This is a genomic window from Streptomyces sp. NPDC056835 (assembly GCF_042789485.1).
In the GTDB taxonomy this organism is placed as follows: Bacteria; Actinomycetota; Actinomycetes; order Streptomycetales; family Streptomycetaceae; genus Streptomyces.
In genome coordinates, this window is record NZ_JBHUBB010000001.1 from 447,252 (window position 1) to 504,922 (window position 57,671).

A 57,671-nucleotide genomic window follows, 5' to 3' on the forward strand; every position below is an offset into this window, starting at 1 on the left:
ACACAACCCAACACACCCCCGATCGCCGCCCCCCCCTACCGGGGCCCCCCGCTTCTCATACCACTGACATTCTGCTGAATCCGCTGTGAAAGCCGAATAGAAGTGGAGCTAAGGAGAATTGAACTCCTGACCTCCTGCATGCCATGCAGGCGCTCTACCAACTGAGCTATAGCCCCTTGCGGTGTGCCGCTCTCCGGGCTCTCCCCTCGGCGGCATCGCCAACATTACACGGTCCCTCCGGCTCACCACCAAATCGCTTCCGGTCTGAAGGGATAAGACCGATACGCCCGGTACTGTCGCCCTTCGTGACTGTCGCCACGCTCCCGCGGAGCACTCCGCGAAACCTCTCCGGCCGGCGCCCTCTCCTGCTCGCCGCCGCGGTCTGCCTGCTGTCCTTCGCCACGTTCTGGGCGGCGCAGCGCGCGGCCGGGGTCTCCATGATCGACCTGATGGTCTATCGCGCCGAGGGCCGTACGGTGCTGGACGGCCGGGACCTGTACGCGATGCGCGCGACCTCCGTTCAACTCCCGGCGACCTACCCGCCGTTCGCCGCCCTGCTGTTCACCCCGCTCACACTGCCGGGCGTTCCCTGGCTGCGTACCCTCGCCACCGCCGGGAATCTGCTGCTCCTGGTCGCGTTCGCGCGTCTCTCCCTGCGTCTGACGCTCCCCCCGCACCGGCTCCCCCGGCCGCTGGTCACCGCGCTCTGGGTGGCCGCGGTCGCCGTCTGGTGCGAGCCGGTCTGGACGACCCTGCGCTACGGGCAGATCAATCTGCTGCTCGCGGTGGCGGTGGTGTGGGACCTCACCCGCCGCGACGGCCACCGCTGGGCGGGCGCGGGCACCGGCCTCGCCGCCGCGATCAAGCTCACCCCCGCGCTCTTCGCCGTCCTGTTCCTGCTCGTCGGGCTGGTACGGGCCAGGGAGGAGGGCTGGAACCCGTGGCTGCGACGGACCGCCACGGCCTCGGTGGTCTTCTGCGCGGCGACGCTGGCAGCCGCCGCCGCTCTCCCCCGCGACTCGCTCCGCTTCTGGTCCGTGGCCCTCTTCGAGACGGACCGGGTGGGCAGCGCGGAGAACACCGCCAACCAGTCGCTGCGCGGGGTCCTCGCCCGGCTGCTGCACACCGGGCAGCCGGCGCTCTGGTGGACCGCCACGGCCGCCGCGGTGGCGGTGCTCGGCCTCGCGGTGGCGGTCGCGGCGGCGCTGCGCGGGGAGCGGGCCGCGGCCATGGCCGTCTGCGCGGCGACGGCGCTGCTGATCAGTCCGGTCTCCTGGTCGCACCACTGGGTGTGGTGCGTACCGATCACGCTGTTCCTCGGGGCGCGCGCCGGGGCGCGGTGGGCGCTCGCCGCGGCGCTGGTCTTCTGCTCGTACGCCCTGTGGTGGGTCCCGCATGGCACCGGCCGTCCCGAACTGGCCCAGGGCGCCGCCGAGATGGCGCTCTCCGCCCTCTATCCGCTGACGGCCGCCGCCCTGATCGGATACGTGGCGGTGTCCGTGGTCAGGCCGTGGCGAACGAGTAGAACCGCTTGAGCGTGCAGTGCTCGTCGAGGAGCCGGCCGTAGATCGGCTCGCCCTCCAGCTCCCGGTACGTCTCGATGGGGTCGCCTTTTATGATCAGCGCCCGCGCGCACTCCTCGCACCAGTACTGGTACTCGGGGTTGAGCGGATCCATGTCCCGGACGATCGGCGTACCGCTGCCGCACCAGTCGCATTTACGCCTGTGTGCACCCATCACTCAGCTCCAGCTGTGGCCGCAGGCCGTGCACACGTAGGAAATTCCGCCATTGTCACCAAGTACTTGAGCCACCTGGGGCGAGCCGCACGAAGGGCAGCTGAGGCCGGTGCGCGCCTCCGCCGCGGCAAGCAGCTCATCGGGTTCCTCGACGCTGCTGGCGGACATGTACGCGCTTCCTCCCCATGCGGTCCGTCGCCCCCCTCCGGCGGTCCGATTCTGCCACGCCGAGGACTGGGGAGCAGCCTGAAAAATCCTGCCTGTTAGGGCTTATACCGGACGCGGCACCGCGGGGCGGGGGCTCGCCGGGCGAGGGAGACGGCGAGCGCGAGGACGAAAGTCCCGAAACCAGAAATCCCGCCCCTTGCCAGGGACGGGATCCAAAGGATGAAACGGATTGTGGAGCTAAGGAGAATTGAACTCCTGACCTCCTGCATGCCATGCAGGCGCTCTACCAACTGAGCTATAGCCCCGCGTGTTCCCCGCGCTCAGCGCCGCGAACAAGAAGAACTTTAGCCTGCGACCAGCCGGAAAGTGAAATCCGGCCCCACCGCCACCGGGGACGGCTCAGTCGTCGTCACCGAGGACCGGTTCCGGGAGGGTTCCCGCGTTGTGCTCCAGGAGCCGCCAGCCGCGCACGCCCTCGCCGAGGACGGACCAGCAGCAGTTGGAGAGCCCGCCGAGTCCTTCCCAGTGGTGGGATTCCAGGCCCAGCAGATGGCCGATCGTGGTACGGATCGTGCCGCCGTGGCTGACCACGACGAGCGTGCCGCCGTCGGGCAGCTTGTCGGCGTGGTGGAGCACGACGGGCGCGGCACGCTCCGCCACCTCGGTCTCCAGCTCACCGCCGCCGCGCCGGACGGGCTCGCCGCGCTTCCAGGCCGCGTACTGCCCGCCGTACTGCCCGATGATCTCTTCATGGGTCAGGCCCTGCCAGTCGCCCGCGAAGGTCTCGCGGAGCGCGGCGTCGTACGCGATGTCGTGCCCGGTGATCGCGGCCAGCTCACGGGCCGTGGCCGCGGCCCGCCGGAGGTCGGAGGCGACGATCGCGTCCGGCTTCAGGGAGGCCAGCAGCCGGGCGGCCCGGTGTGCCTGGGCGACACCGGAGTCGGTCAGCTCGATGTCCGTGGTGCCCTGGAAGCGGCGCTCCAGATTCCACGCCGTCTGGCCGTGCCGCCACAGGATGATGCGGCGGCCCCTGCCGCCCTTTCCGCCGTTCAGCTCAGCTCACCGTCCGTGTCACCGAAGACTCCCGCGCGCTCCTCGCCGTCGCCCGCCGACTCGGCGTGCTCCGCGGCCTTGCCCCGGGTCTTGACGGCGTCCTCGGGAAGCGGCAGCTCGGGGCAGTCCTTCCACAGCCGCTCCAGAGCGTAGAAGACCCGCTCCTCGCTGTGCTGCACATGCACGACGATGTCGACGTAGTCGAGGAGGATCCAGCGTGCGTCGCGGTCGCCCTCACGGCGCACCGGCTTGGCACCCAGCTCCTTCTGAAGCCTCTCCTCGATCTCGTCGACGATCGACTTGACCTGACGGTCGTTGGGCGCCGAGGCGAGCAGGAAGGCATCGGTGATCGACAGCACATCGCTGACGTCGTACGCGATGATGTCGTGCGCGAGCCGGTCGGCGGCCGCCTGGGCGGCGGCGTTGACGAGCTCGATGGAACGATCAGTAGCGGTCACAAGCAGGCTTCCGTCGGTGGTCATGGAGATACCAAGGATCTCACGGACCACCGACAGCCGGTGCGGCGCGGGAGCGGGGCCGGGCGTCACGCCCGGCCCCCGTACGCCCGCCCCCGCCGTCCTCAGTCGACCTTGTAGTCCTTGCCGAGGACGACGGACACATCCGCGTTGGTGGCCGCCTTGCCCTTCTTGACCGCGCCGGCCGGCAGTCCGAGGGTCTTGGCGACCTCTTCCGCCTCCGGTTTCTTCGCCTCGTCGCCGTAGGTGACCTGCGAGGATGTCACCACCTCCGCCGTACCCGCGTCCACGAAGGCATAGCCGCCGTTGACCAGCGAGATCCGGGAGAACTCCGCCGCGTCCTGGTTCCCACTCGCGTTCTTCACCCCGACGCGGACGGCCGAGCCCTTCTCCGGAGCGCTGACCGAGCCGCCCAGGATGTCCTTCACCACACTCTCGGCGGCCTGCTCGGTCAGCATGCCGTTCTCCTGAACGGGCAGCAGCGTGGTCTTGTAGTCGCCGACCTTGGCGTGCTCGGCCAGCTTGGCGAGGGAGGCTCCCAAGTCCTTCTCGGGAAGCGACGGATCGAGGATCTGCGCCAGGGTCTCGACGGTGACCGTCGCGGCCTGCGGGTCGTCCGACATCTTCCGCAGCACCCCCTGGAGGACCTGGCCGAACCGCTGGAGCTGCTTGGACTCCGGCTCGCCGGGCGCGCTGTAGGTGGCGTAGGCCACCGCCATCCGCCCGCTGAGCGTCTGGTTCTCGCCCTTCTTGACCACCGGGTCGTCGCCCTGCTTCGCCCCGGGCACCTCGACGTCGGTGGTCAGGTCGATCGTGCCGACGAGTTCGACAAGGTTCTCCAGATACGGGGTGTCGAGCCGCCAGGTGCCGGTGATCTTGGTGCCGAGCAGCGTGCCGATGGCCTCGCGCGTTCCGTCCGAGCCGTCGTCGTCCACGGACTTGCCGAGCGTGCTGGAGACGCCGTCGTCGTCGGCGACGGAGAGGGAGTTGGGCAGCAGGACGGTGGTGCCCTGTCCTGTCGTGGCGTTGTTGACCAGCAGCGCCGTGGAGGTGCCCTTCTCCTTGGTGTCGTGCAGATGCACCACGATCACATCGCGCTTCTGCGGCCCGGTGGCGGTGGTCTTCTTCCCGTCCTCGGAACCGAGGCCGGGCAGCTTGCCCGCGTACCAGAGATAGCCGACGCCGCCGGTGACCGCGAGGACGAGAACGACGACGAGGGCCACGACCCGGCTGCGACCGCGCCGCTTGGCCTCCTCGCGCCGCTCGGAGCGGCTTTCGGTGAACTTCAGCCAGTCGATGACGTCTTCGGAGTTCTCGTCCGGCTCCTCGATGAACGAGAACTGCTCGGTGCGGTAGTCACGGTCCTGGCCGTCGGGCCGCCGCTGCTCCGGTACGGGTACGGAAGCGGGCGCCGGGGCGGGCGCGGTGGCCGGCTCGGGCGCCGGGGCGGCGGACGCGGCGGCCGGCTGCTGCTGCTGCTGCTGCTGCTGCTGCTGGATGTTCCACTGCTGGGTCGTGTCGACGCTCACGGGCTGCTGCTGCCCGGTGTCGTAGCCGTAGCCGTCGTATCCGTATCCGTACCCCTGCCCCTGCCCCTGTCCTTGTCCTTGTCCTTGTCCTTGTCCTTGCCCCTGTCCCTGCTGCGACGGCTGGGCGTACGGGTCGTACTGCTGCTGGGGCCCCGGGGTCTGCTGGGGCTGGGCGTACGGGTCGTATCCGTACCCCTGTTGCTGCTGCGACGGCTGTTGCTGCTGCTGTGGCTGCCCGTAGGCGTCGTACTGCTGCTGTGGCTGGGGCTGTTGGTACACCGGCTGCCCGTACTCGTCGTAACCGACGATCCGGGGCTGCGTGTAATACGGGTCGTACGGATCGTACGGCTGCTGCTGGTCGTTCACCGGTGCCCCTCTCCGTGGCTCATGCGCCGCGGTACAACTGCCGCTTGTCGATGTAGCGCACCACACCGTCCGGCACCAGGTACCAGACCGGATCGCCCTTCGCGACCCGCCCCCGGCAGTCCGTCGACGAGATCGCCAGCGCGGGCACCTCCACGAGGGAGACCCCGCCCTTGGGCAGTCCGTCGTCCGTCAGATCATGGCCCGGCCGGGTCACTCCGATGAAGTGGGCGAGCGAGAACAGCTCTTCGTGGTCCCGCCAGCTCAGGATCTGGGAGAGCGCGTCGGCTCCGGTGATGAAGAACAGGTCCGCGTCGCCGTGGACGGCCCGCAGGTCCCGCAGCGTGTCGATCGTATAGGTCGGGCCGCCGCGGTCGATGTCGCTGCGGCTGACCGAGAACTGCGGATTGGACGCGGTGGCGATGACCGTCATCAGATAGCGGTCCTCGGCCGGGGAGACCACACGCTGGCTCTTCTGCCACGGCTGCCCGGTCGGCACGAACACCACCTCGTCGAGGTGGAACAGGGCGGCCACTTCACTGGCCGCCACCAGGTGCCCATGATGGATCGGGTCGAATGTCCCGCCCATCACGCCGAGTCGGCGCTTGGCACGGCCGGATCCGGGTTCACGACCACCGGCCGCTCGCTGCTCTCCCATGCGTCCAGAGCCTACTGGCACAAGATGACGCCCTGGTGTCAGCGGTCGCGGTTGAAGCGGGTGGTGATCCACAGCAGCAGAAGCAGCGCGAACAGGGCGCCGCCGCCGACGAGGTAGGGGCTGAGGCTTTCGTGGTTGCCGCCGCGCTCGGCGCCCTCGGCGAGCGTGACCAGGTGGGCGGCGGTACCGGTGAGGCTCATCTTCTACGGGCCCTTTTCTTCGCGGGTGGGAGCGGAGACTTCGCGCACATCGTATGCGGGGGCCTCGGGCACGCTCACGCCGACTCAGTCGTTGTCATCGTTGTCGCGGTATCCGCGCAACAGGAACCACGCGAGCAGGACGACTCCGACCATCGAGACGACCAGCACGATCCGCAACGTATCGCCCGGTCCTTGCTGGTCCGACGCGGCGGCGAGCAGGGTGATGGTTTCCGTCATGTCGGGTGTGCTCCTCGCTCTCTTCCGGCGGCGCCCGGGGTGGCGGCTCCCGGGAAACACGGCCATGGCCCCCCGTCACACGGTAGACCCACCCCCTAGGGTGGGGGCCGTCAGGGGGACGAGCTTTGGACTCGTATGAACAGGGGATATCCATATGACCGAAGACAGTCACGAGGCAGCCACTCACGAAAACGTGCCGAGCAGGCAGCGCAAGCGCTTCCCGGGCATTTCCTCACGGGCGTACGAACACCCCGCGGACCGCTCCGCGCTGGTCGCCCTGCGCAAGCTCACCGGCTTCGACACGGTCTTCAAGGCGATGAGCGCGCTGCTGCCCGAGCGCAGCCTGCGGCTGCTCTTCCTCTCGGACTCCGTGCGGGTCGGTGACGCGCAGTTCGCGCATCTGCACGCCATGCTGCGGGACGCCTGCTACATCCTGGACCTGGAGAAGGTTCCCGTGATGTACGTGGCGCAGGATCCGAAGCCGAACGCCATGTGCATCGGTCTGGACGAGCCGATCATCGTGGTCACCACCGGGCTGGTGGAACTGCTCGACGAGGAGGAGATGCGGGCGGTCGTCGGCCATGAGGTGGGCCACGCGCTCTCCGGTCACTCCGTCTACCGGACCATACTTCTCTTCCTCACCAATCTGGCGCTCAAGGTCGCCTGGATCCCGCTGGGCAATGTGGCGATCATGGCGATCGTCACGGCGCTGCGGGAGTGGTTCCGGAAGTCGGAGCTGTCGGCGGACCGGGCCGGACTGCTGGTCGGCCAGGATCTCCAGGCCTCGATGCGCGGTCTGATGAAGATCGCCGGTGGCAATCACCTGCACGAGATGAACGTGGACGCGTTCCTGGAGCAGGCCGCCGAGTACGAGGCGGGCGGCGATCTCCGCGACTCCGTGCTCAAGATCCTCAATGTGCTGCCACGTACGCACCCCTTCACGACGGTGCGTGCGGCCGAGCTGAAGAAGTGGGCCGAGAGCCGCGACTACCAGCGGGTCATGGACGGCCACTACCCGCGCCGCGAGGAGGACAAGGACACCTCGGTGACCGATTCGCTCCGCGACTCCGCCACGCATTACGCGGACACGGTCCGCAACAGCAAGGACCCGCTGATGAAGCTGGTCGGCGACATCGCGGGCGGCGCGGGCGATCTGGGCGGCAAGCTGCGCGACAAGTTCACGGGTGGCGGCGGCAGCGGCAACGGTGGCAGCGGCAACCGCCCCTCGGACACGGGCGGCGAGGGCCCCGGCAAGAGCTGACCCGTACGAAGCCGCGCGCCGTGCGCCGTACGGCGCACGGAACCGCGCGCAAGCGCGTGCCGAGCCCGGCAGGCCCCGTCAGCCGGCCGGGCTCGGTTCCGCCGCGCGGGACAGCGTCCCGCACAGCGCCGTGGTGGCGGGGCCGGTCGCGTACGGGTCCGTGCCGGCCGGTTCATGAGGCTTCGCCCGCTGGCCGGCCAGCAGCGGCCGCAGCGTTGTCGGCGGCTCCGCCGAACACGCCTGCGGCCCGGCCTGCACCTCACTGGTCAGCAGTCGCGCCGTATGACGCGGCAGCGCGTCCAGGTCGAAGCGGAAGCGCAGCTCGCGCCGGACGGTGAAGAGCGAGGCGTCCCGTACGGGCAGCGCGTCGGAGCCGGCCGGACGCAGCGCGTAGACGAAGACATGGTCCGAGACCACCTCCAGCGTCCCGGGCGAGGTCTCCTGGTAGCGCAACGTGCCGTGCACCCGCACCCCGTCGCCGGCCTGGGCCACCCTCGCCGGGTCGAAGCGGACCAGCCAGCCGGTCGGGGCGTGCCGGCCGTCGTCGGCGGGGGTGGCGAATCCGGCGTCGAACTGGTCGAGCTGGTCGGGGTCGAGCAGCACCCGTACCGGCCGTTCCGTGCGGCCCTCGATGACGTCCGGGTCGAGCGAGGACGCCACCAGATAGTCCTTGACGGTGGTCAGCGCGGCCATCACCTGGCTCTCCGAGAAGCCCCCGGTCTCCCGGACGGCGGGCATCGTGATCCCGGCCGCCCCCACGCGGAACTGCGCGGCCGGGCTGTGTGTGAAGAGGTCCACGGGGGTGCCTCCCGGCACGGGCCCCCGCGGGACCAGCGGGATCACCGACATCCGCACCTGGTCCACCGCGCGTCCGGTGGCCGGCCGGTAGGGATTGCGCAGGCCCAGATAGATCGCCGTACCGAACGCCAGGACCACCACCAGTACGAGCAGCAGCAGCTGTCTCGATCCGCGCCAGAAGATCCCCCGGGTCCGTCCTTCGGCCGGTGGCGGAGGCTGCGACGGAGGCACCCGCCGTACGGCGTCGGCGTGATCGGTCATCCGCTCCCGCGCCGAGAACTCCTGAAGGCGGGCCTCCCGGATGAAGGATTCGTCGAAGACGATGGAGCGGTACTCGTCGTCATCGCCGCCGGGCAGCCCCTCAGGTTCCCCCTCGGGTGGGTCTCCACGCCCTGCCATACCTTCAGAGTAGGTCGGCGGGGCCGAACATAAACGCTGGGCAAGCCGGGAAGTTCCGGGAGCCACGCGATCGGCCGTTCAGGTCGTACCCGGCCGTTCGGGAGCCGTTCGGGAGCCGTTCAGGGGCGTCCAGAGCGGCGGTCAGGGCGTGCGCGGCACGGCGGAGACCGCCGGCGCCGACTGGTTCGCCGAGGCCGAGGGGATCCCCGGGGCCGGCTTGTCGATCCCGGTCGTGGCGGGCTGAGGCACCTTGCCGTCGCGGCTGTTGGAGGCTCCGCGGTAGACGGCCGAGAAGGCCAGCGCGACCATCCCGATCCCCATCAGCAGGGCGAGCAGCCAGGCGACGGGCCGGTGCCAGCGGGCGGCGCCGCGGTACGGCCGCAGCGAGCCGCCGTGGCGTCCGTACGGCCCGGAGAGCGCGTCGGGGTCGTCGGGGTCGTACTCGTCGTCGTAGCCGGGGTCGGGGCCGTACGCGCCGTCGTGGCCGTACAGCTCCTCGTACAGCTCGTCCTCGGGCCGTCCCCCGCCGGACCGCGCGCGGGCCGCCTCGGCCTCGGCGCGCGCCTGGGCGGCGGACAGCAGCCGTTCCACGGCGGAGGGTTCATGGATGGTGGCGGCCCTGACGAAGTCCTCGTCGAACACCACGGGGGCGAAGTCCTTGTCCGCGCCACCGCGGTCGTCGTCGGGCTCCCAGCCGTCCGGGAACGGCTTGCCCCCCACGTCGTCCGGCACCCCTTCAGGGTAGACCTGGCGGGTCGTTTTGGGCAGGCGGAGTCCGAACTCTCCCGACCCGGTCTTCGTCACACCGCGGTCCCGGGCGCCCGCCCGTCGCGGCGGGCGCCCCTGCCGTATCGGTCCGTATCAGTGGCCCCACCGCTACCGCGTGTGGCCGTCGCCGATCACGATGTACTTCGTCGAGGTCAGCTCCGGCAGCCCCATCGGCCCCCGTGCGTGCAGCTTCTGCGTGGAGATCCCGATCTCGGCGCCGAAGCCGAACTGGCCGCCGTCGGTGAACCGGGTGGACGCGTTCACAGCGACGGTCGTGGAATCGACCAACTGGGTGAATCGGCGGGCGGCGGCCTGCGAGGTGGTGACGATCGCCTCCGTATGGCCGGACGACCAGAGGCGGATATGGGCGACGGCGGCGTCCAGCGAGTCGACCACCGCGGCGGCGATGTCGTACGAGAGGTACTCGGTCTCCCAGTCCTCCGCGGTGGCCGGCACGATCTCCGCCTTCGAGCCCGCGCCGTACGCGAGCACCCGCTCGTCGGCGTGGACCGTGACCCCGGCGTCGGCGAGCGCGTCCAGCGCGCGCGGCAGGAACGCGCCCGCGATGTCCTGGTGGACGAGAAGGGTCTCGGCCGCGTTGCAGACGCTGGGCCGCTGCGCCTTGGAGTTGATCAGGATCTCGACGGCCATGTCGAGATCGGTCTCGGCGTCGACATACACATGGCAGTTGCCGGTGCCGGTCTCGATGACGGGGACGGTGGACCCCTCGACGACGGTACGGATCAGGGAGGCGCCGCCGCGCGGGATCAGCACGTCGACCAGGCCGCGGGCCCGCATCAGCTCCTGTACGGCGTCCCTGCCCTCGCCGGGCACGAGCTGTACGGCGTCGGCGGGCAGCCCGGCCCCGCCGACGGCGTCGCGCAGTACCCGTACGAGGGCGGTGTTCGAGGAGATCGCCGAGGAGGAGCCGCGCAGCAGCACCGCGTTGCCCGACTTCAGACAGAGCGCGGCGGCGTCCACGGTGACATTGGGGCGGGCCTCGTAGATGATCCCGACCACACCGAGCGGCACCCGCACCTGACGCAGATCGATGCCGTTGGGCAGCGTCGAACCGCGTACGACCTCACCGACCGGGTCGGGCAGCGCCGCCACGTCCCGTACGTCCCCGGCGATGGCCCGCACCCGCTCCGGGGTCAGCGTCAGCCGGTCGATGATCGCCTCGCCGGTCCCGGCCTCCCGGGCCCGCGCGATGTCCTCGGCGTTGGCCGTGACGATCTCGTGGGTACGGACTTCCAGCGCGTCCGCGATCGCCAGCAGCGCGTCGTCCTTGGCCGCCCGCGGCAGGGGCGCGATATCGGCGGCCGCGGCGCGGGACCGGTAGGCGGCCCTGGCGACCGGGGAGAGGTTGTCGTACGGCGAGAGCGAGGTCATGCCCGCAGGGTAGTGCGCGCCCTGCGGGCATTCCGCACCTATTCCGGACTCCGAGACACTTCCGGAGGGGGATCAGAACGGATGAACGCCCACCGGGGCCGCCGGCGGCGGGCCGTAGCCCTCCGCGATCCGCTGGTGATACGTCTCACGGTCGATGACCTCAAGACCGACGATCTTCCACGGCGGCAGCTTGGCGCTCGACCGGTGCTCGCCCCAGAGCCGCAGCGCGACGGCGGCGGCGTCGTGCAGGTCCCGGGCCTCCTCCCAGTACCGGATCTCCGCGTGATCGTTGGCGTACCGGCTGGTCAGCAGGAAGGGATGGTCATGGGCCAGCTGCTCCAGGCCGCGGCGGACCTCCGGCAGCGGGGCCTCGGCGCCCGAGACGCTGAGCGTGATGTGCCAGAGCTTGGACAGCGCACGGCCCTCCGCACGCGCGTCCGTTCTCGATACGACCTCCCGCTGTTGCTCGTCGTCGAAGTCGTCCCCCGCTTCGACGCTGGTCAGGGCTCGTTCCTCGCCCGCGGCCCTCCGGGCGTGGGCGCTCCCCCCGGTCCCTCGGGGCACCGCCCCCGGGCGCGCTCGTCTCACCAGCGGCCTCCTGTTGATGCGTTGTCGTGCTGTACCCCGTCTGTACCCCTGGGACAAAGTTGACCAGTCCCGGGCAGGGCATGGGGCGGTTTTGGTAAAGGTCCCTGTTCAAAGGCCGGAGTTTCAGCCGTTTCAGGGGTGGTCAGGGATGGAGGATGACCAAATCGTCTCTGTGTACGACCTCACGCTCGTAGGCGGGACCCAGTTCGCGGGCCAGTTCGCGGGTGGAGCGGCCCAGGAGCTGGGGGATCTCCTTGGCGTCGAAGTTCACGAGTCCCCGGGCGACCGGGCGGCCCGCCGTGTCCCGCAGCTCCACCGGGTCTCCGGCGCTGAACTCGCCCTCGACGGCGGCGATACCGGCCGGCAGCAGTGAGGTGCGCCGCTCGACCACGGCCCGTACCGCGCCGTCGTCCAGGGTGAGCGCGCCCTGTGGGGTGGAGGCGTGGGCGAGCCACAGCAGCCGGCCCGCGGAGCGCCGTCCCGTGCTGTGGAAGTACGTACCGGTGTCCCGGCCCGCGAGTCCGTCGGCGGCGTGGCTCGCGGAGGTCAGCACCACCGGGACCCCGGCAGCGGCGGCGATCCTGGCGGCCTCGACCTTGGTGACCATGCCGCCGGTGCCCACCCCCGCCTTGCCCGCGCTGCCGAGGGAGACGCCCGCCAGATCGGCGGGGCCGCGCACCTCCGCGATCCGGGAGGCGCCGGGGGTGCGGGGGTCGCCGTCGTACAGCCCGTCGACATCGGAGAGCAGGACGAGCAGATCGGCCCGTACGAGATGGGCGACGAGGGCGGCCAGCCGGTCGTTGTCGCCGAAGCGGATCTCGTCCGTGGCGACGGTGTCGTTCTCGTTGACGACGGGGACGGCGCCCATGCCGAGCAGCTGGTCCAGGGTGCGGTAGGCGTTGCGGTAGTGGGCGCGGCGGCTGGTGTCGTCGGTGGTGAGGAGCACCTGTCCGACGCGTACGCCGTAGCGCGCGAAGGAGGCGGTGTAGCGGGCGACCAGCAGCCCCTGTCCGACGCTGGCGGCGGCCTGCTGGCGGGCCAGGTCCCGGGGGCGGCGCTCCAGTCCGAGGGGGGCGAGTCCGGCGGCGATGGCGCCGGACGAGACGAGCAGCACCTCCTTCTCGTCCCCGCTCCCGGCACCGCGTCTGACCTGGGCGAGTACATCGACGAGCGCGTCGACCCGGTCGGCGTCGAGCCCGCCGGAGGCGGTGGTGAGCGAGGAGGAGCCGACCTTGACGACGATCCTGCGGGCCCCTGTCACCGCGTGCTGCCGTACCGTCGCGCTCTGCCGTGCCGCTGCCACGTGCTGTGCCTCTGCTCTCACTGTCGGCCACACCTCACCGGCCGACCGCTCGCCGGCTGGCCGTCCGCCGGTCGCTCAGCGTACGCGGACGACTCCCCGGCCGACGAGGCATTTCAGTGGGTGGGACGCGGCCGGCGGGCCCGCTCCCGGCGGCCGATGAGCCCGCCCCCTTGGCGAACCCGCGCCCGCAGTGCAACCGGATGCCGGTGAAGAGAGTCTGTCAGGTGTAACAACAGCCGGGAAACGTCGCCGCCCGCGCAGGGATAAGCTGGGCTCCACGGCGCCCGCACGCTCGCCGATGGCGGCGACTCCCCCCACTTGAACTCCCCGCGCAACCACACACGAGATGGGCCAATCTGCAATGCCAGTAAAAGTGAGCGTCGTCATTCCGGTGTACAACCCCGGGAAGTACATCGACCCCTGCATCGATTCACTGCTGGCCCAGACGTTGCCGGCGGCGGAGTTCGAAGTGCTCTTCGTGAACGACGGGTCGACCGACGACAGCCCGGCCCGCCTGGACAAGCTGGCGGCCGAGCACCCTCACTTCCGGGTGATCCACATCCCCAACTCGGGCTGGCCGGGCAAGCCGAGGAACATCGGCGTCGCCGAGGCCAGGGGTGAGTACGTCCAGTTCGTGGACCAGGACGACCACATGGCGTCCGACGCGCTGCGACGGCTGTATGAGATGGGTCACCGCAACGGGTCGGACATCGTGATCGGCAAGGTCGCGTCCAATTTCCGCGGCGTCCCGCACGGCGTGTTCAAGAAGAACCGCGAGAAGTGCGACCTGAGCAATGCCCCGCTGTACGACAGCCTCACCCCCCACAAGATGTTCCGTACGGAGTTCCTGCGCGAGAACGGCATCGCGTACCCCGAGGGCAAGCGGCGCCTTGAGGACCAGCTGTACATGATGGAGGCGTATTTCCCCGCCAAGGTCGTATCGATCCTGGGGAATTACACCTGCTACTACTACTCGAAGCGGGACGACGGCCAGAACGCCGGCTCCGCCAAGATCGTGCCGGCCGGCTACTACGGCAACCTGCGCGAAGTCCTCAAGGTCGTCGTGAACAACACCGAACCGGGTGAATTCCGGGACCGGCTGCTGCGGCGCTTCTACCGGGTCGAGATGCTCGGCCGGCTGAGCGAGCCGTCCGTGGTCAACTACACGCCCGAATACCTCGACGAGATGTGCGACGCGATCCGTCCGCTCGCCGAGGAGTTCATGCACGACGGAGTGCACGACGGCCTCGGCTCGCTGGTCAGGCTCCGCTCCACCCTGCTGCGCGCCGACGACCGGCAGGGGCTGGTGAAGATCGCCCGCTTCGCCAAGTCGGTGAAGGGCGCGGCCCGGCTGGAGGACTTCGACTGGCAGCCGGACGGCAAGGCCGTTCTCACCGTGACCGGCCGGCTCGTCCACGGGGAGGACAAGGAGCCGCTGCGGCTGGTCCGCCGCGACAAGCGTTACTTCCTGCACCCGGACATCACCGAGGGTCTGCTGCCGGACGGTGAACTCCTCGATGTCACCGACGACATGGACAGCTTCAAGGGCGAGTTCTCGCTGCGTAACCGCGAGACCGCCGTCGAGTGGCCGTGCGTAGCGGAGTTCACCACCAAGATCGAGTCACTGGGCGACGACACGTACGAGGTCGTCCTGCACGGCACCGGCGAGGTCACCAGCGAGGCGGTCAAGGGCCGCGGCCGGGTCTCCCGCGGTTTCTGGGACGTCTGGGTGCCGCTGCGCGGGCTCGGACTGGTACGGAAGGCCAGGCTCGGCGCGGACCGCGCGGCGTCGGTCGACACCAAGTGCCTTCCCGCGCTGCTCGGTTCGCCCGCGCGGCCGGTGATCCCGTATTTCACCGACCCGCACGGCAACCTCACCCTCGATGTCGCGGGCCGCGCCAAGAAGATGGCCACCTATCTCGCGGACCGGCCCGCGCGGCGGATGCCCGGCAACCGTCCCGAGCTGCGCCTCGATGTGTTCACCGGCACCAAGTCCGGTTCCCAGGCGGTCGAGTTGGTGCTGACCCCGGCGGACGGCAACGCGCGGACCGCGCCGTCCACGCTCCGCCCCGACCAGGGCCGGGCCCACCTCGGGATCCCCGCCCGGGTGCCGGACCTGCCGGCCGGACCGGCACAGCTCTCGGTACGGCTGGACGGGCCGAAGGGGCCCGTGCTGCCGCTCTGCGAGGTGCCCGTGGGCCACGGCGGCCGGATCCAGCTGGACCAGAGCGGTCTGGACGTGGTCGACCCGCTGCTCGTCCGGGCGGTGACGGTGAAGCGCCGCCGGGCGACGCTGCGCCGGGTGCTCCGCTCGGCCGGCGGCCCGATCGTGCGCCGGCTGCCCTCCTCGGCGCGCAAGAGGGTGCGCCGGCTCGCCGCCCGTCTCTGACCGGCCGCGCTCCTCCCGAGCAATGAGTGACAAGCACACAGAACAAGGACGTGATCACATGCGGCAGCTCTCGGTCGAAGGCGCCTGGGTACATGAGCCGAAGATCTTCCCGGACAGCCGTGGCAGCTTCCACGAGTGGTTCAAGGCGTCGGACTTCACCGAGGCGGCCGGCCACCCGCTGCGTCTCGCGCAGGCGAACTGCTCGGTGTCCAGCCGCGGCACGCTGCGCGGGATCCACTTCGCCGACGTACCGCCCAGCCAGGCCAAGTACGTGAAGTGCGTGCGCGGCGCGGTGCTCGACGTCATCGTGGACATCCGGGTCGGCTCGCCCACGTACCGGCAGTGGGAGGCGGTGCGGCTGGACGATGTGGATCATCACGCCGTCTATCTCGCCGAGGGGCTGGGCCACGCGTTCATGGCGCTGACGGACGACGCGACGGTGGTCTATCTGTGCTCCGAGGGATACGCCCCGGGGCGTGAGCACGGCATCAACCCGCTGGACCCGGCGCTCGGCATCGAGTGGCCCGAGGGCATCACCCCGCTGCTCTCCGACAAGGACGCGGCGGCGCCGACCCTCGCGGAGGCCGAGGCCCAGGGCCTGCTCCCGTCGTACGAGGACTGCACGGCGTACTACACCGAGCTGGCCGCCCGCGGCTGAGCCGCCCCGGCGCATACGGGAGGGGCCCGAGCGATCATGAATCGCCCGGGCCCCTCCGTACGGATACCGGGATCAGCCGGCGCCCGCTTCGATCAGCCGGTGACCGCCTCGATCTGCCGGCGCAGCGGCGCGAACGCCGACCGCGAGCGGCGCAGATTACGGGCGCGGGCCAGACCTGGCCAGAAACCCGCCCCGAGCAGCGCCTCGGGCCGTACCGCGTTCTTACGGACCAGCACCTCTTCGGGCACGTCCTGCGGGTCCGGTACGACGTACTCCTCGATGATCTTGTCGTACGCGTCCTTCAGCACCGTGCTCTCCGGGTTCGCGCCGAAGATGGCCACCACCCCGGTCGGCTCGGTGTCGACGTCGACAACCAGCAGGTCGGGACGGTAGCGGCGCAGCACCGTGGCCACCTTGTAGACGTCTCCGGCCCAGAACTTGGTGTGCCGGTCGCGCGCCGCCTCGTCGACGTCGCGCGGCAGCATGTCGTCCAGGACGATCACGCTGGACCAGCGGGAGTGCTTCTCGACGTTCATGAAGTCGCGCAGCGCGAACTCGAAGAGATGCATGCCGTCGATGAACGACAGCTCCAGCTTCGGGTCACCGCCGAAAAGGTTGACCGGGTCACGCCGGGCGAGCGCGCGGAACGGGTTGCGGCCGTTGCGCAGATGGATCAAAGGATCCTTGCGGGCGAAGAAATCGTCGCTGGTGGCCTTGACCAGGTGGACATCGCAGCTGATGTCCGTGACGACCCGGAACGCCGGGTCGACCGCGACCGACGGAACCCGGGACAGAGCCAGACTGCGGCCGTCATTGACCCCGATTTCCAAGTAGGTGCGGGGCTTGTACACACGGTGCAGTTGGCGCAGGAAGCCGTGGCGATCCACGTAAGGGGCCCTTCACTGAGAATCAAACAACGCAGGGATTGATTCTCAGTGAACTTAGTGGGCCTCCTGGCTGTACGTAAACATCTACTGGCCAGTAACACTCATTTGGCCGCGCAGTCCCGCTCGGCCCCACGCCAAGCCCCCGTTGAGCGCCCGCTCAGCCCCGCTCGGCCCGGACCAGCGCGGGGAACGCCTCGCCGAGAGCCGTATGCCAGTCACGGATCGGTTCGATTCCCGCGGCCTTCCACCGATCGTGTCCCAGCACGCTGTACGCGGGCCGGGGAGCGGGGCGTACGAACGCCTCGCTGGTGGTCGGACGGACCCGCTCCGGATCCGCGCCGAGCAGCCGGAAGATCTCCCTGGTGAACCCGAACCAGGTCGTCTCGCCGCCGCTGGTGCCGTGGTAGACCCCGGCCGGGGCCGTCCCCGCGAGGGCCGCCAGGCCCAGCAGGACCAGCCGGTCCGCGAGGTCGCCGGTCCAGGTGGGCTGGCCGAGCTGGTCGTCCACCACGTCCAGGGTGTCCTTGATCCCCTCCAGCTTGATCATCGTCCGGACGAAGTTGCCTCCGCCCGCGCCGTAGAGCCAGGCCGTACGGACGACGAACCCGGTCTCCGGGAGGGTGTCCAGGACCGCGCGCTCCCCCGCCAGCTTGGTACGGCCGTACGCGCTGCGCGGGGCCGTGGGGTCGTCCTCGCCGTACGGGGTGCGGGCGTCTCCGGCGAAGACGTAGTCCGTGGAGACCTGGAGCAGGACGGCGCCGGACGCCTGGCACGCCTCGGCGAGCACCCGGGGCCCCGTGCCGTTGACAGCCAGCGCCTCGGGCTCCTTGGCCTCGGCGTCGTCCACGGCCGTCCAGGCGGCGCAGTTGACGACGACCTCCGGCGTATGGGCCGCCAGGGCGGCACGCACCGCGCCGGGGTCCGTGATGTCCAGCGCGGTACGGTCCAGCCCTGCCGCGCTCTGCCCGGCCCCGGCGAGCCGGGCCAGCAGATCCTGGCCCAGCATGCCGCCGGCGCCCGTGACGAGCCAGCGGCTCACAGCGCGGCACGCCCCTTCAGCGGCTCCCACCAGGCGCGGTTCTCGCGGTACCACTCCACGGTCTCCGCGAGGCCGGTGGCGAAGTCCTTGCGGGGCTCGTACCCCAGCTCCGTACGGATCTTGGAGCAGTCCACGGAGTAGCGGCGGTCGTGGCCCTTGCGGTCGGTGACGTACTCGACGCTGGTGTCCCAGTCCGCACCGCACGCCTCCAGCAGGAGCCCGGTCAGCTCCTTGTTGGACAGCTCCGTGCCGCCGCCGATGTTGTAGACCTCACCGGCCCGGCCCTTCGTACGGACCAGCTCGATGCCCTGCACATGGTCGTCGATGTGCAGCCAGTCGCGGATGTTGCCGCCGTCGCCGTACAGCGGGACCTTCTTGCCGTCCAGCAGGTTCGTGATGAACAGCGGGATGACCTTCTCGGGGAAGTGGTGGTGCCCGTAGTTGTTGGAGCAGCGGGTCACCCGCACATCGAGGCCGTGCGTGCGGTGGTACGAGAGCGCGATCAGATCGCTGGAGGCCTTCGCCGAGGAGTAGGGCGAGTTGGGCTCCAGCGGGTGGGTCTCCGGCCAGGAACCCTCGTCGATCGAGCCGTAGACCTCGTCGGTGGAGATATGCACGAAGGTCTTCACCCCGGCGCGGTGCGCGGCGTCGATCAGGGTGTGCGTGCCCACGACATTCGTACGGACGAACTCCGCGCCGCCGTCGATGGAGCGGTCCACGTGCGACTCGGCGGCGAAGTGCACCACCTGGTCGTGCTCGGCCATCAGCTTGGCGACCAGCTCGGGGTCGCAGATGTCGCCCTGGACGAAGGAGAACCCGGGGTGGTCACGGACCTCGTCGAGGTTGGCCGGGTTGCCCGCGTAGGTGAGCTTGTCGAGGACGGTCAGCTCGACATCGCCGGGGCCCTGGGGGCCCAGGACCGTACGGACGTAGTGCGAGCCGATGAAACCGGCACCGCCGGTCACGAGAATCCTGTCGGTCATGAAGAGATCTGCACCTTGCTGTGGTCACCGAGGACGAGTCGGTGGGCGGACGGGTTACGGGGCGCCGGGGTGATCTCGACATCGCGGCCGATCAGCGATGCCTCCACCCGGCGCACGCCGGTGAGCGAGGAGCCCCGCAGAACGATGGAGTACTCGATCTCGCTGTCCTCGATCCTGCACTTCTCGGAGACCGACGTGAAGGGACCGATGTAGGCGTCGCTGATCACCGTGTCCGCGCCGATGATCGCGGGACCGACGATCCGGCTGCCGGTGACCCGCGCGCCCTTCTCGATCCTGACCCGCCCTATGATCTCCGTCGCCTCGTCGACGCTGCCGTCACGGCACGGCTCGACGGTCTCCAGCACAGAGCGGTTGACCTCCAGCATGTCGGCGACATTGCCGGTGTCCTTCCAGTAACCGGAGATGGTCGTGGACCGGACGTCGCGCTTCTGGTCGATCAGCCACTGGATGGCGTGGGTGATTTCCAACTCACCGCGCCAGGAGGGCTCGATCGAGCGCACGGCCTCATGGATGGCGGGGGTGAAGAGATAGACGCCGACGAGCGCGAGATCGCTCTTCGGCTCCTTGGGCTTCTCCTCCAGGGCCACCACCCTGCCCGCGCCGTCGAGTTCGGCCACGCCGAAGGAGGTGGGGTTGGGGACCTTCGTGAGCAGGATCTGCGCCTCGGGGCGCTCCTCACGGAAGCCGTCGACCAGCCCCGTGATGCCACCGACGATGAAGTTGTCACCGAGGTACATCACGAAGTCGTCCTCGCCCAGGAACTCACGGGCGATGAGGACGGCGTGCGCCAGCCCGAGAGGGGCGTCCTGCTGGAGGTAGGTGACCTTTATGCCGAACTGCGAGCCGTCGCCGACCGCCTCGCGGATCTCCGCCGCGGTGTCGCCGACGATCACACCGACCTCGGTGATCCCCGCTTCGGCGATGGCCTCCAGCCCGTAGAAGAGCACGGGCTTGTTCGCCACGGGGACCAGCTGTTTCGCGGAGGTGTGCGTGATGGGGCGCAGGCGGGTACCCGCCCCGCCGGACAGTACGAGAGCCTTCACTATCCCTATCCCTGCTGAGATTCCGATGCTGCCCGGGCGTCGCCCGACAGTCCGATTTTACCTACGATTTCCTGTGCGGCCCGCCGCTGGCCATCTCGAAGGAGTGAACCGGTGCATAAGGGATGCGCGAAAGGGCGCTCTGGCGTGCACGGATATGCACTCCGGCAGCCCCGCGCGGGCGGGCGCGCGGGCAGACGCGCGGGGCGGACGCGCGGGCCCTTACCGCCGTACCGCTCGCCCCCGCCCCCGGCGCACCACCCCGTACCTCCGCCGTACGGCCCAACTCCTCACGGCCTGGGCCTGGTTGGCAGCGGACCGTGCGGTCTCGACACGGCCAGGGCCCGTACCTGCGCACGCACCCGGCGCGCCACCCTGCGCGCCAGCGACTTGCGTCGGCGTACCGCCTCGGGCGCCTCGATGCGTCGCAGCCCCGGCTTGCCGAGCCAGTCGGGCACGGTCACCTCGTACGAGGCGTCGCCGAGACCGCTCCTCTTGTCGCCGAAGTGCGGGAAGACGAGATAGGGCGTACGGACCCTGCCCCGGTGGACCACCTCGGGCACGGTCTCCGCCCTGATGAAGGCCAGCATGTCCGCCAGCAGATCGAGCCGGCCCAGCGCGACGCACTCCAGCCGCAGCCGTTCGGCGACCTTGATGCGCGCGGCCACTCCGGGCGTCCAGTACCGCTCCATCAGCGGCGCCGCCAGCTCCAGCTTGTGCTGTCGTATTCGCTCCGGCTGCTTGAGCATCCCGTGGCCGAACTGCTGGATCAGTCCGACCGTGAAGGGTCTGACCATCAACCGGTCGCGCTTCGGGCCCGCCGGCACCAGCTCGGTGATGAGCGCCATGAGGGCGCCCGTGGCCTCGAAGCGGAGCTCGTGGCCGCCGGTCTTGGTCACGTGCTTGCCGTCGTCGCGGCCGACCAGGTAGTAGCAGGTGTAGTCGGCGACCACCGAGACGCCGTTGCCCCGGATGTACGCCTCCATCGTGAAGAGGGCGTCCTCACCGGTCCTCAGGGCCTCGTCGAACCGCAGCCCCAGCCGCTCGATCAGCTCGCGGCGGAAGAGCTTCTGCGCGCTCAGCGTGTAGATGACCTGCGAGTTGTAGATGTCGACGCGCTCGGCCGTGCGGTTCCACATCGAACCGGGAGCGCCTCGGTTCACGCCCTCGACCTTGCCGAGCACCACATCGGTACCCGCGCGGTCGGCCATGGCGACCAGGCGTTCGAGCGATTCATCGGCTAAGTAGTCATCGGCGTCGAGGAAGAAGACGTAGCGGCCGCGCGCCATGCCCAGACCGACGTTGCGCGGCCCGCTGGGGCCGCCCGAGTTGGCCTGGCGCACCACTCTGGTGGGGATGGCCGTCCGCGCGGCGAACGCCTCCAGGTAATCACCCGTGCCGTCGGTCGAGCCGTCGTCGACGGCGACGATCTCGATGCGGTCGGGACCCAGCGTCTGGGCCTCGACCGACTCCAGGCAGCGGATCAGATAGGGCATCGCGTCGTACGCTCCGACGATCACACTGACATCGGGAAGAGACTTGGTGTTCATCACAATTCAAGACAAGTGCCACTGAAAGTTGGTTGTCCCACCTCGGTCACCGGCCGTGTGATGCCCATCACAACCGCGTTCCGGCCCCTTGAAACGACAAAGGCCCGGCAGTACGCCCCTAGGCGCCCTGCCGGGCCCGAAAACCGCTGGGGACGTCAGCCCCCCACGGGCGAGTCCTCGGCCCGGGGCTCGGACGGCGCGGAGTCGTCCGGCGCGGGGGCCGCCTCCGGCTCCGCGAGCCGCTGCTCGACGCCCACGTTGCGGGCGAGCGACTTCGCCGCCAGCGCCCGCGTCGCCGCGTCGAACTGCTCGATCGAGGTCGGCTCGTCCGGACCCAGCAGATAACGCTTCAGCTCATGACGGGCTTCGGCCAGCCGGTCGGCGGACGGGTCCGCGACCGCGGCGAGCAGCTGGTCCAGCTCCTTCGCGCTGTTGGAGAGGATCACGGCGGCCCGTACCGCGGTGTTCTGCCGCTTGAACTCCTCCGCGCCCAGCTCGGCGGAGTCGGTGACCGCGTACGGCTTGCCGCTCGCGATGAAGTCCGACACGACGCTGGAGATGTCGGAGACCATGGCGTCCGACTCGTTGAAGCAGTCGTACAGGGCCGGCTCCGAGCCGCTGATGACCCGGTGCTCCCACCAGCCGAAGGAACGCCAGTACGCGCCGTTCCACTCGCGCCTCAGCCGCGTCAGCTCCGCCTGCCTGGCCGGGTCGGCCTTGGAGTCGCGCGACTCCTCCGCCTCGTCCCTGCTCGCGTCGGCCCCGCCGGACAGCTCGGTCAGCCGCGCGCCGATCCGGGCCAGCTCGGTCCGCGCCGCGCCCTGCTCCTCGCGGAGCCCGGCCGCGTCCTGGGCCCAGCGGGCATCGGTGGCGCGCTCCGCGGCGGCCTTCTCCACCAGCGCGATGATCCGCTCGTGGACGGCTTTCGCCTTGGCGCTGCGCGTACCGGTGAAGGGGTGCGGCTTGTACAGCACCCGGACGGGGCGCTCGGCCTTCAGCAGCCGCTTGACGATGTTCTCGCCGGCCAGCAGGAGCGAGGTGTTGCCGGGGCTGTCGTCCCAGCCCTCCCACGTGGGCGCGTACAGCACCGTGGGGACGGGGTTCTTCGTCGAGCCGCCGGCCGGCTCGATCGGCGCCAGCTGAGGACGGCCCACCTCGACGATGTCCTCGTCGCGCACCCCGACATCGGCCAGCGCGTACCGGTCACGTCCGGCCCGGCCCGCGGTCCACACCTCGTCGTACGCCTTGCTGTACGGGTTGACGCTGGCCAGCTTGTCGCTGTCGCCGTGCCCGATGAAGACATGCTTCATGGTCGGGACGCGCAGCATATGGATGTTCTTGCCGACGTTGGCCGCGTAGAGCGCGACCCGGACCGTCGAGAGATCCAGATTCATCAGATGCACGCCGCCGGGGACGCAGAGCACCGGCACGGCCGTCGGGACCAGCTGCTGGGCGATGACGCGCTCGCGCAGGACGATCAGTGGCCGTCCGTCGAGCTGCCCCATCGTCTCCAGCCACATGTTGACCTGGTACGCGGACTCCTTGGAGCCGGAGAAGTACAGCATCACGGTCGGCCGGTAGTCGGCCAGCCAGCCGTCCACCGCCTTGAGCACCTTCTCGGCGTTGGGCACGAGCCGGCTCGGCCGCAGATACGGCAGCAGCGCGACGATATAGCCGACGGCGAGGAGCACGCTGAGGCCGAGCCCGGCGTAGCCGTAGAGGTTGTCGCGGGCCTGGAGCGTGATGATCACGCCGACCATGGCGAAGATGTCCAGGTGGAGCATCTTCTCGGCGGAGCGGCTGAGCAGCCAGCGCGGCGGGGCGTTGGGGATCCTGATGGCGCCGAGGTCGATATTGCGGGTGACGACGGGCAGCCTGCGGCGCAGCCGGAGCAGGGTGACGATCGCGCCGTGCGGCGCCTGGAGCCCGTAGAACAGCAGCACGGCGACGACGGTCACATAGAAGATCCGGTCCTCACCGAGGCCCGAGCGCGCGACCAGGAGCACCAGCAGCATCTGCCGGATCAGGAAGCGGATCGACAGACCGGCCCGCACCTTGGCGAGCCGGTTCACCAGATAGCTGCCGCGCTGATGCAGATAGGTGTCCGCGAGATAGCTCACCGCCGCGGCCGCGGCGAAGAACCAGATGTTGGGAATTATCGCGGCGAGCATGACGCACGGGAAACTCAGACCCAGAAGAAGTGCGGCTGCCAGCTCTGATCCGCTGCCCACCCGGGCCAGGCGAATGGCTGTCGAAATCACGGAATACCTGCTCCAGACCGTGCCGGCTATAGGACCTTGCGACGAAAATGTGAAGAGAGGACTTCACGAACTCGGGCCTCCGTGATTCGCGCGTCGGCGACCACAGAGGCCCGTGTCAAAGATTGTCAAGAATTATTACACATCTTCCTGACGGTCCAGGACAGCGGCCAGAGCCTGCTCGAAGTCCGACGCCTCGGAGGCACCGCGGGTCGGGTCCTGCTGCCGTACGTCGATGACATGGCCGGTCAGCTCGGAGAGCAGCACATCGAGGGAGGTCCTGGCGACCGCCTCGGAGGAGAGAAGTGAGCCCTCCGGCTCCTGGCCGAATGCCTTGGTGCGCATGGGAGTCGCGGTGCGCTCCGGATTCACGCAATTCACTCGGATTCCCTCGCCGGCCCATTCGTCGGAGAGCGCCTGGGTCAGATTCACCATGGCCGCCTTCGTGGACGAGTAGAGGCTGTACTCCGCACGCCCCCGGGTGTAGCTGCTGGAGGTGTAGAGCAGCAGCTGGCCCTTGGTCTCCACCAGGTACTTGTACGAGGCGCGCGCGATCTGCACCGGCGCCAGATAGTTGACGTTCAGCGCTTCCTGGATGGTGGTGTTGTCCGTCTCGGCCAGCTTGCCGATGCGCAGCACGCCCGCGGTGTTGATCACGTAGTCGATCCGGCCGGTCTCGGCGTAGGCGCGCGACAGCGCGTCGTCGACATGCTCGGGGTTCTCGACATGCGTACCGGTGGTGGAGCGGCCCAGCGCGTACACCGTGGCCCCGAAGGACTCGGCGAGCTGCGCGATGTCCGCGCCGATGCCGTACGAGCCGCCGAAGACGACCAGGGTCTTGCCGGCCAGCAGCTCACGGTAGGAGTCGTCGGAGGACTGCTGCGGAGCGGCGGCGGAGGCCAGCTGGAAGAGCTTGTCGGCGATGAACACATCGACAGGCTGCGTGACCTTCATGTTGTACTCGTCGCCCGCGACGACATAGATCGGCACGTCCGGCAGGTACTTCAGCACCACCGAACAGTCGTCGGTGGCCTGGAAGTTGGGGTCGCCCGCGGCGACCTCGTACGCCCTGCGGACGGTGGAGAGCTTGAACGCCTGCGGGGTCTGGCCGCGCCGCAGCCGCGAGCGGTCGGGGACGTCCGTGATGAACTCGCCGTCGCCGCCGTGCGTACGGGTCACGATGATCGTGTCCGCGGACGGGATGGCGACATCCACGGCCTGGTAGCGCTCCAGCGCGTCCACGCAGTCCTTGATCACGCGATGCGACAGCAGCGGGCGCACGGCGTCGTGGAACAGGACGTTGCGGTCCTCGCCCTCCGCCAGGCCCTCGCCCAGGGCGGCGATGGCGCGCTCGGTGGTCTCGTTCCGGGTCGCGCCGCCCTCGATGATCCGGGTGACCTTGGTCAGTCCGGCCTTCGCGACGATCTTCTCCACGTCGGACACATAGCCCGGCGCCATCAGCACGATCACCTCGTCGATCGAGTCACTCCGCTCGAAGATCGACAGCGTGTGCTCGATGACCGCCTTCCCCGCGATCTTCAGCAACTGCTTCGGGATCGACAGGCCCACACGCTGACCGGTTCCGCCCGCCAGGACGACAGCGGTGGTGCGGGACTTCGTGGGCGACGCGGATGTTGCAGACACAGGACTGACCTACCTTGCGGGCTCAGAGGATGTAGCGATGGTCCCACCCGCGGCAATCCTCGTGCAAGGTGGACCACAACCCCGCGACACCGGTACGCAACCCCTGATTCACCTGCGAAGACCAGTACACCAATGGTTCGGTGCCAGGAGTCGTACGTGAAGGACACCACACAAGTTTCACGTCGGAGCACGGCTGCTCCCATATGAGAGCCTACGCGACGCGCCCGCGTCGTCACCCACCGCGACAGCGGTCAGCGGGCCCGTGCCTCGACGGGTCCGCGGGCCCGTCGACCCGCGGACCCGCGGACCCGCGGCTCTCTAGAAGGGGTGGAACTCGTCGTACGCGCGCTGCGCCTCGTCCCGTTCGGCGTCCCGGTCCCTGCGCCGCTGCGCCGCCGGACGGGGTGCCTCCAGACGGTGGTCCTCACCGCGGCGGCCGAGCATCTCCGCGCCCGCCATCATCGTCGGCTCCCAGTCGAAGACGACCGCGTCGTCCTCGGGTCCGATGGCCACTCCGTCGCCCGACCGCGCGCCGGCCTTCATCAGCTGCTCCTCGACCCCGAGCCGGCTGAGCCGGTCCGCGAGATAGCCGACGGCCTCGTCGTTGCTGAAGTCGGTCTGGCGGACCCAGCGTTCGGGCTTCTCGCCGCGCACCCGGTAGAGCCCGTCGTCCTCCAGGGAGACGGTGAAGCCCGCGTCGTCGACGGCCTTGGGGCGGATGACGATCCGGGTCGCCTCCTCCTTGGGCCTGTCGGCGCGGGACTTGGCGATGATCTCGGCGAGCGCGAAGGACAGTTCCTTGAGGCCCATATGGGCGACGGCCGAGGCCTCGAAGACGCGGTAGCCGCGCTTCTCCAGATCAGGACGGATCATCTCGGCGAGATCCTTGCCGTCCGGGATGTCGATCTTGTTGAGGACGACGATCCGCGGCCGGTTGTCGAGACCGCCGTACTGCGTCAGCTCCTCCTCGATCACATCGAGGTCGGTCACCGGGTCGCGGTCGGACTCCAGCGTGGCCGTGTCCAGCACATGCACGAGCACGGAGCAGCGCTCGACATGGCGCAGGAACTCAAGGCCCAGACCGCGGCCCTGGCTGGCGCCCGGGATCAGACCGGGGACGTCCGCGATGGTGTAGACGGTGGAACCCGCCGTCACCACACCCAGGTTGGGGACGAGCGTGGTGAACGGGTAGTCCGCGATCTTGGGCTTGGCCGCGGAGAGCACGGAGATCAGCGAGGACTTGCCGGCGCTCGGGTAGCCGACGAGCGCCACATCGGCGACCGTCTTCAGCTCCAGCACCACATCGCCGCTGCGGCCCGGCTCGCCGAGCAGCGCGAAGCCGGGGGCCTTGCGGCGGGCCGACGCGAGCGCCGCGTTGCCGAGACCGCCGCGGCCGCCCTCGGCGGCGACGTAAGTGGTGCCCTCCCCGACCAGGTCGGCCAGGACATTGCCGCCGCGGTCGAGGACGACCGTACCGTCGGGCACCGGCAGGACCAGGTCCTGGCCATCCTTGCCGGAGCGGTTGCCGCCCTCGCCCGGCTTGCCGTTGGTGGCCTTGCGGTGCGGGGAGTGGTGGTAGTCGAGCAGCGTCGTCACCGACTGGTCGACGACGAGGATGACATCGCCGCCACGGCCGCCGTTGCCGCCGTCGGGTCCGCCGAGCGGCTTGAACTTCTCACGGTGTACGGAGGCGCAGCCGTGGCCTCCGTTACCCGCGGCGACATGCAGCTCGACGCGGTCCACGAAGGTGGTCATGGGGATTGCCTCCAGTACATACGGAAATGTCATACGTCCAACACACGAAGGGCGGACCCGCTTCCCGTCACCGGGAAGTGAGGTCCGCCCTCGCGAAGAACCGTGCTACAGGCGCCTGATGCTCAGTGCTCAGGCGACCGGAACGATGTTCACGACCTTGCGGCCGCGGCTCGTGCCGAACTCCACCGCGCCCGCGTTCAGCGCGAACAGCGTGTCGTCGCCGCCACGGCCGACGCCGGAGCCCGGGTGGAAGTGCGTGCCGCGCTGGCGGACCAGGATCTCACCGGCGCTGACGACCTGACCGCCGAAGCGCTTCACGCCGAGCCGCTGAGCATTGGAATCGCGCCCGTTCCGAGTGGACGATGCGCCCTTCTTGTGTGCCATGTCTCCTCAGTCCCTTACTTCGCAGCCGCGGGGATACCGGTGACCTTGATCGCCGTGTACTGCTGACGGTGACCCTGGCGACGGCGGTAGCCGGTCTTGTTCTTGTAGCGAAGGATGTCGATCTTCGCACCCTTGTGGTGGTCCACGATCTCGGCCGTGACCTTGATGCCGTCCAGCACCCACGGGTCGCTGGTGACGGCCTCGCCGTCGACCACGAGCAGGGTCGAGAGCTCGACCGTGTCGCCAACCTTGGCAGTGGGAATCTTGTCAACCTCAACGATGTCGCCGACAGCAACCTTGTGCTGGCGACCACCGCTGCGCACGATGGCGTACACGCGGATCTCACTCTCGCTCGGAACGGAACCTCTGATGCCAGCCGCTCGCACGGACCGGGGCCCGTGGCGATTCCTGACAGGACGAGCGGCCTCCCCCGGGAATCCGGGAGGTGGGTGCTCAGAGGTGGGCGCGCTTAGGAACACACCGAAGGTTTAGAGTACGGGGCCCCTGTACAGGGGGTCAAACCAGCTCCCCGCGCCCCCGGCGCCGTACGGGCTCACGCGTGGCCCGTACGGCGACCGGGGACGATGGCGTCAGTCCTCCGTGGAGGCGGTGACGCCGGAGGGCGTCATACGCTCGGCCGCCGCGGTCTTCTTCGTCGTCGACTTGGCCGTCTTCTTGGCCGTCGTCTTCTTCGCCGCGGTCTTCTTGGCCGTCGTCGTCTTCTTGGCGGCCGTCTTCTTGGCCGTCGTGGCCTTCTTGGCGGTCTTGCGGGCCGCCTTCTTGGCCGGGGCCGCGGGCTCCTCGGTGGCCGGTTCCTCGGCCTTCGCGGGTTCCTCGGCCTTCGCGGGCTCGTCGGCCGGGGCCGGCTCCTCTGCCCTGGCCGTCTCCACGACGACGATCGCCGTGTCCTCCGCGCCCGAGGGCGAACCGGCCGGAGCGGTGACCTTACGGGTCGCCCTGCGGCGCGCCCTGGGCGGAGCCGCGACCGGCGCCTCTTCGGCGGCGGGCGCCTCGGCCGGGGCCGACTCGGCGACGGCCGGCTCGGCCACCACTGGCTCGGGCTCGGCGGACACCGGCAGGACCACCTCGGCGGCGGTCTCCGCGTCGGCGGCCTTCGGCGAACCGGCCGGGGCCGTCGCCTTGCGCGTGGCCCGGCGGCGCGTACGCCCCTTGGGGGCCGCCTCCTCGGCGGGCGCCTGAGGCCCGGCGGCCGGAGCCACGTCCGGCGTCACGTCCGGTGCCGACGTCTCCACCGGCGCCTCGACACGCGTCTCGGCGGCCGGGGCCTCGGTCCTGGCCGCCTGCGCCGGCGCCTGCTCCGGCTCCGCGGTCCTCGGCGACCCCGCCGGGGCGGACGCCTTGCGGGACGCCCGGCGGCGCGAACGGCCGCGTACGGACGCCTCCGCCTCCGCCACGCTGCTGAACAGCTCCTCGTCCGGCGCGAACGTGTCGGACAGCGGCTCGGCGAGTGCGACCGGGGCCGCCACCTCCGCCGCCACCTCGGCCTCGGTCTCGGCCTCCGCCGCGATCTCGATGTGCTCGTGCTCGTGCTCCGTACCGGCCGCGCCGCCGCGACCGCGCTTCTTCGAGCGCTTGCCGTTGCCACCGCCACCGGCCGCCGTGGGCTGCTCCATGTGCACGATCACACCGCGACCGTTGCAGTGGACACAGGTCTCGGAGAAGGACTCCAGCAGGCCCTGGCCGACCCGCTTACGGGTCATCTGCACCAGACCCAGCGAGGTGACCTCGGCGACCTGGTGCTTCGTACGGTCCCGGCCCAGGCACTCCAGCAGCCGCCGCAGCACCAGGTCCCGGTTGGATTCGAGCACCATGTCGATGAAGTCGATGACGACGATGCCGCCCAGGTCGCGCAGCCGCAGCTGGCGCACGATCTCCTCGGCCGCCTCCAGGTTGTTCCTGGTGACGGTCTCTTCGAGGTTGCCGCCCTGCCCCGTGAACTTCCCGGTGTTGACGTCGACCACGATCATGGCCTCGGTCTTGTCGATCACCAGCGAACCACCGCTGGGCAGCCAGACCTTGCGGTCCAGCGCCTTCATCAGCTGCTCGTCGATGCGGTACGTCGCGAAGACGTCGACCTCGCTCGTCCAGCGCGACAGCCGGTCGGAGAGGTCGGGCGCGACATGCGCGACATAGCCGTGGATGGTCTGCCACGCGTCGTCACCGCTGACGATGACCTTCGAGAAGTCCTCGTTGAAGATGTCGCGGACGACCCGGACGGTCATGTCGGGCTCACCGTAGAGAAGCGTCGGGGCGTTGCCGCTCTTCGACTTCTTCTTGATGTCCTCCCACTGCGACTGGAGCCGCTCGACATCGCGGCGCAGCTCGTCCTCGCTGGCGCCCTCGGCGGCCGTACGGACGATGACGCCCGCGTCCTCGGGGACGATCTTCTTCAGGATGGTCTTCAGCCGGGACCGCTCGGTGTCGGGCAGCTTGCGGCTGATGCCGGTCATCGAGCCCTCGGGCACATAGACCAGATAGCGGCCGGGCAGCGACACCTGGCTGGTCAGACGCGCGCCCTTGTGGCCGATCGGGTCCTTCGTGACCTGTACGAGCACCGACTGGCCGGACTTGAGCGCGGTCTCGATCCGGCGCGGGCCGTTGGCCATGCCCAGCGCCTCGAAGTTGACCTCACCGGCGTACAGGACGGCGTTGCGTCCCTTGCCGATGTCGACGAACGCGGCCTCCATCGACGGCAGTACGTTCTGGACCTTGCCCAGATACACATTGCCGACGTAGCTGGTGGCCTGCTCCTTGTTGACGTAGTGCTCGACGAGCACGTTGTCCTCAAGGACGCCGATCTGGGTGCGCTCACCGTTCTGGCGGACGACCATCACGCGCTCGACGGCCTCACGGCGCGCCAGGAACTCCGCCTCGGTGATGATCGGCACCCGGCGGCGGCCCTGCTCGCGGCCCTCGCGGCGGCGCTGCTTCTTGGCCTCCAGACGGGTCGAGCCCTTGATGGACTGCACCTCGTCGGAGCCGGTGCCCAGCTCGCGCTCTTCCTTCTTGCGCGGCTCGCGGACCTTGACGACCGTACGCTCCGGGTCGTCCCCGCCGGACTCCGCCTCGGAACCGCCGTCACCACTGCGACGGCGCCTGCGACGGCGGCGCCGGCTGCTGGAGGAGCCGCCGCCCGAGGGGGCCTCGGACTCTTCGTGGTCCTCGTCGTCCTCGTCGTGTTCGGCCCGCTCGGCCCGCTCGCCGTCCTTGCCGGTGTCCTCGTCCTCGGCATGGGCCCCGGACTCGTCCTGCTCGTCCGTGGTGTCCTCGGCGTCCGCGGACTCGCCGCGGCGACGGCGACGGCCGCCCCGGCGGCGACGACGCGACGGACGGTCCTCGTACTCGTCCGAGTCGTCACCCTCGGCGGACTGCTCCGTGTCGGGCTCGGCCGCGGTCTCCTCTGCGTGCTCCCGCGGCGCCTCCGTGGCGGCCCGAGGGGCCTCCACGGGCTCGGCGGGCTCGCCGCGACGGCGGCGCCGGCGACGGCCCGAGGGCTCGGGAGCGGCGACGGGCTCGGGCACCGCCGCGGCCTGTGTCTCTTCCTCGGTCTCGTCGAGGTCTTCTGCGTCGTCCACCGGCGGGACGGCGGCGGCCATGGCGGCGGCCGTCTCCGGGGTCTGGAACATCGGCTCGGTGAAGACGGGCGCGCGGAAGACGGCCACGGCGGGCCGGGTGGCGCGGCGACGCGAGCGCTCGGGCGCCTCGGTCTCGCTCTGCGCGGCCTTGGGCGCGGGCTTCTCCTCGACGCCGGTCTCCGGCGCGGCGGCGCGGCGGCGCGTACGGCCGCGGGTGGCGGCCTGCTCGGCGGCCTCGACCTCGGTCTCGTCGGCGGTGATCTGCGCGACGGTGGCCTGCGGCAGGCTCTCGCCCGCCGAGGCTCCGTTGCCGTTGCCGTTGGCGCTCACGTCCGCTTCGGGCGCGGGCGCACCGGCGGGCGCGGTGGCCTTGCGGGTGGCGCGGCGGCGCGTACGGCCGGCCGGCGCGGTCTCCTCGGCGGGGCTCTCCTCGGGGGCCTTGACGGCCTCAGGAGCCTCGGGGGCGGCGGCCTCGACGGCGACGGGCTCGGGAGCGGCGGTCTTACGGGTGGCACGGCGGCGCGCACGCGGCGCGGCGGCCACCGGCTCCTCCTCCGCCACAGCGGGCTCCACGGCCTCGGGTGCCACAGCGGCCTCGACCGGCTCGACCGTCACCTCAGGAGCGGGAGCTGCGGTCTTACGAGTCGCACGACGGCGCGCACGCGGCGCGGCGGCCACCGGCTCCTCCTCCGCCACAGCAGGCTCCACGGCTTCAGGCGCCACAGCGGCCTCGACCGGCTCGACCGTCACCTCAGGAGCGGGAGCTGCGGTCTTACGGGTCGCACGACGGCGCGCACGCGGCGCGGCGGCCACCGGCTCCTCCGTCACGCCTGTCCCGTCGCTCGCTGCCGCCCCCGCGGCCTCGGCGGCCGGTACGGCCCGCGCGACAGTCTCCGTCACGGTCCGAGTGACGCCCGTGGCGCCCTCGGCCCCCGCGGCAGCGGCGGGCGGGCCCGCCGGGCGGGACGCGGCGCGGCGCCTGCGGCGCGGCGGCAGCGTATCGCTTGGTGAGTTGTTCTCTTCGTTGTCGGTGTCCCCGGGGGTACCGGGTTCAGTGGGCTCAAGCATGCGGGGGGTTCTCCCGTCACGCTCCCGGGCGCCACGCCTGATTCCGGTCCGGCCGCGGCTCGCGCGGTGCGCGAATGCCGCCGTCCGGGGCGCGGGCGCCGCACGGGAGCTGTTATGTCTGGCTCGCCGGTTCCCTACGCGATGTACGTACGGCCTGGCGAAAGTCTTCTGGTCAGTGCGCCGCCCGACCCAGGTGGCTCCCGAGTCCCAGGGCTGCGCTACAACGACCGCCCTACGCGGTACCCGCACCTTCCGGCGCCTTCGCGGCGGCGGGTCCGGCGGCCTTGGGTGGGGCGGGCCGGGCTGCCTCGCGGTCGGGCGCGAGCGGATCGGTCACCGTTCCGGACTCCTCGTCGAAGAGCCCCTGCGCCAGCCTGGTCACCGCTGCGGGGACCGGCGGCGCCAGGTCGGCCACAGCTCGGAGACCGGACAGGACGTCGTCGGGTCGCACGGCAGGTGTCACGTGCCGAACAACCAGCCGCAGTATCGCACAGGGCCCGTCCCCCGGCCTATCAGGCTGTGGACGGGCCACCTCCAGCGCGGCCACGGCGGCCCGCGCGTCGAAGGTGCGCAGTCCGTTCTTCGTACGGCGCTCCACCTCGACAGATTCGGCGGCGAGGAAGGCGGACACGGCGTGCCCGGCCTCCTCCGGTCGCACGCCGTCCAGCCGCAGCTCCCATACGGAAGCGGTCAGCCGGTCGGCGAGCCCCGATGTACGTGCCTCGACAGCGTCGATGATGTCCAGGCCGGCCGGCAGCGACTCGTCGAGCAGCTCACGCAGCTTGTCCGGGTCGCACACCTCCACCAGGGCGATCTCCAGGAACTCGGCCTCACTGCCCGTGCCGGTGGGTGCGGCATTGGCGTACGACACCTTCGGATGCGGAGTGAACCCCGCCGAGTACGCCATGGGCACCTCGGCGCGGCGCAGCGCCCGCTCGAAGGCGCGCTGGAAGTCACGGTGGCTGGTGAACCGGAGGCGGCCGCGCTTGGTGTAGCGCAGTCGAACGCGCTGCACCGCCGGTGCGGGTGGCGGGCCTTCGGGCTGTCGCTTGCCCAGTGGTTCTTCTCCTCGGTGCGGGCGGTACGCGGTGACGCGCCGCCCTCGGACGTGGGGCTGGCCCCGGGTCCCGGCTCAGCCCCGCTTTCGCGGGGAGATCTCGGGTGCGGGGTACGCGCCGGGGACAATCGTTGTACTACCCAGAGTACGCGTACGGCCCTCCCACGGTTCCCCGCCCTCGGATGGACGGGGTCCCGCCCACCGGCGCCCGCCCGGGGCCGGGGCCGGGGCGCCTCAGGCGCCCGTCCGGATCCAGTAGCGGAGCTTTCCGCCGCGCTGGTCCTCCAGTACCCCACCGGCCGCCTCGATCACCTTCCGCGACGGAACATTGGTGGTGTCGCAGGTGACCAGGACGGATGCGAGGCCGATGGCACGGGCGACGGGCAGGGACGCGGCGAGCATGGCGGTCGCGTGGCCCTGCCGCCGCGCGGTGGGACGTACGGCATAGCCGATATGGCCGCCCAGCTCGCGCAGGAACGGGTTGAGCCGGTGGCGGATGGCGAGACGTCCCAGAAAGGTTTCGCCCTCGACGTACCAGAGTGTGGTGTTGGGCACCCACCCCTCGATCCGCGGGGTCTCCTCCAGCGGCTCGGCGTTGAGCCGCGCCACATACGCGGCGAAGACCTCGGGCCGGTGCCAGGTCCCGCCGAACTCCTCCATCTCGTGCAGGAGTAACGAGCGCTCGTCCGCGCCCTCCGCGACGAACTCCTTCATGGCGTCCAGGAAGGAGGCATGGATCCGGATGTCAGGAGCGATGAGCTGCGGCATCAGCCCATTGTGCAGGCGCGCGGCGCGGCCCGGCCACGGAAGAACCGCCGCCGGGCGCGCCCTCCGGCGCTACGTCGCGCTCGCCGCTACTTGACGACGGTGAGCGGCAGCAGCTTCTTGCCCGTGGGGCCGATCTGGATCTCGGTATCCATCTGCGGGCAGACACCGCAGTCGAAGCACGGCGTCCAGCGGCAGTCCTCGACCTCGGTCTCATCGAGCGCGTCCTGCCAGTCCTCCCAGAGCCAGTCCTTGTCGAGACCGGAGTCCAGGTGGTCCCAGGGCAGGACCTCCTCGTACGTACGCTCGCGCGTCGTGTACCAGGCGACGTCCACGCCGAGCTCCGGCAGCGCCTTGTCCGCGCAGGCCATCCAGCGGTCGTACGAGAAGTGCTCACGCCAGCCGTCGAACCGGCCGCCGTCCTCGTACACCGCGCGGATGACCGCGCCGACGCGCCGGTCGCCGCGCGAGAGCAGGCCCTCGACGATGCCGGGCTTGCCGTCGTGGTAGCGGAAACCGATGGAGCGGCCGTACTTCTTGTCGCCCCGGATCTTGTCGCGGAGCTTCTCCAGACGGGCGTCGGTCTCCTCGGCGCTGAGCTGCGGCGCCCACTGGAACGGGGTGTGCGGCTTGGGTACGAACCCGCCGATCGAGACCGTGCAGCGGATGTCGTTCTGGCCGGACACCTTGCGGCCCTCGGCGATGACCCTGACCGCCATGTCGCCGATCTGGAGGACGTCCTCGTCGGTCTCGGTGGGCAGACCGCACATGAAGTACAGCTTCACCTGCCGCCAGCCGTTGCCGTACGCGGTGGAGACCGTACGGATCAGGTCCTCCTCCGAGACCATCTTGTTGATGACCTTGCGCAGCCGCTCGGAGCCGCCCTCGGGCGCGAAGGTCAGCCCGGACCTGCGGCCGTTCCTGGTCAGCTCGTTGGCCAGATCGACATTGAACGCGTCGACGCGGGTGGACGGGAGGGACAGGCCGACCTTGTCCTCCTCGTAGCGGTCCGCGAGCCCCTTGGCGATGTCGCCGATCTCGCTGTGGTCGGCGGAGGAGAGCGAGAGCAGCCCGACCTCCTCGAAGCCGGTCGCCTTCAGCCCCTTCTCGACCATCTCGCCGATTCCGGTGATGCTGCGCTCGCGCACCGGGCGGGTGATCATGCCCGCCTGGCAGAACCGGCAGCCGCGCGTGCAGCCGCGGAAGATCTCCACGGACATCCGCTCGTGCACGGTCTCGGCGAGCGGCACGAGCGGCTGCTTCGGGTACGGCCACTCGTCGAGGTCCATCACGGTGTGCTTGGACACCCGCCACGGGACACCGGACTTGTTCGGTACGACACGGGCGATACGGCCGTCCGGAAGGTACTCGACGTCGTAGAAGCCGGGGACGTACACGCCGCCGGTCTTCGCGAGCCGGAAAAGGACCTCCTCGCGCCCGCCGGGGCGGCCCTCCGCCTTCCAGGCCCGGATGATCTCGGTGATCTCCAGCACGGCCTGCTCGCCGTCGCCGATGACCGCGCAGTCGATGAACTCCGCGATCGGCTCGGGGTTGAAGGCGGCATGGCCGCCGGCCAGCACGATGGGGTGGTCGACGGTACGGTCACGGGCCGCGAGCGGGATGCCCGCGAGGTCCAGGGCGGTGAGCATGTTGGTGTAGCCCAGCTCGGTGGAGAAGCTCAGCCCGAAGACGTCGAAGGCGCCGACCGGCCGGTGGCTGTCCACCGTGAACTGCGGGACCCGGTGCTCGCGCATCAGCTCTTCGAGATCCGGCCAGACGCTGTACGTACGCTCGGCGAGCACGCCCTCGCGCTCGTTCAGTACCTCGTAGAGGATCATGACGCCCTGGTTGGGCAGCCCGACCTCATAGGCGTCCGGGTACATCAGTGCCCAGCGGACATCGGTGGAGTCCCACGGCTTGACCGTGGAGTTGAGTTCACCACCGACGTACTGGATCGGCTTCTGCACATGCGGGAGCAGGGCTTCGAGCTGCGGGAAGACCGATTCGGCAGACATCACGGCGATCTTTCGTGGACTGACAGGGGTGACCATTCAGCCTACCCCGGTGGTCACCCGGTCAGATCCGCCCGCAGTCGGGGGTCGGACGCCTTCTCCCACAGCTCCGGCAGCTCCCGCTCACGGCGCTCGCCCTGGGCCTCCTCCTGGCCGTATAGCAGGCCCCAGGTGAAGGCGGACTCGCCCGCCGTGTGGGCCTGGACCGCGAGTTCGCGGAGGGCTTCGCGGGCCACCACGCTGTCCTGGTGGTCGCCGAGCGCGGTCTGGAGGTCCTTCATGCGGCCGGCGAAGCGCTTGGCCGGCCTGCCCAGGGCGGGACGGGCCGCCTCGGCGGCGTAGCGGGCCCGTTTGGCGGCCTTGCGGGCGTTGTGCATCGCCAGGTCGCGTTCCTCGCCCGGCGCGAGCGCCAGCGCGTGGCCGACCCGGCCGGCCAGCCGCTCGTAGTTCTTGAGGATCGCCCTGGGCAGCGCCTTCGTGGCGGGCTGCGCCGCGTCCGGCCGCAGCGGCGGCGCGGTGAGCAGTCCGTCGAGCGTGTCCAGCAGGGTCAGATACCGCTCGCTGTCGAGTACGGCGACGGTCCTGCTCCGGGACCCGGCCCGCTGGGCGGCGTCCCAGGACTGGAGCCGGCCGCGCACCGGCCCGAGGAGCAGCGTCACGGGCAGCGCGTCGATCCGGGAGCCCAGCCGCTCGTCGAGGACTTCATGGTCGCGGTCGACACCGAGCTCCGCCGCGACCCACTTGAGCTCTTCGGCGACCGGGTCGGTGACGGACCGGTCGAGGATCTTGCGGTACGTACGGAAGGCGGAGCGCATACGGCGGGTGGCGACCCGCAGCTGGTGCACGGAGTCAGGCAGGTCGCGGCGTACGGCGGGGTCCTGGGCGACGATCGCGTCGGCCTGGTCGCGCAGATAGGCCAGGATGTGGTCCCCGGCGCTGCGCGGCCCGCCCTTGGCCGCCGTGGTCCCGGCCCCGCCCGGCTCGTCGGGCGCCGTCTCGGCCAGTGCCCTGCCGAGCTTCGACGCGGCGGACGCCGGACGCAGACCCGCCTTGCGGAGCTTCTTCTCCACCGCGTCGAGGATCGCGGGTTCGGCGTCGTCGCCCAGTTCCACCTCGACCTCGGTCCAGGAGGCCGTCCCGGCGCCCTCGCCGCCGGTGCCGGTGCCGGTGTCCCCGATGAGACGTCGCGCGCGTACGGCGTCGACGCTCGCCTCGGCGAGCAGCATGCCCTTCGCGTCGAGCAGCTGAAGGACATCGCGCGAGGTCGTCAGCCGTACGAGGGGGCTCAGCCCGGCGCTCCGTACGCGGGAGCGGACCAGCGCGGCGAGTTCGTCAGGAAGGGTGTCGGCGAGCGGCGCCCGGATCTCGTCGCGGATACCGGCGGAGACCGGGAACTTCAGATGCCAGCCTTCGTCGGTGCCGCCCGTGCGGCGCCGCAGCGTGACATGGTCCGCGGTGAGCCGCAGATCCGCGGTGTCGTAGTAGACGGCGTCCAGTTCCACGACACCCCGGGCGTGAACGGACGCGACCCCCTTCACCCCGGTGAGGTCCGGCAGTCCGGAGGGTTCGTCGGCGTCGGAGGGCGCGGGAAGTTCGTATTTGCGCTCGATCTCTCGCTTTGTGTCCGCCATGTACCGAATTTAGTCCCAGGGGCGGCCCTTGGGCAGCCCCTGGGACCTGTCCGGGGCGTGCCCGGGCGTCGCTCAGGCGTCGCTCAGGCCGACATCGGCCGTTGCACCCGGATCGACTGGAGCAGTCCGACGGCGATCCACGCCGCGAACATGGCGGTGCCGCCGTACGAGACGAACGGCAGCGGCAGCCCCGCCACCGGCATGATCCCGAGCGTCATCCCGATGTTCTCGAAGGACTGGAACGCGAACCAGGCGATGATCCCCGCGGCGACGATCGTGCCGTACAGCTCGGTCGTCTCCCGGGCGATCCGGCAGGCGCGCCACAGGACCACGCCGAGCAGCAGCAGGATGAGCCCCGCGCCGACGAAGCCCAGTTCCTCACCCGCGACCGTGAAGACGAAGTCGGTCTGCTGCTCGGGCACGAACTGGCCGGTGGTCTGGGAGCCGTGGAAGAGCCCGGTGCCGGTGAGTCCGCCGGAGCCGATGGCGATCCGCGCCTGGTTGGTGTTGTAGCCGACCCCCGCCGGGTCCAGCTCCGGGTTGGCGAAGGCCGCGAAGCGGTTGATCTGGTACTCGTCGAGGACGCCGAGCGCCGCGACCGCGACGGCGCCCGCCGCTCCCGCCCCGACCAGGCCGATGATCCAGCGGTTGGAGGCGCCGGAGGCGAGCAGTACGCCGAGCACGATGACGACCATGACCATCACGGAGCCGAGGTCCGGCATCAGCATGACGATGACCATCGGGATGACCGCGAGGCCGAGGGATTTCGCGACCGTGCGATGGTCCGGATGGATCTGGTCCCCGGCGTCGACCCGGGCCGCCAGCATCACCGCCATGGCCAGGATGATCGTGACCTTCACGAACTCGGAGGGCTGGAGGGTGAAGCCGCCGCCGATCACGATCCAGGCGTGGGCGCCGTTGATGGTCGCGCCGAGCGGGGTGAGGACCAGCAGGACCAGGACCACGGAGAGCCCGTACAGCGCGGGGACCGCCCCGCGCATGAGGCGGTGCCCGACCCAGATCGTGCCGATCATCAGGGCGAGCCCGATGCCGGTGTTGAGCAGATGGCGTACGAGGAAGTAGTACGGATCGCCCTGGTTCAGCTGGGTGCGGTTACGGGTCGCCGACCAGACCAGCAGCGAGCCGATCAGCGACAGGGCCAGCGCCGAGAACAGCAGCGGCCAGTCGAGTCTGCGCGCCATCGAGTCGCGGGCCACGAGCCTGGCCCAGGTCCCCCGCTCCGGACCGTATCCGGAGACCGAGAAGCCACTTGTGCCGGCCATCGCTCAGTCCCTCCCAATGGGCACGTCGGTGTCCGTGTCGGTGTCGGTGTCGGTGTCGAGCGGACCCGCCAGCAGCTGCTCGTCCGGGGTTTCCTTCACCGGCTCGTACGGCCTGATCTTCGGCGCGTCGATCGAACCGTCCGGCTGGATCTCCGGCAGTTCCTTGCGCGGCTCGGGCATCAGCGCCTTGCTGACGTCCTGGTCGCCCTTGGCGTTCAGCCCGTACATCGCCTCGTAGATCTTTCGCACGGCGGGCCCCGAGGCTCCGGAGCCGGTACCACCCTGCGAGATCGTCATGACGATCGTGTAGTCCTCGGTGTACGAGGCGAACCACGAGGTCGTCTGCTTGCCGTAGACCTCCGCCGTACCCGTCTTGGCGTGCATCGGGATCTTGTCCTGCGGCCAGCCGCCGAATCGCCAGGCGGCGGAGCCGGTGGTCGTGACCGCCGCGAGGGCCTTGTTGATCTGCTCCAGCGTCTGCCCCCGCGTCGGCAGCTTGCCGTGGGACTTGGGCGCGATCTCCTCGACCCGCTTGCCGTCGGCGCTGATGATCGCCTTGCCGACCGTGGGGTTGTAGAGGGTGCCGCCGTTGGCGATGGCCGAGTAGATCGTGGCCATCTGGATCGGGGTGACGAGGGTGTCGCCCTGGCCGATCGAGTAGTTGACGGAGTCACCGGCGCGCATCCGGTTGCCTTCGAGACACCCCTCGTAGGCGATCTTCTCGACGTAGGTGCCGCCCTTCTTGCCCTGCTTGCACCAGCTGACCTTGTTGGCCTCCCAGAAGCTCTGCTTCCACTGGCGGTCCGGGATGCGTCCGGTGACCTCGTTGGGGAGGTCGATACCGGTCTCCTTGCCGAGGCCGAACTGGTGCGCGGTCTTGTAGAACCAGTCGTTGGGGTGCTTCGGCTTCATGCCGCCGTCTTTCTGCCACTCCTTGTGCGCGATGCCGTAGAAGACGGTGTCGCAGGAGACTTCGAGGGCCTTGCCGAGGGTGATGCTGCCGTAGCCCCTGGACTCGAAGTTCTGGAAGACCTGACCGCCGACGCTGTACGAACTGGGGCAGGGGTAGTTGCCGTTGAACTTGTATCCGGCGTTGACCGCGGCGGTCGACGAGACGACCTTGAAGATCGAGCCGGGTGCGGCCTGGCCCTGGATGGCCCGGTTCAGCAGCGGGAAGTTGGACTTCTTGCCGGTGAGCCTCGCGTACTCCTTGGCGGAGATACCGCCGACCCAGGCGTTGGGGTCGTACGTCGGCAGGGAGGCCATCGCGACGACCCGGCCGGTCTTCGCCTCCATGACCACCGCGGCGCCGGAGTCCGCCTTGTAGTGCTGGCCGGTGTTGCGGTCCATCTCCTTGCGGGCGGCCTTCATCGCCTCGTTCAGCTCGTACTCGGTGACGGCCTGCACGCGCGCGTCTATCGAGGTGACGACATTGGCGCCGGGCACGGCCTCGTCGTTGCGCGCCTGGCCGATGACCCGGCCGAGGTTGTCGACCTCGTACCGGGTGACTCCCGCCTTGCCGCGCAGCTGCTTGTCGTAGGTGCGCTCCAGGCCGGAACGGCCGACCTGGTCGGAGCGGAGATACGGCGAGTCGCTCTGCTGGGCCTTGGTGATCTCCTCGTCGGTGACGGGAGAGAGATAGCCGAGCACCTGAGCGGTGTTGGCGAGCCCCGGCGCGGTGTAGCGGCGTACGGCGGTGGGCTCGGCGGTGACGCCGGGGAAGTCCTCGGCGCGCTCCCGGATCTGGAGGGCCTGCTGAGTGGTGGCCTCGTCGGTGACCGGGATCGGCTGATAGGGCGAACCGTTCCAGCAGGGCTTGGGCGTCTTCGAGTCGCAGAGCCTGACCTTGTCCATGACGTCCTTGGGCTTCATGTCGAGGACGTCGGCGAGCCGGGTCAGGACGGCCACGCCCTTGTCGTCCATCTTCATCAGCTCGGTACGGCTGGTGGAGACGACGAGCCGGGTCTCGTTGTCGGCGAGCGGGACGCCTCGGGAGTCGAGGATCGAGCCGCGGACGGCCGGCTGGACGACCTGCTGTACGTGGTTGCTCTTGGCCTCGTCCGTGTACTCCTGGCCGTTGCGGACCTGGAGGTACCAGAGCCGGCCGCCGAGGGTGAGGAGAAGCGAGAAGACGAGGACTTGAATGATGACGAGCCGGATCTGGACCCGCGGTGTCCGCCCGGTCTCCGGAATATTGCTCACTGCGATCCCCCACGGACGCTACGGGCGGTACGGCCGGACGGTGCGTGGCCGGCCGTACGCGCGGGCGTCCGCGTGCCGGCCGCCGGGTGATGCGGAGTCACAGTCGCTTGACCCCCTTGATACGTCCGGCCCGCGCGGCGCGGTTACGGGCGGCCTTGATCCGCAGTACGCCACGCTGGTCGCCGATCCGCAGGCCGGTGCCGGTGGTGGTCCAGCCGGCCGCGACATCGGCGCCGCCGCTGCTCTGGGTCTCGGCGAGCGGATCGTTCTCCGCGCGTCTGGCCAGGAACATGATCAGCGGAACGGTGAACGGCGCGAGCAGCAGATCGTAGACCGCGGCGGTGAACAGCAGGCCGGCCAGACCGACATGGCGGGCGGAGGTGTCACCGACGAGCGCGCCGACCGCCGCGTACAGCAGGGTCGAACCGAGCGCCGCGCCGACGACCGCGGCCATCGGCACGAACGCCGAGCGCATCTGGCCCTTCTCGGGGCGTGCCAGTCCGGCCAGATAGCCGATCACGCAGAGCACCAGGGCGTAGCGGCCGGCGGCGTGGTCGGCGGGCGGCGCCAGATCGGCCAGCAGTCCGGCGCCGAAGCCGATGAACGCGCCGCCCACATGGCCGTACACGAAGGCCAGGGCGAGGACGACGAGGAGCATCAGATCGGGGACGGCGCCGGGGAGCTGGAGTCTGGCGAGTACGGACACCTGGATGACGAGGGCGACCACGACCAGCGTGGTCGAGAGCAGAATCCGGTTGAAGCGCATGGGGATCAGCCCTACTCCTGGTCGTCTGCTTGGCCGTTGGCGTTGGGATCCGGATTGGCGTTCGGGTCCGGATTGGCGTTGGCGTCCGGATTGCCGGTGCCGGCCTCGCCGTTCGCCTCGGTGTTGGCGTTGGGCGACGGGGTGACCGTGACGGTGACGGTGGGCGTCGGGGTGGGCCTCGACTTGGGCGGCAGGACCGTGTCGCGCGGGTCCTGCCGGGGAGCCTCCACGACCACGCCGACGAGGTCGAGCTTGGTGAAGCCGACGAAGGGGCGTACGTACAGGGTCCGGGTCAGATCGCCGCCGGACGGGTCGACCTGGATCACCTCGCCGACCGGGACGCCGGGCACGAACGGCTTGTCCTTGCTGGATCCGAAGGTGACCAGCCGGTCGCCCTTCTTGATCTTGGCCTTGCCGTTGAGGAGCTGGACGGAGAGCGGGCGGTCGCCCTGGCCGGTGGCGAAGCCCAGTTCGTCGCTGCTCTCCATCCGGGTGCCGACGGTGAAGTCCGGGTCATTGGCGAGCAATACGGTCGAGGTGCTCGGGCCGACGGTCGTGACACGCCCGACGAGTCCGTCACCATTGAGCACGGTCATATCGCGCGTGATGCCGTCCTTGGCGCCGATATCGATGGTGATGGTCCAGGAGAATCCCTGGGCCGCTCCTATGGCGATGACCTCGGCGCCCTTGATTCCGTACTGACCGGCGCCGGCCTTCGCGAGCATCTTGTCCAGTTCGCGTACCCGGCTGCGATTGCGGTCGTCACTGCCGAGCCGTTGTTTCAGCTCGGTGTTCTCCTTCTGGAGCACGGCGATGCGATTGTGCCGCGCGCCGGAATCCCGTACCGCTCCTATGGCATTGCCCACCGGATTGACCGCGGACGCGACACCGTTCTCCACCGGACCGAAGACCGTCGCGGCGGCGTGCCGCGCGCCGTCGACCGGGGAATCCTCGCCACCGCGGATATCCACCGTGATCAGTGCGAACGCGATGGCGATCAGCAGCACCAGGAGCAAACGGCTCTCTCGTGTGTCCCTCACGTGCGGCGGCCGTGCCTTCCTCGTAGGAATGATTCTGCGGTTATATCAACGATTCGCCGCGCGGGAGTTGGAGGAGGCCCCTGCCGGGCGTCCCCCCGGGCCGGAGGACCAGGGGGACGGGGACTCTTCCGTTATCGGCGGGGCTGCGCGTCCAGCACCTGCTGAAGCGCCTCGAACTCCTCGACACACTTGCCGGATCCGAGCGCCACGGAGTCCAGCGGGTCCTCGGCGATATGGATCGGCATCCCGGTCTCGCGGCGCAGCCGCTCGTCGAGACCGCGCAGCAGGGCGCCGCCGCCGGTGAGAACGATCCCACGGTCCATCACATCGCCGGACAGCTCGGGCGGGCACTTGTCGAGCGTCGTCTTCACCGCGTCGACGATCGCGTTGACCGGCTCCTCGATGGCCTTGCGGACCTCGGCGGCGGAGATGACCACGGTCTTCGGCAGCCCGGAGACCAGGTCACGGCCGCGGATCTCGGTGTGCTCGTCCTTGTCGAGGTCGTACGCGGAACCGATGGTGATCTTGATGCTCTCGGCGGTCCGCTCACCGAGGAGGAGTGAGTACTCCTTCTTGATGTGCTGGATGATCGCGTTGTCCAACTCGTCACCGGCGACCCGGATGGACTGTGCCGTGACGATTCCGCCGAGCGAGATCACGGCGACCTCGGTCGTACCGCCGCCGATGTCCACGACCATGTTGCCGGTGGCCTCGTGGACGGGGAGTCCGGAGCCGATGGCCGCGGCCATGGGCTCCTCGATGATGTGCACCTGGCGCGCACCCGCCTGGGTGGACGCCTCGATGACGGCGCGGCGCTCAACGCCCGTGATACCGGAGGGCACACAGACGACGACCCGCGGACGCGCCAGATAGCGGCGTTTGTGGATCTTCAGGATGAAGTAGCGCAGCATGCGCTCGGTGATTTCGAAGTCGGCGATAACGCCGTCCTTCAGTGGCCGGACGGCAACGATGTTGCCCGGTGTCCGGCCGATCATCTTCTTCGCCTCGGCGCCGACCGCGAGAATACCGCCTGTGTTGGTGTTGATGGCGACGACGGACGGCTCGTTGAGTACGATCCCCCGGCCTCTGACGTACACCAGCGTGTTGGCGGTCCCGAGGTCGACAGCCATGTCACGGCCGATGAACGACATGTTGTTCCCCATGAGGATGCGTCTGGCCTTCCCAAGCGTTGATGGCTTTTCAGGATGGCGAGGTGGGTGCTGTGGCTTGGAGGTTTCCATCGTAGTGCCGTCGCAAGGACGGCGGCGCGGTGGCCCACCTCAGTAAGGGTGACGAAGTGTCGGACCGATGCGTTCCCGAAAGTGGCTTAGATATGCCCAAAGGCGACCGAATTCCTTCGGTCGCCCCAGGCCATCAGCTCCGTTTGGCTGACACGCGGTCAGGAAAGTCCCGGGAAGAAGATTTTGAGTTCCCGAATGGCGGACTCCTCGGAGTCCGAAGCGTGGATCAGGTTCTCCCGGACGATGGTCCCGAAGTCCCCCCGGATGGACCCCGGCGTTGCGGCGATCGGGTCAGTCGGACCGGCGAGCGCCCGGACGCCCTCGATGACCCGCTCGCCGTCGACGACCAGAGCGACGACCGGGCCGGAGCCCATGAACTCGACCAGCGGCTCGTAGAAGGGCTTCCCCTTGTGCTCGCCGTAGTGCTGCTCCAGCGTGTCCTGGTCGAGCGTGCGCAGCTCCATGGCGCTGATGGTCCAGCCGGCCTTGCGCTCGATACGGCCGACGATCTCACCGACCAGGCCGCGGCGTACGGCGTCGGGCTTGAGCAGGACAAGCGTGCGCTGGCTCACTGTGCGGGCTCCTTCTATACGGGATGCGGGCCCTCAGAGGCTACAGGGCATACCACACCGTCGATCACACAGCGTCAGCCTCTGCCGATGACTGTTCGGCCCAGCGCGCCTTCGCCTCGTCGATCTGCCGCCCGAAGTGGACCGAGGCCCCCCACAGGGCGGCGAAGATCACGCCGAGGACGAACATCGCGGGCACCACGAAACCGCTGGCGACCAGCGCGACCTGGAGCGCCCAGCCGAGCTGGATGCCGCCCGGACGAGTGATCACCCCGCAGAGCAGCACGGCCAGCAGCATCGCGATACCGCAGACCGTCCATACCGTCCCCACCGACAGATCGTCCGACTTCATGGCGACGAGACCGGCGAAGCCGATCACGAAGAACTCACCGATCAGTGTGGACGCACAGAGCGTACGCATGGGATTCAGCTCCTCCTCAGCAGCAGCCGGGCCTCGCCGACCGTGATCACCGAGCCGGTGACCAGGACCCCGGCGCCCGCGAACTCGGACTCCTCCTCGGCGAGCGTGATCGCCGCCTCCAGCGCGTCATCGAGGCGCGGCTCGACCTGGACCCGGTCGTCCCCGAAGACCTCGACGGCGACAGCCGCCAGCTCGTCGGCGCCCAGCGCGCGGAAACTGGAGTTCTGCGTGACGACGATCTCCGTACAGATCGGCTCCAGGGCTTCCAGCACCCCGCGGACGTCCTTGCCGTCGCTGGAACCCACCACACCGATCAGCCGGCTGAAGCCGAACGACTCGGTGAGGGCATCGGCCGCGGCACGCGCCCCGGCCGGGTTGTGCGCCGCGTCCAGCACCACCGTCGGCGAGCGCCGTACGACCTCAAGGCGGCCCGGCGAGAAGACCGAGGCGAACGCCTTGCGGACCGTGTCCATGTCGAGCCGGCGGGCATGCTGCGCGCCGATCCCGAAGAACGCCTCGACGGCGGCGAGCGCCACCGACGCGTTCTGCGCCTGATGCGCGCCGTACAGCGGGAGGAAGATCTGCTCGTACTCACCGCCGAGACCGCGCAGGGTCAGCAGCTGGCCGCCGACCGCGATCTCGCGGGCGACCACACCGAACTCCATGCCCGCGCGGGCGACCGTCGCGTCCGCGTCGACGGCCTTCTTCAGCATCACCTGCGCGGCGTCCACCGGCTGCTGCGCCAGGATGACCGTCGCGCCCGGCTTGATGATCCCGGACTTCTCCACGGCGATCTCGCCGGGTGTGGAGCCGAGCCGGTCCGTGTGGTCCAGATCGATCGGCATGACAACGGCGACGGAGGCGTCGATGACATTCGTCGCGTCCCAGGTGCCGCCCATGCCGACCTCGACCACGGCGACGTCCACCGGCGCGTCCGCGAAGGCGGCGTAGGCCATGCCGGTCAGCACCTCGAAGAAGGAGAGCCGGTACTCCTGCGCGCCGTCGACCATCTCGACGTACGGCTTGATGTCCTCGTACGTCTCGATGAACCGCTCGGCGGAGATCGGGGCGCCGTCCAGACTGATCCGTTCGGTGATGGACTGGACATGCGGGCTCGTATACCGGCCGGTACGCAGATCGAACGCGCCGAGCAGCGCCTCGATCATGCGGGCCGTGGAGGTCTTGCCGTTGGTGCCGGTGATGTGGATCGACGGATAGGCGCGCTGGGGATCGCCCAGCACATCCATCAGGCCCTTGATCCTGGCGACCGACGGGTCGAGTTTCGTCTCGCCCCAGCGGCCCGCCAGCTCCTGCTCGACGGCCCGCAGCGCCTTGTCCACCTCGGGGTCCTCGGGGCGTGCCGGGACGCCGTCGTCCCGCGCGGGCCCGGCCTGGGCGCGCAGCGTACGGCTGCCGGCCTCGATCACCGCTAGGTCGGGGTCTCGGTCGGTCGCGGCGTCGACGATCTCATCGAATTCGTCGTACTCGCCGGGCTGGTCGGAAGGACGGTGCTCGCTCACGCGACCAGTCTACGGAGCACCACCGACACCGGTCGCCCCGCGCCCCGGCTCGGTACGGCAGCGGGGCCCCGGCCGGATGGCAGGGGCCCCGCTGTCGGGTGCTCGTGAGGCGGTCGGCCTGGGGCGGGTCAGCCCTGGGGCAGGCCCGCCAGCTGCGCGGTCAGCCGCTCGATGTCCGCCTCGGCCTTGGTGAGCCGGCCGCGGATCTTCTCGACCACATTGTCGGGGGCCTTGGCGAGGAAAGCCTCGTTGCCGAGCTTCGCCGTCGCCTGCGCCTTCTCCTTCTCCGCCGCGCCGAGGTCCTTCGTCAGGCGCTTGCGCTCCGCCTCGACGTCGATCGTGCCCGACAGGTCGAGCGCGACCGTCGCCCCCTCGACCGGCAGCGTCGCGGTGGCGTGGAAGCCCTCGCCCTCCGGCTGGAGGCGCAGCAGCTGCCGGATGGCCGCCTCGTGCGCGGCCAGCGGCGTACCCGTGAGATCCAGCCGCGCCGGGACCTTCTGGCCGGGCTGGAGACCCTGGTCGGAGCGGAACCGGCGGACCTCGGTGATCACCAGCTGGAGGTGTTCGATCTCCCGCTCGGCCGTCGCGTCACGGAACCCGCTGTCGGCCGGCCAGTCGGCGACGACGACCGACTCCTTGCCGGTGAGCGTGGTCCAGAGCGTCTCGGTGACGAAGGGGATGATCGGGTGCAGCAGACGCAGCGTGACATCAAGGACCTCGCCGAGGACCCGTCCGGAGACCTTCGCCGCCTCGCCGCCCTCGATGAAGGTGGTCTTGGACAGCTCCACGTACCAGTCGAAGACCTCGTCCCAGGCGAAGTGGAAGAGCGTGTCCGACAACTTCGCGAACTGGTAGTCCTCGTAGTACGCGTCGACCTCCGCGACCACGGCGTTCAGCCGCGACAGGATCCACCGGTCGGTGGCGGACATCTCGGCCGCGTCGGGCAGCGGGCCCTGGACGGTCGCGCCGTTCATCATCGCGAAGCGCGTGGCGTTCCAGACCTTGTTGGCGAAGTTCCGGGAGCCCTGCACCCAGTCCTCGCCGATCGGCACGTCGACGCCCGGGTTGGCACCGCGGGCCAGGGTGAACCGGACCGCGTCCGTCCCGTACTTGTCCATCCAGTCCAGCGGATTGACGACATTGCCGAAGGTCTTCGACATCTTCTTGCCGTGCTCGTCGCGGACCATGCCGTGCAGCACGATGGTGTGGAACGGCGGCGTGCCGTCCATCGCGTACAGACCGAACATCATCATCCGGGCGACCCAGAAGAAGAGGATGTCGTAGCCGGTGACCAGGATCGAGTTCGGATAGAACTTCTCGACGCTCGGGGTCTGTTCGGGCCAGCCCAGCGTGGAGAACGGCCACAGCCCCGACGAGAACCACGTGTCCAGGACGTCCGTGTCCTGCGTCCAGCCCGCGCCGGTCGGCGCCTCGTCGTCGGGACCGACACAGACGGTCTCGCCGTTCGGCCCGTACCAGACGGGGATGCGGTGGCCCCACCACAGCTGCCGGGAGATGCACCAGTCGTGGAGGTTGTCGACCCAGCCGAAGTAGCGGGACTCCATCTCCTTCGGGTGGATCGCGACCTCGCCGTCGCGGACGGCGTCCCCGGCGGCCTTGGCCAGCGGCCCGACCTTGACCCACCACTGGAGCGAGAGGCGCGGCTCGATGGTCGTCTTGCAGCGTGAGCAGTGTCCGACGGAGTGCGTGTACGGGCGCTTCTCGGCGACGATACGGCCCTCGGCCCGCAGCGCGGCGACGATGGCGCTGCGCGCCTCCAGCCGGTCGAGCCCCTCGAACGGACCCGGGACGGTGATCACGGCGCGCTCGTCCATGACCGTGATGTTCGGCAGATCGTGCCGCCTGCCGATCTCGAAGTCGTTCGGGTCGTGCGCGGGCGTCACCTTGACGGCGCCCGTACCGAACTGCGGGTCGACATGGGTGTCCGCGACGACCGGGATCGTACGGTCGGTGAGCGGCAGCTTGATCCGCTTGCCGACGAGACGCGCGTACCGCGGGTCGTCGGGGTGGACGGCGACGGCCGTGTCACCGAGCATCGTCTCGGCGCGGGTGGTCGCGACGACGACGGAGTCCTCCCCCTCGCCGTACTTCAGCGAGACCAGCTCGCCGTCGTCTTCCTGGTACTCCACCTCGATGTCGGAGATCGCGGTGAGACAGCGCGGGCACCAGTTGATGATGCGCTCGGCGCGGTAGATCAGCTCGTCGTCGTAGAGCCGCTTGAAGATCGTCTGGACGGCCTTGGACAGCCCCTCGTCCATGGTGAAGCGCTCACGCGACCAGGCGACACCGTCCCCGAGCCGGCGCATCTGGCCGGAGATCTGCCCGCCGGACTCGGCCTTCCACTTCCAGACGCGCTCGACGAACGCCTCGCGCCCCAGGTCGTGCCGGGACTTGCCCTCCTTGCCCAGCTCGCGCTCGACGACGTTCTGGGTGGCGATGCCCGCGTGGTCCATGCCGGGCTGCCACAGCGTCTCGTAACCCTGCATGCGCTTACGGCGCGTGACGGCGTCGATGAGCGTGTGCTCGAAGGCGTGCCCGAGGTGCAGGCTGCCGGTGACGTTCGGCGGCGGGATGACGACGGTGAACGGCGCCTTCTCGCTCTTCTCGTCGGCCTCGAAGTAACCGCGGTCTACCCAGCGCTCGTACAGCTTCCCCTCTACCTCGGCCGGAACGTACTGGGTCGGCAGTTCGGGGTTGCTGGCTGGCTGCTGCTGAGTGTTCTCGGTCACGGGGCACAGTTTAGAGGTGTCACGGCCCCGTACTGAAACGGGATAGTTCGGTAACGGTGCGGCCCCGGGTGACCCCGGTCACTGGCTCGTCCGTCAGGATGTTCGAAACGCATAAGCAACTAACAGGGGACAGCAGATGAGTTACAACCAGCCGGGCCCGTACAGCGGGCAGCCCCAGCAGCCAGGACCGTACGGCCAGCCGGGCCCTTACGGTCAGCAGCCGCCGCAGGGGCCGCCTCAGCCCGGCTACGGTTACCCGCAGCAGCCCCCGCAGGGTGTCCCCCCGCAGCCGCCGCAGGGGTACGGCTACCCGCAGCAGGCAGGACCGTACGGCCAGCCGCCCCAGCAGCCCCCGTACGGCCAGCAGCCCCCCTATGGCGGCGGCCAGTACCCGCCCCCGCCGGGCCAGGCCCCCAAGAAGAAGACGGGCCTGATAGTCGGCGCGTCCGTGCTGGCGCTCGCGGTGATCGCGGGCGGCGCTTACTTCCTGGTGGGAGGCGGCGGCTCCGACGTCGCGGACGACGGCCCGCACAAGCTGACGACGCCGGCCACGGTGCTCAACGGCGAGTACAAGAAGGGCAAGAGCAGCAGCGACAGCGGCATGACCGAGAGCGACCTCAAGGACGCCGAGAGCTGGGGCGTGAAGAACCCCAAGGACGTCAGCGCCGACTACGAGGCCGGCGACAAGGACAACCCGCTGGCCGGCAAGGCCCTGAACTTCGGCGGGGTCTATGGCGAGATCGACGACCCGGAGAAGGTCGTGGACGGCATGTTCGGCTATATGAAGAAGAAGTCCATGGAGGACAAGGACTTCATGGGCGAGATCGTCGGCACTCCTCAGGAGTTCACGCCCGAGGGGCTGGACAACGCGGTCATGAAGTGCCAGGAGCTGAAGGTCAACAACGAGGGGGCCGGCACCGGCGCCGCCGCCGGACCCAAGGAGATCAGCTTCCCCCTCTGTATCTGGGGCGACCGCAGCACCCTGGGCTTCTCCCTGCACATCGAGATCGCGAACGCGATGGCCGGCAAGAGCACGCCTCTTGAGGAAGCCGCCGCCATCGCCGCCAAGCTTCGCGACGACGTCCGCGTCAAGCTCTAGAGCGGCAGACCCAACACAGAGGGGCGGGGGGGCCGGGGGGGCCGCCGGGCCCCCCCCCGGGGGGGGCCCCCCCGTGGTGCCCGGGCCCCCCCGCCCCTCTGTCGTGCGTAAGCGGACCGTTACGCGGACTTCTCGTGGCGGCCGTCGCTCTTCACGATGCGCGGCTCGCGCGGGACCAGCGTCGGGTTCACGTTGTCGCGGACGACCTCCGCCGTGATGACGACCCGGGCGACGTCCTTGCGGGACGGCACCTCGTACATCACCGACTGAAGTACCTCTTCGAGGATGGCGCGCAGACCGCGTGCGCCCGTACCGCGCAGGATCGCCTGGTCGGCGATGGCCTCCAGGGAGGGGCGGTCGAAGTCCAGCTCCACACCGTCGAGTTCGAAGAGCCGCTGGTACTGCTTCACCAGCGCGTTGCGCGGCTCGACCAGGATCTGGAGAAGGGCCTCACGGTCCAGGTTGTGGACGGAGGTGAGGACCGGGAGGCGGCCGATGAACTCCGGGATCATCCCGAACTTCACCAGGTCTTCCGGCATGACCTCCTGGAACTGGTCGCTCGCCTCGATCTCGCGCTTCGAGCGGATCGTCGCGCCGAAGCCGATGCCCTTCGCTCCCGCGCGCGACTCGATGATCTTCTCCAGGCCGGCGAAGGCGCCGCCCACGATGAAGAGCACGTTCGTCGTGTCGATCTGGATGAACTCCTGGTGCGGGTGTTTCCGGCCGCCCTGGGGCGGTACGGAGGCGGTGGTGCCTTCCAGGATCTTCAGCAGGGCCTGCTGGACGCCCTCGCCCGAGACATCGCGGGTGATCGACGGGTTCTCGCTCTTGCGGGCGACCTTGTCGATCTCGTCGATGTAGATGATCCCGGTCTCGGCCTTCTTGACGTCGTAGTCGGCCGCCTGGATCAGCTTCAGCAGGATGTTCTCGACGTCCTCACCGACATAACCGGCCTCGGTGAGCGCGGTGGCGTCGGCGATCGCGAACGGTACGTTCAGCATGCGCGCCAGCGTCTGGGCGAGCAGGGTCTTGCCCGACCCGGTCGGGCCCAGCAGGAGGATGTTGGACTTGGCGAGCTCGATCGCGTCCTCGCGGCCCGACACCCCGCCGTTCTCGCCGGCCTGAACGCGCTTGTAGTGGTTGTAGACCGCCACGGAGAGAGCCTTCTTCGCGGGCTCCTGGCCGACGACGTACCCCTCAAGGAACTCGTAGATCTCGCGCGGCTTGGGCAGTTCCTCCCACCGCACCTCGGAGGTCTCCGCGAGCTCCTCCTCGATGATCTCGTTGCAGAGGTCGATGCACTCGTCGCAGATGTACACACCGGGACCCGCGATGAGCTTCTTCACCTGCTTCTGGCTCTTCCCGCAGAACGAGCACTTGAGCAAGTCGCCGCCATCACCGATGCGTGCCACGAGGTGCTTCCCCTTCGCCTGGGAGCAGCCTGGTTCAGCGGCTCCTGTGCCTCATATCCGACGGTACCTTGCCCGGGCCCCCGTTCGGGCCCCCCTTGGCGCGGTTCACACGTGGTCGTGGGACCGCGCCAAGGGCGCCGGGTGTTCAGGCGGCCGCAGCGGCCGTGGTCTTGCGGGTCGACACGATCTGGTCGACCAGTCCGTACGCGAGCGCGTCCTCGGCGGTCAGGATCTTGTCGCGCTCGATGTCGTCGCGGACCTTCTCGATCGGCGTCGTCGAGTGCTTCGCCAGCATCTCTTCGAGCTGGGCGCGCATCCGCAGGATCTCGTTGGCCGCGATCTCCAGGTCGGAGAGCTGCTCCCGGCCGGTCTGGCTGGACGGCTGGTGGATGAGCACGCGCGCGTTCGGCAGCGCCAGTCGCTTGCCGGCGGTGCCGGCGGCGAGCAGTACGGCGGCGGCGGAGGCGGCCTGGCCCATGCACACGGTCTGGATGTCCGGCTTCACGAACTGCATCGTGTCGTAGATGGCGGTGAGCGCCGTCATCGAGCCGCCGGGGCTGTTGATGTAGATGGAGATGTCGCGGTCCGGGTCCATCGACTCCAGGCAGAGCAGCTGCGCCATGACGTCGTTCGCGGAGGCGTCGTCGATCTGCACCCCGAGGAAGATCACGCGCTCCTCGAAGAGCTTCGCGTACGGGTCGTACTCACGCACGCCCTGCGAGGTGCGCTCCACGAAGCGCGGGACGACGTAACGGTTGTCCACCTGCGGGCCGGTGTAGAGGCCGCTCGCGGAGTAGTTGTTCATGTGGGTGTTCACCATCCTGTGGCGTTCGGTGGGCTGGGCCGGCTGGTCGGGGCTGGTGATCTCAGGCCCCGGTACCGCCGCCGCCCGGAACACCCGAAGCAGCGGAGATGATCTCGTCGATGATGCCGTAGGCCTTGGCCTCCTCGGCGGTGAACCAGCGGTCGCGGTCACCGTCGCGGATGATCGCCTCTTCCGTCTGGCCGGTGTGGCGCGCGGTGATCTCGGCCATGCGCTTCTTCGTACGGAGCAGCTGCTCGGCCTGGATCTTGATGTCGGAGGCGGTGCCGCCGAGGCCCGCGGAGCCCTGGTGCATGAGGATGTCGGTGTGCGGCAGCGCGAAGCGCTTGCCCGCGGTGCCGCCGGTCAGCAGGAACTGGCCCATCGAAGCGGCGAGGCCCATACCGATGGTGACCACGTCGTTCGGGATGTACTGCATGGTGTCGTAGACGGCCATACCGGCTGTCACCGAGCCACCGGGGCTGTTGATGTAGAGGTAGATGTCCTTCTCGGGTTCGGCCGCGAGGAGGAGGAGCTGCGCCGTGATCTTGTTGGCGATGTCGTCGTCGACCTGCTGGCCGAGGAAGATGATCCGCTCTCCGAGCAGCCGGCTGTAGACCTGGTCGCCGAGGCCACCACCGAGGGACGGCTCACCGGCGGCGTAAGGCATCAGATTCGTCACGTATACACCTGCTCGTCTCTGACGGCTGCGGCCGTCTCAGCGTCTTCGTACCGGGGACGGGAAACTCCCCTGCCCTCGTATTCATGGACCCTAACGCGCTGGTCGGCGCGGGCCATCCCGCTTCCGTGACTGTTCGCTGGGAGCGCAAGGCAGTTGGGGCTCCGTACGGCCCTGAGCGGGCCTGTCGGGCCTCTCCCGGCCCCCTCTGTGCCACCCGGGCGCCGGGGGCGCCCAGCGGGTCCCGGGGGCCTTGGGGGCGGACGGGACGGGCCCCGGTCGCGTGGTGCGTCCGGGGCCCGTCCTGGCGTTCAGAGCGAGACGGCTCAGGCCTCGTTCTTGTCGGCCTTCTCCTCGGCCTTGGTGTCGGCCTCGGTGGAGTCGGCGGCCTCGACGGTCTCGGCCGACTCGTCCTCGTCCTCGTCGTCCAGCTCGACGATCTCACCGTTCGTGTCGATCACCTTGGCGGCCTCGACGACCACCGCGAGCGCCTTGCCGCGGGCGACCTCGCCGACCAGCATCGGCACCTGGCCACCCTCGACGACCGCCTGGGCGAACTGGTCGGGGGACATGCCGGAGGACTGCGCGCGCCGCATGAGGTGCTCGGTGAGCTCCTCCTGGTTGACGTTCAGCTTCTCCTTGTTCACCAGCTCATCGAGGATGAACTGGGTCTTGATGCCCTTCTCCGCCTGCTCCTTGGTCTCGGCGTCGAACTCTTCCTCGGTCTTGCCCTGGATCTCCAGGTACTTCGCGAGGTCGAGGCCCATCTGACCGAGCTGGTGGTGCTCCAGGTTGTGCTTGCGGGTGTTGATCTCCTCCGCGAGCAGCTTCTCGGGGATCGGCACCTCGGCCAGCTTCAGCAGCTCGTCGAGGACCCGCTCCTGGGCCTGGGTGGCCTGGTCGTACTGCTTGCTGCTCTCCAGCCGCTTGCGGCTGTCGGCCTTCAGCTCGTCGAGGGTGTCGAACTCGCTCGCCATCTGCGCGAACTCGTCGTCCAGCTCGGGCAGCTCACGGGCGGCGACCTGGGAGACCTTGACGGTGACCTCGGCGGCCTTGCCCTCGGCGGTGCCGCCCTTCAGCTCGGAGGTGAAGGTGGCCTCGCCGCCGGCCTCCAGACCGGTGACGGCCTCGTCGATGCCGTCGAGCAGCTCGCCGGAGCCGATGGTGTACTGCACGCCGGTGGCGACACCGTCGGGCAGGACCTCGCCGTCGACCTTGGCCTCCAGGTCGATCGTCACGACATCGCCCTCGGCGGCGGCGCGCTCGACCGGGTTGGTGGACGCGAAGCGGTCGCGCAGCTGCTCGACCGACTTGTCGACGTCCTCATCGCTGACTTCGATGGAGTCGACGGTGACCTCGATACCGGAGTAGTCCGGGATCTCGATGACCGGGCGGATGTCCACCTCGGCGGTGAAGGCCAGCAGCTCGCCGTCCTTGAGCTCGGTGATGTCGACCTCGGGCTGGCCGAGGACATTGAGCTCGCCCTCGTTGACCGCGTCGGTGTAGAACTTCGGGAGGGCGTCGTTGACGGCCTCCTCCAGCACAGCACCACGCCCGAACCGCTGGTCGATGACGCGGGCCGGGATCTTGCCCTTGCGGAAGCCCTTCACCGTGACCTGCTGGTTGATCTTCTTGTACGCCGCGTCGAGGCTGTCCTTGAGCTCCTCGAAGGGCACCTCGACAGTGAGCCGAACCCGGGTCGGGTTCAGGGTCTCCACGGCGCTCTTCACGGTTCGGTCTCCTTGGTGGCTGATTCTTGGGTTCTGCCGGTCCGCCGCGGTGCGGCGCGATCCGGCGGATCGGGCCCGGTTCCTCAGAGACTCTTCAGACACACGGGCACGCAGCTTGCATAGTAACCGCAAGCGGGAAGAGCCCCACAATGTGATCTTGCGTTGCGATCTTGAAAATGGTCGGGGTGGCCGGATTCGAACCGACGACCTTCCGCTCCCAAAGCGGACGCGCTACCAAGCTGCGCCACACCCCGTCGGTGCGACACGTAGGGTACATGCCCGCGGGCATGCGGCCGACCGCTTTGCCCGGTGCCCGACCGCCGCTTCACCGGTGTGCGGCGAGCGCCCGGGACCCGCTACGATGTGATCCGTGCCGAGGCCGCATGACCCGCGGCACGACGCGTGCGGGCGTAGCTCAATGGTAGAGCCCTAGTCTTCCAAACTAGCTACGCGGGTTCGATTCCCGTCGCCCGCTCTTGGCAGGTACTCATGGGTTGGAGCCGGTTTCCGTACGACACGGAGGCCGGCTCTCCTCGTTTCCGCTCCCGTTCCAGTCCGCCGCCGACTGGGCTAGAAGCTGATCTTGTTGATCATCTCGGCCAGGGAGTTCATGAAGTTGTTCACCGACGGAGCGATGTTGGTGGAGGCGAGGAAGAAGCCGAAGAGGATCGCGACTATCGCGGGGCCGGCCTTGAGAGAGCCACCGCGTATGAGCACCACGAGGATGACCGCCAACAGAACCACCACAGACAGCGAAATGGCCACACTGATCACACCCTTGGTCGGTCCGCCTAGCCCAGCCCCGGGAAGCGCGCACGCCACACCCCCGCTCCGACCATCGTGCCATCAACCTCCGCGCGGATGTTGCCCGGTGACGAATCAGTGACATACGCGATCGCGCCAATCGCGCCCCCCGCGCGCCGGGTTCCGCGCGACCGCGGCGCGCGCGGACCGCCCGCGTGTGAATAGCGCGTGGACGCGAATTCGACTCCATCGTTTCCCTGTGCGCACGACTCATTCACAACCCATTCCCCTCATGTCGAACGACCGGCTGACGGGCGCGTTGACCGGGGTTGGTCATGCGCAAAAATCCCGCCGATACGCACCTTTTAATGCTGATTAACCCGGGCATATCGCCTGGTTGTCGGCGGTTTCAGATTCGAATGGGTCACCGGACGAGGAGGTTTTACGAATTGGTTTGAGCGCCGCTAGGGTGCCTCGAATGTTCCAGGCGCCGCATACCCATGAGACGTCCCCGCTCCCCCGCACCTTCCCGGCCGCGGAGGTGGATCCCGCCACCGGAACCAGACCGTCGGCGGTGGCCGACACGCCGGTGCCGACCGGACAGCGGCCCGCCGGTCCGGCCACGGATCCACGCACGACGTCCACCAAGCGGGACGCGTTCTTCGACAACGCCAAGTACCTGGCGATCGTTCTGGTGGCGGTGGCGCACTTCTGGGAACCCGTGATGGGCGACAGCAGGGCGACGCGCGCGCTCTATCTGCTCGTCTACGCCTTCCACATGCCGGCCTTCATCCTCATCTCCGGCTACTTCTCCCGGAGTTTCACGGCCCGCCCGCACCAGATCAGGCGCCTGGTGACCGGGATCGCCGTGCCGTATGTCGTCTTCGAGGTGGCGTACTCGCTCTTCGCGCGGTACGCGGACGACAGCCCGGACCAGCCCATCAGCCTGCTCGACCCCTGGTATCTCACCTGGTTCCTGGCCGCGTTGTTCATCTGGCGGCTGACCACCCCGCTCTGGCTCACACTGCGGTATCCGCTGACGGTGGCGCTCGCCCTCGCCTCGCTGGCGTCGCTCACGCCGGGCATCGGCGAGGACCTGAACCTGCAACGCGTGCTCCAGTTCGCGCCGTACTTCGTCCTGGGGCTGCTGCTCAGGCCCGAACACTTCCAGCTGGTACGGCGACGCGAGGTGCGGCTGCTCGCCGTGCCGCTGTTCGCGGGCGCGCTGGTCCTCTCGTACTGGGCGGGCCCCCGGATAGCGTCCGGCTGGCTCTACCACAGCGCCGGCGCCCAGCAGTTGGACGCTCCCTGGTGGGCCGGGCCCGTGATGACGTTCGCGCTCTTCGGCTGCTCACTGCTGCTGACGGCCGGATTCCTGGCGTGGGTGCCCAGCCGCCGGACCTGGTTCACGGCGCTGGGCGCGGGCACGATCTGCGGCTATCTGCTGCACGGGTTCCTGGTCAAGGGCGCGGTGTACGGCGGCCTCTTCGACGCGTACCCCTGGCTGTCCGGGCCCGCCGGGGAGGTCACGCTGACCGTCGTGGCCGCCGCCGCGGTGACACTGCTGTGCACGCCTCCGGTACGGCGGCCGCTGCGCTGGGTGACCGAGCCCGAGATGCGGTGGGCGTTCAGGCGGTAGCGGTGGACAGAGGTCCGTTTCGCCCCGTCCGTTCCGGTCCGTTCCTTCGTCAAATCCTTCGTCAAACTTGCTCAGTAAATCGTTTGGTAAACTAATTACTGACGATT

General features: G+C 69.5%; 47 protein-coding genes and 4 tRNA genes. 7 read left to right on the forward strand and 44 right to left on the reverse strand.

Annotated elements, in window-relative coordinates; genetic code table 11:
* Positions 1-103: 103 nt before the first annotated feature.
* A tRNA-Ala gene (locus ACFRMN_RS02025) sits at positions 104-176 on the reverse strand.
* 129 nt (positions 177-305) lie between these two features.
* On the opposite strand from ACFRMN_RS02025, the gene ACFRMN_RS02030 reads away from it, so the two are divergent.
* Complete coding sequence (locus tag ACFRMN_RS02030) at positions 306-1,535, forward strand: glycosyltransferase 87 family protein (protein ID WP_383011803.1); 1,230 nt, start codon at positions 306-308, stop codon at positions 1,533-1,535.
* Here ACFRMN_RS02030 and ACFRMN_RS02035 read toward each other — a convergent pair.
* The 8 genes from ACFRMN_RS02035 to ACFRMN_RS02070 form a co-directional block, all read right to left on the reverse strand.
* On the reverse strand, positions 1,504-1,737 hold the full coding sequence (locus ACFRMN_RS02035) for a hypothetical protein (RefSeq protein ID WP_030352343.1): 234 nt from the start codon (positions 1,735-1,737) through the stop codon (positions 1,504-1,506). The two genes, ACFRMN_RS02030 and ACFRMN_RS02035, sit on opposite strands and share 32 nt — an antisense overlap.
* Positions 1,738-2,137: 400 nt before the next feature.
* Positions 2,138-2,210, reverse strand: a tRNA-Ala gene (locus ACFRMN_RS02040).
* A gap of 94 nt (positions 2,211-2,304) precedes the next feature.
* Positions 2,305-2,958 carry a histidine phosphatase family protein gene (locus ACFRMN_RS02045; protein ID WP_383012045.1) on the reverse strand — a complete coding sequence of 218 codons (654 nt, stop codon included), beginning with the start codon at positions 2,956-2,958 and terminating at the stop codon, positions 2,305-2,307.
* Positions 2,955-3,416 carry a ribosome silencing factor gene (gene rsfS, locus ACFRMN_RS02050; RefSeq protein ID WP_383012048.1) on the reverse strand — a complete coding sequence of 154 codons (462 nt, stop codon included), beginning with the start codon at positions 3,414-3,416 and terminating at the stop codon, positions 2,955-2,957. Before rsfS ends, ACFRMN_RS02045 begins: the two co-directional genes overlap by 4 nt.
* A gap of 122 nt (positions 3,417-3,538) precedes the next feature.
* On the reverse strand, positions 3,539-5,329 hold the full coding sequence (locus tag ACFRMN_RS02055; RefSeq protein WP_383011806.1) for an LCP family protein: 1,791 nt from the start codon (positions 5,327-5,329) through the stop codon (positions 3,539-3,541).
* A 19-nt stretch (positions 5,330-5,348) separates the two neighbouring features.
* Positions 5,349-5,984, reverse strand: coding sequence for a nicotinate-nucleotide adenylyltransferase (nadD, locus tag ACFRMN_RS02060; protein WP_383011808.1), 636 nt, complete (start codon positions 5,982-5,984; stop codon positions 5,349-5,351).
* Between the two features lie 38 nt (positions 5,985-6,022).
* A complete protein-coding gene (locus ACFRMN_RS02065) occupies positions 6,023-6,184 on the reverse strand; it encodes a hypothetical protein (protein ID WP_383011811.1) in 162 nt (53 codons plus the stop codon).
* A gap of 84 nt (positions 6,185-6,268) precedes the next feature.
* Complete coding sequence (locus ACFRMN_RS02070) at positions 6,269-6,421, reverse strand: hypothetical protein (protein ID WP_383011814.1); 153 nt, start codon at positions 6,419-6,421, stop codon at positions 6,269-6,271.
* Between the two features lie 154 nt (positions 6,422-6,575).
* Here ACFRMN_RS02070 and ACFRMN_RS02075 point away from each other — a divergent pair, with 154 nt between their 5' ends.
* On the forward strand, positions 6,576-7,682 hold the full coding sequence (locus tag ACFRMN_RS02075) for a M48 family metallopeptidase (protein ID WP_383011817.1): 1,107 nt from the start codon (positions 6,576-6,578) through the stop codon (positions 7,680-7,682).
* Between the two features lie 78 nt (positions 7,683-7,760).
* Here the strand turns inward: ACFRMN_RS02075 and ACFRMN_RS02080 are convergent, their stop codons facing one another.
* From ACFRMN_RS02080 to proB, 5 genes are all read right to left on the reverse strand, one after another.
* On the reverse strand, positions 7,761-8,879 hold the full coding sequence (locus ACFRMN_RS02080; protein WP_383011820.1) for a hypothetical protein: 1,119 nt from the start codon (positions 8,877-8,879) through the stop codon (positions 7,761-7,763).
* Positions 8,880-9,020: 141 nt separating this feature from the next.
* Complete coding sequence (locus tag ACFRMN_RS02085) at positions 9,021-9,611, reverse strand: hypothetical protein (RefSeq protein ID WP_383011823.1); 591 nt, start codon at positions 9,609-9,611, stop codon at positions 9,021-9,023.
* Positions 9,612-9,755: 144 nt separating this feature from the next.
* A complete protein-coding gene (locus tag ACFRMN_RS02090) occupies positions 9,756-11,039 on the reverse strand; it encodes a glutamate-5-semialdehyde dehydrogenase (RefSeq protein ID WP_383011826.1) in 1,284 nt (427 codons plus the stop codon).
* Positions 11,040-11,111: 72 nt separating this feature from the next.
* Positions 11,112-11,627: a hypothetical protein gene (locus ACFRMN_RS02095; protein WP_030352353.1), complete on the reverse strand. Its 516-nt coding sequence runs from the start codon at positions 11,625-11,627 to the stop codon at positions 11,112-11,114.
* Positions 11,628-11,769: 142 nt separating this feature from the next.
* A complete protein-coding gene (gene proB / locus ACFRMN_RS02100; protein ID WP_383012051.1) occupies positions 11,770-12,888 on the reverse strand; it encodes a glutamate 5-kinase in 1,119 nt (372 codons plus the stop codon).
* A gap of 415 nt (positions 12,889-13,303) precedes the next feature.
* Between proB and ACFRMN_RS02105 the strand changes: the two genes are divergently transcribed.
* Positions 13,304-15,319 carry a glycosyltransferase family 2 protein gene (locus ACFRMN_RS02105; protein ID WP_383011829.1) on the forward strand — a complete coding sequence of 672 codons (2,016 nt, stop codon included), beginning with the start codon at positions 13,304-13,306 and terminating at the stop codon, positions 15,317-15,319.
* A gap of 58 nt (positions 15,320-15,377) precedes the next feature.
* On the forward strand, positions 15,378-15,977 hold the full coding sequence (rfbC, locus tag ACFRMN_RS02110; protein WP_383011832.1) for a dTDP-4-dehydrorhamnose 3,5-epimerase: 600 nt from the start codon (positions 15,378-15,380) through the stop codon (positions 15,975-15,977).
* A 92-nt stretch (positions 15,978-16,069) separates the two neighbouring features.
* Here rfbC and ACFRMN_RS02115 read toward each other — a convergent pair whose 3' ends face one another.
* The 24 genes from ACFRMN_RS02115 to ACFRMN_RS02230 all read right to left on the reverse strand — a co-directional run bounded on the left by ACFRMN_RS02115 (position 16,070) and on the right by ACFRMN_RS02230 (position 49,459).
* Positions 16,070-16,864: a class I SAM-dependent methyltransferase gene (locus tag ACFRMN_RS02115; RefSeq protein ID WP_129771097.1), complete on the reverse strand. Its 795-nt coding sequence runs from the start codon at positions 16,862-16,864 to the stop codon at positions 16,070-16,072.
* A gap of 157 nt (positions 16,865-17,021) precedes the next feature.
* The gene (rfbD, locus tag ACFRMN_RS02120; protein ID WP_383011835.1) at positions 17,022-17,903 is read right to left on the reverse strand and encodes a dTDP-4-dehydrorhamnose reductase; all 882 of its coding nucleotides are present in this window, start codon (positions 17,901-17,903) and stop codon (positions 17,022-17,024) included.
* Complete coding sequence (rfbB, locus tag ACFRMN_RS02125) at positions 17,900-18,886, reverse strand: dTDP-glucose 4,6-dehydratase (protein WP_383011838.1); 987 nt, start codon at positions 18,884-18,886, stop codon at positions 17,900-17,902. Before rfbB ends, rfbD begins: the two co-directional genes overlap by 4 nt.
* On the reverse strand, positions 18,883-19,950 hold the full coding sequence (locus ACFRMN_RS02130; RefSeq protein WP_383011841.1) for a glucose-1-phosphate thymidylyltransferase: 1,068 nt from the start codon (positions 19,948-19,950) through the stop codon (positions 18,883-18,885). Before ACFRMN_RS02130 ends, rfbB begins: the two co-directional genes overlap by 4 nt.
* 287 nt (positions 19,951-20,237) lie before the next feature.
* Positions 20,238-21,497: a glycosyltransferase family 2 protein gene (locus ACFRMN_RS02135; protein WP_383011844.1), complete on the reverse strand. Its 1,260-nt coding sequence runs from the start codon at positions 21,495-21,497 to the stop codon at positions 20,238-20,240.
* 155 nt (positions 21,498-21,652) lie between these two features.
* The gene (locus ACFRMN_RS02140) at positions 21,653-23,758 is read right to left on the reverse strand and encodes a hypothetical protein (RefSeq protein WP_383011847.1); all 2,106 of its coding nucleotides are present in this window, start codon (positions 23,756-23,758) and stop codon (positions 21,653-21,655) included.
* A gap of 135 nt (positions 23,759-23,893) precedes the next feature.
* Complete coding sequence (locus tag ACFRMN_RS02145) at positions 23,894-25,399, reverse strand: D-ribitol-5-phosphate cytidylyltransferase (RefSeq protein WP_383011850.1); 1,506 nt, start codon at positions 25,397-25,399, stop codon at positions 23,894-23,896.
* A gap of 318 nt (positions 25,400-25,717) precedes the next feature.
* The gene (obgE, locus tag ACFRMN_RS02150; protein ID WP_383011853.1) at positions 25,718-27,154 is read right to left on the reverse strand and encodes a GTPase ObgE; all 1,437 of its coding nucleotides are present in this window, start codon (positions 27,152-27,154) and stop codon (positions 25,718-25,720) included.
* Positions 27,155-27,283: 129 nt separating this feature from the next.
* A complete protein-coding gene (gene rpmA, locus ACFRMN_RS02155; RefSeq protein ID WP_249949347.1) occupies positions 27,284-27,538 on the reverse strand; it encodes a 50S ribosomal protein L27 in 255 nt (84 codons plus the stop codon).
* Between the two features lie 14 nt (positions 27,539-27,552).
* Positions 27,553-27,873 (reverse strand): 50S ribosomal protein L21, encoded by a 321-nt coding sequence (gene rplU, locus ACFRMN_RS02160; protein WP_030352366.1) that lies wholly within the window; start codon positions 27,871-27,873, stop codon positions 27,553-27,555.
* 255 nt (positions 27,874-28,128) lie between these two features.
* The gene (locus tag ACFRMN_RS02165; RefSeq protein WP_383011856.1) at positions 28,129-32,202 is read right to left on the reverse strand and encodes an Rne/Rng family ribonuclease; all 4,074 of its coding nucleotides are present in this window, start codon (positions 32,200-32,202) and stop codon (positions 28,129-28,131) included.
* A gap of 232 nt (positions 32,203-32,434) precedes the next feature.
* Entirely contained in the window at positions 32,435-33,217 is a 783-nt protein-coding gene (locus tag ACFRMN_RS02170; protein ID WP_383011859.1) for a TIGR03936 family radical SAM-associated protein, read from the reverse strand.
* A 276-nt stretch (positions 33,218-33,493) separates the two neighbouring features.
* Positions 33,494-34,027 (reverse strand): GNAT family N-acetyltransferase, encoded by a 534-nt coding sequence (locus tag ACFRMN_RS02175; RefSeq protein WP_383011862.1) that lies wholly within the window; start codon positions 34,025-34,027, stop codon positions 33,494-33,496.
* Positions 34,028-34,113: 86 nt separating this feature from the next.
* Entirely contained in the window at positions 34,114-36,039 is a 1,926-nt protein-coding gene (locus ACFRMN_RS02180) for a TIGR03960 family B12-binding radical SAM protein (protein WP_383011865.1), read from the reverse strand.
* 53 nt (positions 36,040-36,092) lie between these two features.
* Positions 36,093-37,667 (reverse strand): CHAD domain-containing protein, encoded by a 1,575-nt coding sequence (locus tag ACFRMN_RS02185; protein ID WP_383011868.1) that lies wholly within the window; start codon positions 37,665-37,667, stop codon positions 36,093-36,095.
* A gap of 83 nt (positions 37,668-37,750) precedes the next feature.
* Positions 37,751-38,950, reverse strand: coding sequence for a rod shape-determining protein RodA (rodA, locus tag ACFRMN_RS02190; protein WP_383011871.1), 1,200 nt, complete (start codon positions 38,948-38,950; stop codon positions 37,751-37,753).
* A gap of 3 nt (positions 38,951-38,953) precedes the next feature.
* A complete protein-coding gene (gene mrdA / locus ACFRMN_RS02195; protein WP_383011874.1) occupies positions 38,954-41,152 on the reverse strand; it encodes a penicillin-binding protein 2 in 2,199 nt (732 codons plus the stop codon).
* A gap of 97 nt (positions 41,153-41,249) precedes the next feature.
* Complete coding sequence (gene mreD, locus ACFRMN_RS02200) at positions 41,250-41,918, reverse strand: rod shape-determining protein MreD (RefSeq protein WP_383011876.1); 669 nt, start codon at positions 41,916-41,918, stop codon at positions 41,250-41,252.
* Positions 41,919-41,929: 11 nt separating this feature from the next.
* A complete protein-coding gene (gene mreC, locus ACFRMN_RS02205; protein WP_383011878.1) occupies positions 41,930-42,958 on the reverse strand; it encodes a rod shape-determining protein MreC in 1,029 nt (342 codons plus the stop codon).
* Between the two features lie 131 nt (positions 42,959-43,089).
* The gene (locus ACFRMN_RS02210; protein WP_030352375.1) at positions 43,090-44,109 is read right to left on the reverse strand and encodes a rod shape-determining protein; all 1,020 of its coding nucleotides are present in this window, start codon (positions 44,107-44,109) and stop codon (positions 43,090-43,092) included.
* 248 nt (positions 44,110-44,357) lie between these two features.
* Complete coding sequence (ndk, locus tag ACFRMN_RS02215) at positions 44,358-44,771, reverse strand: nucleoside-diphosphate kinase (protein ID WP_383011880.1); 414 nt, start codon at positions 44,769-44,771, stop codon at positions 44,358-44,360.
* A gap of 64 nt (positions 44,772-44,835) precedes the next feature.
* Positions 44,836-45,189 carry a DUF4233 domain-containing protein gene (locus ACFRMN_RS02220; protein ID WP_383011882.1) on the reverse strand — a complete coding sequence of 118 codons (354 nt, stop codon included), beginning with the start codon at positions 45,187-45,189 and terminating at the stop codon, positions 44,836-44,838.
* A gap of 5 nt (positions 45,190-45,194) precedes the next feature.
* Positions 45,195-46,709, reverse strand: a complete 1,515-nt coding sequence (locus ACFRMN_RS02225; protein ID WP_383011884.1) for a bifunctional folylpolyglutamate synthase/dihydrofolate synthase — start codon at positions 46,707-46,709, stop codon at positions 45,195-45,197.
* A gap of 128 nt (positions 46,710-46,837) precedes the next feature.
* On the reverse strand, positions 46,838-49,459 hold the full coding sequence (locus ACFRMN_RS02230) for a valine--tRNA ligase (protein WP_383011886.1): 2,622 nt from the start codon (positions 49,457-49,459) through the stop codon (positions 46,838-46,840).
* A 136-nt stretch (positions 49,460-49,595) separates the two neighbouring features.
* Between ACFRMN_RS02230 and ACFRMN_RS02235 the strand changes: the two genes are divergently transcribed.
* The gene (locus tag ACFRMN_RS02235) at positions 49,596-50,558 is read left to right on the forward strand and encodes a hypothetical protein (protein WP_383011888.1); all 963 of its coding nucleotides are present in this window, start codon (positions 49,596-49,598) and stop codon (positions 50,556-50,558) included.
* Between the two features lie 119 nt (positions 50,559-50,677).
* Here the strand turns inward: ACFRMN_RS02235 and clpX are convergent, their stop codons facing one another.
* From clpX to ACFRMN_RS02260, 5 genes are all read right to left on the reverse strand, one after another.
* Positions 50,678-51,970 (reverse strand): ATP-dependent Clp protease ATP-binding subunit ClpX, encoded by a 1,293-nt coding sequence (clpX, locus tag ACFRMN_RS02240; protein ID WP_249949362.1) that lies wholly within the window; start codon positions 51,968-51,970, stop codon positions 50,678-50,680.
* Between the two features lie 145 nt (positions 51,971-52,115).
* Positions 52,116-52,790 carry an ATP-dependent Clp protease proteolytic subunit gene (locus ACFRMN_RS02245; protein WP_030352382.1) on the reverse strand — a complete coding sequence of 225 codons (675 nt, stop codon included), beginning with the start codon at positions 52,788-52,790 and terminating at the stop codon, positions 52,116-52,118.
* A gap of 46 nt (positions 52,791-52,836) precedes the next feature.
* The gene (locus ACFRMN_RS02250) at positions 52,837-53,442 is read right to left on the reverse strand and encodes an ATP-dependent Clp protease proteolytic subunit (protein ID WP_030352383.1); all 606 of its coding nucleotides are present in this window, start codon (positions 53,440-53,442) and stop codon (positions 52,837-52,839) included.
* A gap of 335 nt (positions 53,443-53,777) precedes the next feature.
* Entirely contained in the window at positions 53,778-55,181 is a 1,404-nt protein-coding gene (gene tig, locus ACFRMN_RS02255) for a trigger factor (protein ID WP_383011892.1), read from the reverse strand.
* Between the two features lie 177 nt (positions 55,182-55,358).
* Positions 55,359-55,435 (reverse strand) — tRNA-Pro (locus ACFRMN_RS02260).
* A 150-nt stretch (positions 55,436-55,585) separates the two neighbouring features.
* Between ACFRMN_RS02260 and ACFRMN_RS02265 the strand changes: the two genes are divergently transcribed.
* Positions 55,586-55,656, forward strand: a tRNA-Gly gene (locus tag ACFRMN_RS02265).
* A 95-nt stretch (positions 55,657-55,751) separates the two neighbouring features.
* Here the strand turns inward: ACFRMN_RS02265 and ACFRMN_RS02270 are convergent.
* Entirely contained in the window at positions 55,752-55,946 is a 195-nt protein-coding gene (locus ACFRMN_RS02270; RefSeq protein WP_383011895.1) for a hypothetical protein, read from the reverse strand.
* Positions 55,947-56,403: 457 nt separating this feature from the next.
* Here ACFRMN_RS02270 and ACFRMN_RS02275 point away from each other — a divergent pair, with 457 nt between their 5' ends.
* The gene (locus tag ACFRMN_RS02275) at positions 56,404-57,564 is read left to right on the forward strand and encodes an acyltransferase family protein (protein WP_383011898.1); all 1,161 of its coding nucleotides are present in this window, start codon (positions 56,404-56,406) and stop codon (positions 57,562-57,564) included.
* Positions 57,565-57,671: the final 107 nt, after the last annotated feature.

What these genes read in the sequence shown, in the direction of transcription:
- ACFRMN_RS02275 (WP_383011898.1), top strand. Translation starts at nt 56,404, where the DNA reads ATGTTCCAGGCGCCGCATACCCATGAGACGTCCCCGCTCCCCCGCACC.
- rodA (WP_383011871.1), bottom strand. Translation starts at nt 38,950, where the DNA reads ATGGCCGGCACAAGTGGCTTCTCGGTCTCCGGATACGGTCCGGAGCGG.
- obgE (WP_383011853.1), bottom strand. Translation starts at nt 27,154, where the DNA reads ATGACCACCTTCGTGGACCGCGTCGAGCTGCATGTCGCCGCGGGTAAC.
- ACFRMN_RS02210 (WP_030352375.1), bottom strand. Translation starts at nt 44,109, where the DNA reads ATGTCGTTCATCGGCCGTGACATGGCTGTCGACCTCGGGACCGCCAAC.
- ACFRMN_RS02245 (WP_030352382.1), bottom strand. Translation starts at nt 52,790, where the DNA reads ATGGTGAACACCCACATGAACAACTACTCCGCGAGCGGCCTCTACACC.
- mreD (WP_383011876.1), bottom strand. Translation starts at nt 41,918, where the DNA reads ATGCGCTTCAACCGGATTCTGCTCTCGACCACGCTGGTCGTGGTCGCC.
- rpmA (WP_249949347.1), bottom strand. Translation starts at nt 27,538, where the DNA reads ATGGCACACAAGAAGGGCGCATCGTCCACTCGGAACGGGCGCGATTCC.
- ACFRMN_RS02235 (WP_383011888.1), top strand. Translation starts at nt 49,596, where the DNA reads ATGAGTTACAACCAGCCGGGCCCGTACAGCGGGCAGCCCCAGCAGCCA.
- rfbC (WP_383011832.1), top strand. Translation starts at nt 15,378, where the DNA reads ATGCGGCAGCTCTCGGTCGAAGGCGCCTGGGTACATGAGCCGAAGATC.
- ACFRMN_RS02220 (WP_383011882.1), bottom strand. Translation starts at nt 45,189, where the DNA reads ATGCGTACGCTCTGTGCGTCCACACTGATCGGTGAGTTCTTCGTGATC.
- nadD (WP_383011808.1), bottom strand. Translation starts at nt 5,984, where the DNA reads ATGGGAGAGCAGCGAGCGGCCGGTGGTCGTGAACCCGGATCCGGCCGT.
- ACFRMN_RS02035 (WP_030352343.1), bottom strand. Translation starts at nt 1,737, where the DNA reads ATGGGTGCACACAGGCGTAAATGCGACTGGTGCGGCAGCGGTACGCCG.
- ACFRMN_RS02180 (WP_383011865.1), bottom strand. Translation starts at nt 36,039, where the DNA reads ATGTCTGCCGAATCGGTCTTCCCGCAGCTCGAAGCCCTGCTCCCGCAT.
- ACFRMN_RS02175 (WP_383011862.1), bottom strand. Translation starts at nt 34,027, where the DNA reads ATGCCGCAGCTCATCGCTCCTGACATCCGGATCCATGCCTCCTTCCTG.
- ACFRMN_RS02090 (WP_383011826.1), bottom strand. Translation starts at nt 11,039, where the DNA reads ATGACCTCGCTCTCGCCGTACGACAACCTCTCCCCGGTCGCCAGGGCC.
- ACFRMN_RS02080 (WP_383011820.1), bottom strand. Translation starts at nt 8,879, where the DNA reads ATGGCAGGGCGTGGAGACCCACCCGAGGGGGAACCTGAGGGGCTGCCC.
- ACFRMN_RS02065 (WP_383011811.1), bottom strand. Translation starts at nt 6,184, where the DNA reads ATGAGCCTCACCGGTACCGCCGCCCACCTGGTCACGCTCGCCGAGGGC.
- ACFRMN_RS02165 (WP_383011856.1), bottom strand. Translation starts at nt 32,202, where the DNA reads ATGCTTGAGCCCACTGAACCCGGTACCCCCGGGGACACCGACAACGAA.
- ACFRMN_RS02250 (WP_030352383.1), bottom strand. Translation starts at nt 53,442, where the DNA reads ATGCCTTACGCCGCCGGTGAGCCGTCCCTCGGTGGTGGCCTCGGCGAC.
- ACFRMN_RS02070 (WP_383011814.1), bottom strand. Translation starts at nt 6,421, where the DNA reads ATGACGGAAACCATCACCCTGCTCGCCGCCGCGTCGGACCAGCAAGGA.
- ACFRMN_RS02135 (WP_383011844.1), bottom strand. Translation starts at nt 21,497, where the DNA reads ATGAACACCAAGTCTCTTCCCGATGTCAGTGTGATCGTCGGAGCGTAC.
- ACFRMN_RS02075 (WP_383011817.1), top strand. Translation starts at nt 6,576, where the DNA reads ATGACCGAAGACAGTCACGAGGCAGCCACTCACGAAAACGTGCCGAGC.
- ACFRMN_RS02185 (WP_383011868.1), bottom strand. Translation starts at nt 37,667, where the DNA reads ATGGCGGACACAAAGCGAGAGATCGAGCGCAAATACGAACTTCCCGCG.
- rfbB (WP_383011838.1), bottom strand. Translation starts at nt 18,886, where the DNA reads ATGACCGACAGGATTCTCGTGACCGGCGGTGCCGGTTTCATCGGCTCG.